The sequence below is a fragment of the Longimicrobium sp. genome (assembly GCF_036399255.1).
Lineage (GTDB): Bacteria > Gemmatimonadota > Gemmatimonadetes > Longimicrobiales > Longimicrobiaceae > Longimicrobium.
The window spans coordinates 1-57,671 of record NZ_DASWNM010000045.1 but is presented as its reverse complement, the minus strand read 5'-3'; the positions used below and the strand labels follow the sequence as shown (position 1 = coordinate 57,671).

Here is a 57,671-nt window from a genome sequence, read left to right as displayed (position 1 = left end):
ACACGCTGGCGCACGTCATCTACACCTCCGGGTCCACCGGAACGCCCAAGGGGGTGATGATCCGGCACGGCGGCGTGGCCGCGCTGCTGGCGTGGACGCGCGAGGTGTTTCCTGTGGCGCCGGGTGAGCGGGTGCTGGGCGCCACCTCGTTCGGGTTCGACGTGCACGTGGCGGAGCTGCACCACACGCTGGCCTCCGGCGGCACGCTGGTGCTGGTGCAGAACGCGCTCTCGTTCGCCGAGCTGCCGGCGGACGCGGGGATCGTGCAGGCGAGCATGGTGCCCAGCGCCGCGCGCGAGCTGCTTTCGCTGGGCGCGCTGCCGGGGACGCTGCGGCGGCTGAACCTGGGCGGCGAGCCGGTGCCGCCGGACCTGGCGCGCGACCTGTACGCCGCGGGCGTGCCGGAGGTGCACAACCTCTACGGCCCCACGGAGGATACGACCTACTCCACGCACTCGCTGATCCCCCGCGACGGGCGGGTGACGGTGGGCCGGCAGATCGGCGGGACGCGCGCGTACGTGCTGGATTCGCGGCTGCGGCCGGTGCCGCTGGGCGTGGTGGGCGACCTGTACCTGGCGGGCGCCGGCGTGTCGCGCGGCTACCTGGCGCGGCCGGGGATGACGGCGGAGCGGTACGTTCCCGATCCGCACGCCCCCGGCGAGCGGATGTACGCCACGGGCGACCGCGCCCGCTGGCTGGCCGGCGGCGAGATCGAGTACCTGGGGCGCGCCGACTTCCAGGTAAAGGTGCGCGGCTTTCGCATTGAGCTGGGCGAGATCGAGTCCGTGCTGCGCGCGCACCCCGCGGTGGCCCAGGCGGCGGTGGAGGTGCGCGGGGCGGAGGCGGCGAAGCGGCTGGTGGCGTACGTCGTTCCCGCATCCGGCGCCGCGGTGGTGGACGCGGAGCTGGCGGAGCACCTGAAGGCGCGGCTGCCGGAGTACATGGTGCCCTCCGCCTTCGTGGCGATGGAGGCCTTTCCCCGCACCTCGTCGGGGAAGCTGGACCGCAGGGCCCTGCCGGAGCCGGACGCGCCCGCCGCGGGGGACGGGTTCGTGGCGCCCGGCACGCCCACCGAGCAGGCGCTGGCCGGCATCTGGGCCGACGTGCTGGGGGTGGAGCGCGTGGGCGCGGCGGACAACTTCTTTGCGCTGGGCGGGCACTCGCTGCTGGCCACCCGCGTCGTGGTCCGCATCCGCGACCTCCTGCGGGTGGAGGCGCCGCTGCGGGCGATCTTCGACGCGCCGGTGCTGGCGCAGCTGGCCCGGGCCGTCGACGCCATGGAGCGCCGCGACGTGCTGCCGCCGGTGCTCCCGGTGCCGCGCGACCGGCCGCTCCCCCTGAGCTCGGCGCAGCGGCGGCTGTGGTTCCTCGACCAGATGGAGCCCGGGCGCGCCACCTACAACCTTCCCGCCGCCCTGCGCCTGCGCGGGCCGCTGGACGCGGCGGCGCTGGAGCGCGCGCTGGCGGCCGTCGTGGAGCGCCACGAGGCGCTGCGGACGGTCTTCCGCGCCGGGGCGGACGGCGAGCCGGTGCAGGTGATGGAGCCCGCCGGCGGGTTCGCGCTGCCGGTGGACGACCTCGTCCCGGTCCCCGCCGAGGCGCGGGAGGCGGAGGCGCGGCGGCGCGCGGCGGACGAGGCGGCGGCGCCGTTCGACCTGGCGCGGGGGCCGCTGTTCCGCGCACGGCTGCTGCGGCTGGCGGCGGACGACCACGTCCTGCTGGCCACCCTGCACCACGCGGTGAGCGACGGGTGGAGCATGGGCGTGCTATGGCGCGAGCTGGGCGCGCTGTACGGGGCACACGCGGGCGGCGCGCCGACGGAGCTGCCGCCGCTGCCGGTGCAGTACGCGGACTTCGCCGCCTGGGAGCGCACCCATCGCGACGGGCCCGCGATGGACGCGCAGCTGCGCGGGTGGCGCGAGCGGCTGGCCGGCGCCCCCGCCGCGCTGGACCTTCCCGCGGACCACCCGCGTCCCGCCGTGCAGAGCGGCCGGGGCGGCAGGGTGGAGGCGGCGGTGGACGCGGGGACGGCGGCGGGGAGCCGCGCGCTGGCCCGGGCGGAGGGCGCCACGCTCTTCATGGCGCTGCTGGCCGCCTTCGACGTCCTGCTCGCGCGCTGGTCGGGGCAGGAGGACGTGGTGGTGGGCTCGCCGGTGGCCGGAAGGACGCGCGGCGAGCTGGAGGGGCTCATCGGCTTCTTCGTCAACACGCTGCCGCTGCGCACGGACCTGTCCGGCGAGCCGACGTTCCGCCAGCTGCTGGCGCGGGTGCGCGAGACGGTGCTCGAGGCGCACGCCCGCCAGGACGTGCCCCTGGACCGGATCGTCGAGGCGCTGAAGGTGCCGCGCGACCCGGGCCGCTCGCCCCTGTTCCAGGCCGTCTTCGTGCTGGCGGACGACGGTGCGCCGCCGGTGCTGCCGGGGGTGCGGACGGAGTGGATGGACGGCGAGCGCGCCGACGCCAAGTTCGACCTGACGCTGGCCATGCGCGAGGCCGGGGACGGCCTCCGTGCCACCCTGGAGTACGCGGCGGAGCTGTTCGACGCATCCACGGCGCAGCGGATGGCGGAGCACCTGCGCGTGCTGCTGGACGCGGCCGTGGCGGACCCGGACCTTCCCGTCAACGCGCTGCCGATGCTGGCGGAGGCGGAGCGCGCCCGGATCGCCACCTGGGAGACGGAGCCCCGTCCCGCCGCCGCGCCGGAGCCGTTTCCCGTGCGCTTCGCCGCGTGGGCGGCGCGGACGCCGGACGCGGTGGCGCTCCTCTTCGGTGACGAGCGGATCACCTACGCGCAGCTGGACGCGCGCGCCAGCCGCATCGCCAACCACCTCCGCGGGCTGGGCGCCGGGCCGGAGACGCGCATCGGCGTGTGCCTGGAGCGCACGCCGGAGCTGGTCGCCACGCTGATCGGCGTGCTGAAGACCGGCGCCGCGTACGTTCCGGTGGAGCCGTACTTTCCCGCGGAGCGCATCGCCTCCGTCCTGGCCGCTTCCGGCGCGGCGCTGCTGATCGCCAGCGCGGAGCGGGCGGCGTCCGTCTCGCTCCCCGCGTCGTGCGGCGTGCTGGCGATGGACGACCCGCGCGTCCGTGGCGCCATCGACGCGGAATCCGCGGAATCGCCCGCGATCGGCATCCATCCCGAGACGCTGGCGCACGTCATCTACACGTCGGGGTCGACGGGAACGCCCAAGGGGGTGATGATCCGGCACGGCGGCGTGGGCGTGTTCCTGTCGTGGATGCAGGGGCGCTTTCCCGTGGCGCCGGGAGAGCGGGTGCTTGGGTCCACCTCCGTCGCGTTCGACGTGCACGTGGCGGAGGTGCACCACGTCCTCTCGTCGGGCGCCACGCTGGTGCTGGTGGAGAACGCGCTGTCGCTGGCGGAGCTGCCGGCGGACACCGGCATCGTGCAGGCGAGCATGGTGCCCAGCGCCGCGCGCGAGCTGCTGGCCCTGGGCACGCTGCCGGGGACGCTGCGCCGGCTGAACCTGGGCGGCGAGCCGGTGGCGCCAGACCTGGCGCGCGACCTGTACGCGGCCGGCGTGCCGGAGGTGCACAACCTGTACGGGCCCACGGAGGATACCACCTACTCCACGCACTCGCTGATCCCGCCGGACGGCCGCGTGACCATCGGGCGGCAGATCGGCGGGTCGCGGGCGTACGTGGTGGATGCGTGGCTGCGGCCGGTGCCGATCGGCGTGATCGGCGACCTGTATCTCGCGGGCGAAGGGCTGTCGCGCGGCTACCTGGGGCGGCCGGACCTGACGGCGGAGAAGTACGTCCCCGATCCGCGCGTCCCCGGCGAGCGGATGTACGCCACCGGCGACCGGGCGCGGTGGCGCGCGGACGGGGAGCTGGAGTACTTCGGCCGCAGCGACTTCCAGGTGAAGGTGCGCGGCTTCCGCATCGAGCTGGGGGAGATCGAGGCGGTGCTGCGCGCGCACCCCCGCGTAGCGGAGGCGGTGGTCGTGGCGCGCGGGGCCGAGGCGTCGCGGCGGCTGGCGGCGTACGTCATCCCCCGCGACGGCGCGGCGCCCACGGCGGCGGAGCTGGCGGCGCACCTCAAGGAGCGGCTGCCGGAGTACATGGTGCCCGCCGCGTTCGTGTCAATGGACGCGTATCCCCGCACCTCGTCGGGAAAGGTGGACCGGCGCGCGCTGCCGGAGCCGGAGACGCCCTCGGAGGGCGACGAGTTCGTGCCGCCGCGGACGGCGGCGGAGCGCGCGCTTGCGGCCATCTGGGCGGATGCGCTGCGGCTGGAGCGCGTGGGCGCCACGGCGCACTTCTTCGAGCTGGGCGGCCACTCGCTCCTGGCCACGCGCGTGGCGTCGCGCATCCGCGACACCTTCCGGGTAGACCCGCCGCTGCGGCTGATCTTCGACGCGCCGGTGCTGGCGGACCTGGCGCGCCACATCGAGGCCATGGACGGGCAGACGGGCTTTCCCCGCGTGGTCCCCGTGCCGCGCGACCGCCCCCTGGCCCTGAGCTCGGCGCAGCACCGGCTGTGGTTCGTGGACCGGCTGCAGCCGGGGAGCGCCGCGTACAACATCCCCGCCGCCCTGCGCCTGCGCGGCCCGCTGGACGCGGCGGCGCTGGAGCGCGCCTTCGGCGGCCTGCTGGCGCGGCACGAGGCGCTGCGCACCGTCTTCGCCGTGGACGAGGCGTCGGGCGAGCCGGTGCAGGTCATCCATCCCCCCGCGCCCTTCCGGCTGCCGGTGGAGACGACCGATGTGGCGGATGCGGACGCGGAGGCCCTTCGCGCGGCCGCCGCGGAGGCCGCCGTGCCCTTCGACCTGGCGCGGGGGCCGCTGTTCCGCGCGCGCCTGCTGCGGCTGGGCGCGGACGACCACCTGCTGCTGGTGACCGTGCACCACGCCGTGAGCGACGGGTGGAGCATGGACGTGACGTGGCGCGAGCTGGAGGCGCTGTACGCCGCCCACCTGCAGGGGGCCGAGCCCGCGCTTCCGCCGCTGCCCGTGCAGTACGCGGACTACGCGGCGTGGGAGCACGCCACCAACGACGGCCCCGCGACCCGCGCGCAGCTGCGCTGGTGGCGCGAGCGGCTGGCCGGCGCCCCGGCGGACCTGGAGCTGCCGGCGGACCGCCCGCGCCCCGCCGTGCGCGGCGACCGCGGCGGCGGGGTGGCGGTGGACGTGGGGGAGGGGACGCTGGGGGCCTTCCGCGCGCTGGCGCGTTCGGAGGGGGCCACGCTGTTCATGGCGCTGCTGGCGGCGTACCAGGTGCTGCTGGCGCGCTGGTGCGGGCAGGACGACGTGGTGGTGGGCACGCCGGTGGCCGGACGGACGCGCAGCGAGCTGGAGGGGCTCATCGGCTTCTTCGTCAACATGCTGCCGCTGCGCACCGACCTGTCCGGCGACCCCACCTTCCGCGAGCTGCTGGCGCGGGTGCGCGACACCGTGCTCGAGGCGCACGCCCACCAGGACGTGCCCTTCGACCGCATGGTCGAGGCGCTGAAGGTGGTGCGCGACCCCGCCCGCACCCCGCTCTTCCAGGTGCTGTTCCTGCTGGAGGAGGACACCGGGCTTCCCGCGTTCCCCCGGCTGCGGGCGGAAAAGGTGGAGCCCGAATCCGCCACCGCCAAGTTCGACCTGACGCTCACCGTCCGCCCGGGCGCGGAGGGCGGGCGCGCCGTGCTGGACTACGCCGCGGAGCTGTTCGACGCGGCGACGGTCGAGAGGATGTCGGAGCACCTGCGCGTGCTGCTGGACGCCGTGGCGGCGGACCCGGACCGGCGCCTTTCCACCCTGCCGCTGCTGGCGGATGGGGAGCGCGCCCGCATCGCCACCTGGGAGACGGAGCCGCTCCCCGCGGACGCCGCCGACGCGTTCCCCGTGCGCTTCGCGGCGCAGGCGCGGCGCACGCCCGGCGCGGCGGCGCTCCTCTCTGGCGACGAGCGGATCACCTACGCGGAGCTGGACGCGCGGGCCAATCGCCTGGCGAACCACCTGCGCCGCATCGGCGTCGGCCCCGAGGTACGCGTGGGATTGTGCCTGGAGCGGACGCCGCTGCTGGCCACGGCCGCCATCGCCGTGCTCAAGGCGGGGGGCGCCTACGTCCCCGTGGAGCCGTACCTGCCGGCGGACCGCATCGGCGCGGTGCTGCGGGATTCGGGGGCGTCGCTCGTCCTGACCACGGCGGGGGCGGTGGATGCGGTGGACCTGCCGGCGGGGTGCCACGTGCTGGCGCTGGACGCGGACGAGGTGCGCGCCGCGACCGACGCGGAATCTCCGGAACCGCCCGCGATCGGCATCCATCCCGATTCGCTGGCGCACGTCATCTACACCTCCGGGTCCACCGGCACGCCCAAGGGGGTGATGATCCGGCACGGCGGCGTGTCCGCCTTTTTGGGATGGATGGCCGAGGCGTTTCCCATCGCCCCGGGCGAGCGGGTGCTGGGCGCGACGTCGTTCGGGTTCGACGTGCACGTGGCGGAGCTGCACCACACGCTGGCCTCCGGCGGCACCCTTGTCCTGGTGCAGAACGCGCTGTCGCTGGCGGAGCTGCCGGCGGACACCGGCATCGTCCAGGCGAGCATGGTGCCCAGCGCCGCGCGCGAGCTGCTGGCGCTGGGCGTGCTGCCGGGGAGCATCCGCCGGCTGAACCTGGGCGGCGAGCCGGTGGCGCCGGACCTGGCGCGCGCGCTGTACGACGCGGGCGTGCCGGAGGTGCACAACCTCTACGGGCCCACGGAGGATACGACGTATTCCACGCACTCGCTGATCCCCCGCGACGGGCGGGTGACCATCGGCCGGCAGATCGGCGGGACGCGGGCGTACGTGGTGGACAGACAGCTGCGGCCGGTGCCGATCGGCGTGATCGGCGACCTGTACCTCGCGGGCGAGGGGCTGTCGCGCGGATACCTGGGGCGCCCGGACCTGACGGCGGAGAGGTACGTCCCCGATCCCCGCGCCCCCGGCGAGCGGATGTACGCCACCGGCGACCGGGCGAGGTGGCGGTCGGACGGGGAGCTGGAGTACTTCGGCCGGTCGGATTTCCAGGTAAAGGTGCGGGGCTTCCGCATCGAGCTGGGGGAGATCGAGGCGGTGCTGCGCGCCCAGCCCGGCGTGGCGGACGCGGCGGTGGCGGCGCGCGGGGCCGAGGCGTCGCGGCGGCTGGTGGCGTACGTCATCCCTCGTGACGGTGGCCCGGTGGACGGCGCGGCGCTGGCGGCGGGGCTGCGCGAGCGGCTGCCGGAGTACATGGTGCCCAGTGCCTTCGTGGCGATGGACGCGTTCCCGCGCACCTCGTCCGGCAAGCTGGACCGCCGCGCCCTGCCGGAGCCGGTGCTGGCCGCGGCCGGGGACGGCTTCGTGCCGCCGCGCACGCCGACGGAAGAGGCGCTGGCCGCCATCTGGACCGAGGTGCTGGGCGTGGACGCCGTGGGCGCCACGGAGAACTTCTTCGACCTGGGCGGCCACTCGCTGCTGGCCACTCGCGTCGTCGGACGGGTGCGCGACGCGTTCGGGGTGGAGCTGCCCGTGCGCGTGCTGTTCGAGGCGCCGGTGCTGGCCCAGCTGGCGCTGCGCATCGACGCGGCGGACGCGGGGACGGGGCCGCGGCCCATCCGCCGCGTCGCCCGGCGCGAGAACGTGCCGCTGAGCTTTGCGCAGGCGCGGCTGTGGTACCTGGACCAGCTGCAGCCGGGCCAGGCCACCTACAACATGCCGTTTCCGCAGCGGCTGCGGGGCGCGCTGGACGTGGCCGCGCTGGAGCGCGCCCTTGGCGAGGTGGTGCGGCGGCACGAGGTGCTGCGGACCACGTTCGCGCTTCCCGAGGGGAGCGACGAGCCGGTGCAGGTCATCCATCCCCCCGCGCCCTTCCGGCTGGCGGTGGAGCCCGCGCCCGCCGGCGAGCCCCCCGACGCCGCGGCCGTGCGCCTGGCCGCGGAAGACGCGGCCGCCCCGTTCGACCTGGCGCGCGGGCCGCTGTTCCGCGCGCGGCTGGTGCGGCTGGACGTGGACGACCACCTGCTGCTGGTGTGCCTGCACCACACCGCCAGCGACGGGTGGAGCATGGGGATCCTGTGGCGCGAGCTGGAGGCGCTGTACGCCGCCTTCACCCGCGGCGAGACGGCGTCGCCGCTGCCGCCGCTGCCCATGCAGTACGCCGACTTTGCCGCGTGGGAGCGGGCGGAGCGCAACGGGCCGGCCATGGCCGCGCAGCTGGCGTGGTGGCGGGAGCGTCTGGCGGGCGCGCCGGCGGCGCTGGACCTGCCGGCGGACCACCCGCGCCCGGCGGCGGAAAGCTCGCGCGGCGGGATGCACCTGTCGTTCGTCCCCCGCGCCACGGCGGACGGGCTGCGCGCGCTGGCGCGGCGCGAGGGCGCCACGCTGTTCATGACGCTGCTGGCCGCCTTCGACGTCCTCCTTGCCCGCTGGTCGGGGCAGGAAGACGTGGTGGTGGGCTCGGCCGCGGCGGGGCGGTCGCGCAGCGAGCTGGAGGGATTGATCGGGTTCTTCGTCAACGCGCTGCCGCTGCGGACGGACCTGGGCGGCGACCCCACCTTCCGCGAGCTGCTGGCGCGGGTGCGCGAGACGGTGCTCGAGGCGTACGGCAGGCAGGACGTGCCCTTCGACCGGCTGGTGGAAGAGCTCAAGGTGCCCCGCGACCCGGGCCGCTCGCCGCTCTTTCAGGCCATGTTCCTGCTGGCCGACGCGGACGCGGGACCCACGCTGCCGGGGGTGCGGGTGGAGGCGGTGGCGGGCGACTCCACGACAGCCAAGTTCGACGTGACGCTGGCCATGCGCGAGGTGCCCGAGGGCCTGCGCGCCACGCTGGAGTACGCGGCGGACCTCTTCGATCCCTCCACCATGGAGCGGATGGCGGGGCACCTGCGCGTGCTGCTGGGTGCCATCGCCGCGGACCCCGACCGCCGCATCTCCACCCTGCCGCTGCTGACGGGAGAGGAGCGGCTGCAGCACGCCACCTGGCACGCCGGCCCGCCCCCCGCCGCCGATCGGCCGTCCTTTCCCGCGGCGTTCGCCGCGCGCGTGCGCCAGGCACCGGAGGCGGTGGCGGTCGAGTTCGGCGGCACGCGCATCCCCTACGCCGAGCTGGACGCGCGGGCAAACCGGCTGGCCAACCACCTGCGGCGGCTGGGCGTGGGCCCGGAGGTGCGGGTGGGGATCTGCCTGGAGCGCACGCCGGAGCTGATCGTCGCCGCGCTGGCCGTGCTCAAGGCGGGCGGCGCCTACGTCCCCGTGGAGCCGCACTTTCCCCCGGAGCGCATCGCGGCGGTGATGCGCGACGCCGAGGCGGGCGTGCTCATCGCCACCGCCGCGCGGGCGGCCGCGGTCGCGCTCCCCGCGTCGTGCCGCGCGCTGCGGGTGGACGCGGACGAGGTGCGGTCCGCCATCGGCGCGGAATCCGCCGAGCCACCCGCGATCGGCATCCACCCCGAGACGCTGGCGCACGTCATCTACACCTCGGGATCGACGGGAACGCCCAAGGGGGTGATGATCCGGCACGGGAGCGTGGCATCGTTCCTGGCCTGGACGCGGGAAGCCTTTCCGCTGGCGCCGGGGGAAAAGGTGCTGGGATCCACCTCCATCGCCTTCGACGTGCACGTGGCGGAGCTGCACCACGCGCTGGCCTCCGGCGCCACGCTGGTGCTGGTGGAGAACGCCCTGTCGCTGGCCGAGATGCCGCGGGACGCGGGGATCGTGCAGGCCAGCATGGTCCCCGGCGCCGCGCGCGAGCTGCTGGCCCTCGGCACCCTGCCGGGGAGCATCCGCAGGCTGAACCTGGCCGGCGAGGCGCTGCCGGCGGACCTGGCGCGCGCGCTGTACCAAGCGGGCGTGCCGGAGGTGCACAACGTCTACGGGCCCACGGAAGACACCACCTACTCCACGCACGCGCACGTCCCCGCGGGGGCGGACCGCGTGACCGTGGGGCGGCCCTTCCGCGGGCGGCGCGCGTACGTGCTGGACGGGGCGATGCGGCCGGCGCCGGTGGGGGTGGCGGGCGACCTGTACCTGGCCGGCGACGGCGTGGCGCGCGGCTACCTGGGGCGGCCGGGGATGACGGCCGAGAAGTTCGTCCCGGACCCGTTCGGCGGGGCGGGGGCGCGGATGTACGCCACCGGCGACCGCGCCCGCCGGGTCGCCGACGGGGAGATCGAGTACCTGGGCCGGGCCGACTTCCAGGTCAAGGTGCGCGGCTTCCGCATCGAGCTGGGCGAGATCGAGGCGGTGCTGCGCGCCCACCCCGCCGTGGCCGACGCCGTGGCGCTGGCCCGGGACGGCGGGGGCGGCAGGCGGCTGGTGGCGTACGTGGTCCCGGTGGAGGGGCGCACGGCGGACGCGGCCGAGCTGGCGGCGTTCCTTCGCGGGCGCCTGCCGGAGTACATGGTCCCCTCGGCCCTGGTGGGGATGGAGGCCTTTCCGCGCACCACCTCCGGAAAGCTGGACCGCAAGGCCCTGCCCGAGCCCGGCCCCGCGCCGGAGGCCCGCGCGTTCGCCGCGCCGCGCACGCCCACCGAGCAGGCGCTGGCGCGGGTGTGGGCGGAGGTGCTGGGGGTGGAGCGCGTGGGGGCGGACGACAACTTCTTCGACCTGGGCGGCCACTCGCTGCTGGCCACGCGGGTGATGGCGCGCATTCGCCAGGAGCTGCGCGTGGAGCTGCCGCTGCGCGTGGTGATCGAGGCGTCCACGCTGTCGGCGCTGGCCGCGCGGGTGGATGCCGGCCGCACCTCCGGCCCCGCCGCGCGCACCCCCATCCGCGCGGCGGACCGCGGCGCCTTCCGCGTCCGCGCCGCCGACCTGGGCCCCGCCGCGCCGGAGGGATGAACTGAATTGGGGTACAGAGGAACAGAGGAACAGGGAAGACCTCTGTTTTCTCTGTTCCTTTGTACCCCAATTCTTTTGCGGATCCGGTGTGACGCAGGAGAGCAGGGAAGCGGAGCGGCATTCTCTGCTTCTTCTTGCTTCCTCCGCGTGTGGATCGTCTCCGGCCTCCACCGCATCCTTTCAGGAAAATCAACGCGCGCTCCGGATCGAATCGACCCGAAGCGGAGGCACGCGAACGGGGTGCAATGATCCAGATCCAATCCCGTTCTCTTTGCGCCTTCGCCCGGAAGGTTGCGGAATGGACGTGAGCCGGGCTCACGAGCGCGGCGTCCACGGCGGAAACCGTTCGGCCGTACGTGCTTCGCCACCCGCGCCCAGCCCGTGTCTCCGGGGAGATGTCTACGGGAGTGCCCATTGGGTGCGAAGGGTCGGATAAGGGTTGACACGCCTTCTGGTACATGTATTTTCAGGCATCATTTAGCGCCGGAATGAATCCGCCTCGCTCCTGCTACGCAATACGGTAGCGCAAAGCGGCGGATGTTTCGTTTCGGCGGGCGGGCGTGCTGAACAGGCCTCCGCGCATACACATCGAGCACCGCCGGCGGACGGCGACTGGGCGCCGGACGCGCGCAGGCCGTTGAACCACGAGCAGCATTGGGTACCGTGCAACCGATTGCCCCGCTGGACCCGGACCCCGCGTCCGGCACCGCATCCGCCCTCGTGGACCCGCCCGCCCCCGCGAACGCGCTGGAGGACGGCGCGGACGACGTGTTCGCGTTTCCGCTGTCGTTCGCGCAGCAGCGGCTGTGGTTCCTGGACCAGATGCAGTCGGGGACCGCGCTGTACAACATTCCCGTGCACTACCGCCTGCGCGGCCCGCTGGACGTGGACGCGCTGCGGCGCACGCTGACCGAGATCGTGCGCCGCCACGAGTCGCTGCGCACCGTCTTTCGCATGATGGACGAGCAGCCCCGCCAGGTGGTGCTCCCCGCGCGCCCCGTCCCGCTTCCCCTCCAGGACCTTTCCGCCCTCCCCCGGGACGAGCGCGACCGCGCCGCCGACCAGGCCGTCGCGGAAGAGAGCGCCCGCGCCTTCGACCTGCAGGCCGGCCCGCTGATCCGCGCCTCCCTGGTCCGCCTGGCGCCCGAAGAGCACCTGCTGTCGGTGGTGATGCACCACATCATCTCGGACGGGTGGAGCATGGGCGTGCTTACCCGCGAGCTGGCCGCGCTGTACGACGCGTTCTCGCGCGGGCTCCCCTCGCCCCTGGACGAGCTGGCGGTGCAGTACGCCGACGTGGCCATGTGGCAGCGCGAAAACCTCGAGGGCGAGGCGCTGGACCGGCAGGTGGCGTACTGGCGCGAGCACCTGGCCGGCGCCCCCGCCGTGCTGGAGCTCCCCACCGACCGCCCGCGCCCCCCCGTGCAGACCTTTCCCGGCGCCGGCCACGTCCTTCTGCTCCCCGTGGAGCTGATGGACCGCCTGCGCGCCCTGGGCCGGCGCGAGGACGTGACCCCGTTCATGACGCTGCTGGCCGCGCTGAACGTGCTGCTGGGGCGCTGGTGCGGGCAGCGCGACGTGGTGGTGGGCTCGCCGATCGCCGGGCGCACCTACAGCGAGCTCGAGGAACTGATCGGCTTTTTCGTCAACACGCTGGTGCTGCGGGCGCGGATGGACGACGACCCGACGTTCCGCACCCTGCTGGGGCGGGTGCGCGAGGCCACGCTGGGCGCCTACGGCAACCAGGACGTGCCCTTCGAGCGGCTGGTGGAAGAGCTGCACCCCGAGCGCGACATGAGCCGGCCGCCGCTCTTCCAGGTCATGTTCATGCTGCAGAACATGGGGCGCGAAGAGGCGCGCGACGGCGGCGAGGGCGGGCTGGCCATCCAGACCCTGGCCGGCACCGTCGACCTGGCCAAGTTCGACCTGACCTTTGCCGCGGTCGAGCAGGGCGGGGCGCTCAGCTGCCACATCAACTACAACACCGACCTCTTCGACGCCGCCACCATCGTCCGCCTGGGCGAAGGGTTCCGCACCGTGCTCGAGGGGATCGCCGCCGATCCGGACGCCCGCGTCTCGCGCCTTCCCGTGGTCCCCGCGGACGAGCGCGAGCAGCTGCTGGTGCGGTGGAACGCGCAGCCGTCGCAGACGGACGGGAGCGAGGGGATGCACGGCGCCTTCGAGGCGCAGGCCGCCCGCACGCCGGACGCCGTGGCGCTGGTCTTCGACGGCAGGCCGACGACGTACGCCGAGCTGGACGCGCACGCCAACCGCGTGGCGCACCACCTCCGCGCGCTGGGCGTGGGCCCCGACACCCTGGTGGGCCTCTGCACCGAGCGGACGCCGCGGACGATCGCCGCGCTGCTGGGCATCCTCAAGGCCGGCGGCGCCTACGTGCCGCTGGACCCGGCGTACCCCGCGGACCGGCTGGCGTACATGCTGGCCGACTCCGGCGCCACCGTGCTGGTCTCCGAGACCGCGCTCCTCCCCGGGCTGCGGACGGACGGCGTGCGGGTGGTGGACCTGGACCGCGACGACGACGCCATCGCCGCGCGGCCGTCCACCTCGCCCGGCGTGCCGATCGACACGGAGCGGCTGGCGTACATCATCTACACCTCCGGCAGCACCGGCCGTCCCAAGGGGGCGATGGTGCGCCACGGCGGCGTCGCCAACTTCCTGCGCGCCATGGTCACGGCCCCCGGCTTCACGGCCGACGACGTGGTGCTGGCGGTGACCACGCTCTCGTTCGACATCTCGGTGCTGGAGCTGCTGCTGCCGCTGTCCATCGGCGCGCGGGCGGTGCTGGCCGGGCGCGAGGTGGCGGGCGACCCCGCGCTCCTCTCGGCGCTGATCGCCTCGTCCGGCGCCACCGCGCTGCAGGCGACGCCGACGAGCTGGCGGATGCTGCTGGACGCGGGGTGGACCCCGCCCGCCGTGCTGATGATGACCGGCGGCGAGCCCCTGCCGCGCGACCTGGGCGAGCGGCTGATGGCCAACGGCGCGCGCCTGTGGAACCTGTACGGCCCCACCGAGACCACCGTCTGGTCCTCCGTCCTGCAGGTGGAGCCGGGCGGCACCGGGCCCGTGCGCATCGGCGGGCCGATCCCCGCGGCGACCAACTACGTGCTTTCGCCCGAGGGCGAGCCGGTGCCGCTGGGGGTGTTCGGCGAGCTGTACATCGGCGGCGCGGGGGTGGGGCGCGGCTACATGGGGCGCCCCGGGCTCACCGCGGCCACGTACCTCCCCGACCCCTTCTCGCGCGCTCCCGGCGCGCGCATGTACCGCACGGGCGACCGCGTGCGCTGGCGGCCCGACGCCACCCTGGAGATCAGCGGCCGGCTGGACACGCAGGTCAAGCTGCGCGGCTTCCGCATCGAGCTGGGCGAGATCGAGAGCGCCCTGCGCGAGCACGAGAGCGTGCTGGAGGCGTGCTGCTCGGTGCGCGAGGACGTTCCCGGCGACCCGCGCCTGGTGGCCTACGTCCTTCCCGCGGGCGAGGCGGCGCCGGCCGTGGCCGAGCTGCGGGCGCGGCTGCACGTGCGGCTGCCGGAGTACATGGTGCCCGGCGCCTTCGTGGTGATGGACGAGTTCCCCCTCACCCCCAGCGGCAAGATCGACCGCCGCGCCCTTCCCGCGCCGGGCGCCGCCGCCACGGCCGCGGACGCGTACGAGGCGCCCGCCACCCCCACCGAGGAAGCGGTGGCGCAGATCTGGTCCGACATCCTGCGCGTGGAGCGGGTGGGGGCGGGCGACAACTTCTTTGCGCTGGGCGGGCACTCGCTGCTGGCCACGCAGGTGGTGGCGCGCATCCGCACGGTCCTGGACGCCGCGCTCCCCGTGCGCACCCTGTTCGAGGCGCGCACCGTCCGCGAGCTGGCCGCGCGGGTGGACGAGGAAAAGGCCCGGGGCGCGGCGGGCGCGCGCGGCATCGGCTCGGTGTCGCGCGACCGCTACCGCATTCCCGTGGCGCGGCCGTGAGCGTGATCGCCCCCGCCCCCGGCGCGGCCGCCGAGGCCGTCGCGCTTCCCGCCAGCCTGGGGCAGCAGCGGCTCTGGCTGCTGGAGCAGGTGGAGCCGGGCACCGGCCGCTACAACATGGGCCTGTGCCTGCGCCTGGCCGGCGCGCTGGACGTCCCCGCGCTGCGGCGCGCGCTGGACGAGCTGGCCGCGCGCCACGAGTCGCTGCGCACGGTGCTGACGGAGATCGACGGCCAGGCGGTGCAGGTCATCCTTCCCCCCGCGCCCGTCGCGCTGCCGGTGCACGACCTGTCGCACCTGGGCGCCGAGGCGCGCGAGGACGCCGCGCGGCGGATGCTGGACGCCGAGGCGCAGCGGCCGTACGACCTGGCCGCCGGCCCGCTCTTTCGCGCCGCGCTGCTGCGGCTGGGCGACGCGGACTGGATGCTGTCGCTGGGGCTGCACCACGCCATCACCGACGAGTCGTCGCTGTGGGTGGTGGACGGCGAGTTCCGCGCGCTCTACGCCGCCTTCGCCGCCGGCCGCCCCTCGCCGCTGGGCGAGCCGCCGGTGCAGTACGCCGACTTCGCCCTCTGGCAGCGCGAGATGCTGGAGGCGGGCGAGATGGACCGCCAGCTGGCGTGGTGGCGCGAGCGGATGGAAGGCGTCACCGGCATCCTGGACCTGCCGGCGGACCGCGTGCGCCCCGCCATCCAGGACTGGCGCGGTGGATCGGTGCAGGCGCGCCTCGATGCCGCGGACCGCGACCGCCTGTGGGCGCTGGCCCGGCAGGAGGGCGCCACGCCGTACATGGTGATCATCGCCCTCTGGCAGCTGCTCCTGGGCCGCCTGGCCGGCTCCGACGACGTCGTGGTGGGCACGCCGGTGACGGGGCGCACGCCCGAGACGGAGGGCACGGTCGGCTTCTTCGTCAACACGCTGGCGCTGCGGGCGGACCTTTCCGGCAACCCGCCCTTCCGCGAGCTGCTGCGCCGCGTGCGCGACATGACGCAGGGCGCGTTCGCCCACCCCGACCTCCCGCTGGAGCGGCTGGTCGAGGCGCTCCCGCTGGAGCGCGACGCCCGCCGTCCGCCCCTCTTCCAGACCATGTTCGTCCTGGCGACGACGCGGGTGGCCGAGCCGGGCGCGGCCGGCGCGGCCGACGTGGACGGCGGGCCGGCGTGGACCCCGGTTCCCCTGCGGCTGGACAGGGCCAAGTACGAGCTGACGCTGGTGGCGCGCGACGAGGGCGACGGCCTGCGGCTGACCATGGACTACGCCGCCGAGCTGTTCTCCGCCGCCGCCGGGGAGCGCATCCTGGCCCAGCTCGCCGCCCTGGCCGCCGCCGTCGCGCGCGACCCGGACGTCGCCATCGGCGACGCGCCCCTCCTGCCGGCGGAAGAGCGGGCGCGCCTGGCCGCCGAGGCGGCGGGCGAGCGGATGCCGGACGCCGCGGCGACGCCCGTCCACCGCCTGGTCGAGGCGCAGGCCGCCCGCACCCCCCGCGCCGACGCGCTGGTGCTGGAGGGCGACGCCCTCTCGTACGGCGAGATGAACGCGCGGGCCAACCGCCTGGCGCGCGTCCTCGCCGGGATGGGCATCCGCCCCGAAGAGCGGGTGGGGATCGTCGCGGACCGGTCGATGGAGGCCGTGGTCGCCCTGCTGGCCGTGCTCAAGGCCGGCGGCGCCTACGTGCCGCTGGACCCCGCCAACCCCGCGGGCCGCGGCGCCGCCATGGTGGCCGACTCCGGCGTGCGCTGGGTGCTGGGCCGCGGCGAGCACTTCGAGACCGTCCGCACCTGGGGCGCGGAGCCGGTGTCCGCGGACGGGGCGGGGGAGGGGGACGATGCGGATCTGCCGATCGACGTCCATCCCGACCGGCTGGCGTACGTGGTCTACACCTCCGGCAGCACCGGCACGCCCAAGGGGGTGATGGTGCGCCACGGCGGGCTGGCCAGCCTGGCGCTGGGCTTCGTGCCGCCGCACGCCTTCGGCCCCGGCGAGCGGGTGCTGGTGGTGCCGCCGCTCAGCTTCGACGCCTCCGCGGGCGACGTCTTTCCCGCGCTCGTCAGCGGCGCCGCGCTGGTGCTGCACCCCGACCCCGCCGCGCTGACGGCGGACGCGCTGCTGGAGCTGTGCCGCACGCACGACGTCACCCTGGTCGACACCGCCGCCGCCCTCTGGCGCCAGTGGTGCGACGACCTGGCCTCGCGCACCGGGACCACCGACACCGGCCCCCTGCGCATGGTGATGATGGGCGGCGAGGCGGCCCCGCTGGACCGCGCCGCCGCCTGGGCGCGGGCCACCGAGGGCCGGGTGGAGCTGGTGAACCACTACGGCCCCACGGAGACCACCGTCTGCGCCACCCTGCAGAAGACGGTGGACGGCGCGGAGTGGCGGGGCGCGGCGGGATCCATCCCCATCGGCCGCGCCGTGGCCAACGCCCGGGCGTACGTCCTCGATCCCCGCGGGCATCCCGTGGCGGACGGCGTGCCCGGCGAGCTGTGCGTGGGCGGCGAGGGGGTGGCGCGCGGCTACCTGGGGCGTCCGGGGCTGACGGCGGAGCGCTTCGTCCCCGACGCGCTGGGCGGCGAGCCCGGCGCGCGGATGTACCGCACCGGCGACCGCGTGCGCCGCCTGCCGGACGGCGCCCTGGAGTTCCTGGGGCGCACCGACCACCAGGTCAAGCTGCGCGGCTACCGCATCGAGCCGGGCGAGGTGGAGGCCGCGCTGCTGGCCCACCCCGGCGTGCGCGAGGCGCTGGTGATGGTGCGCGAGGACGAGCCCGGGCGAAAGCGCCTGGTGGCCTACGTCGGCGCCCCCGCGGAACCCGCGGTGGACGAGCTGAAGGACATGCTGCGCGGGCGGCTGCCGGAGTGGATGGTCCCCTCCGCCTTCGTCCTGCTTCCCGCGCTCCCGGTGACGCGGCACGGCAAGGTGGACCGCCGCGCCCTTCCCGCGCCCGCCGCCGCCGCCGGCGACGAGGCGTACGTGGAGCCGCGCACCGAGACGGAGCGCGTCCTTGCCGCGCTCTGGGCCGAGGTGCTCGCCGTCCCGCGCGTCGGTGCGGAGGACGACTTCTTCGAGCTGGGCGGCCACTCGCTGCTGGCGCTGCCGCTGGTGAACCGCGTGCGCCAGGCGTTCGACCTGGACGTGCCGCTGCGCGCGCTCTTCACCGCGCCCACGGTGGCCCGCATGGCCGCCGCCATCGACGCCGTGGCCGCGGGCGACGTCGAGGCCGCCACCCTGCCGCCGGAGCTTCCCGGCGACCTGCGGCTGGCGGACGCCCTTCGTCCCGAGGCGCCGTACGTCCCCGGCCCCCTGCGCCACGTCTTCCTTACCGGCGCCACCGGCTTCCTGGGCGCGTACCTGCTGGACGGCCTGCTGCGCCGTACGCAGGCGGACGTGTACTGCCTGGTGCGCGCGGCGGACGCGGACGAGGGGCGCCGGCGCATCGCGCAGAACGTGGACAAGTACCTGGCGTGGGACCCCGCGTGGGCCTCCCGCATCGTCCCCGTGGTCGGCGACCTGGGCGAGGCCGGGCTGGGGATGAGCGAGGCGCGGTTCCGGGCGCTGGCGGGGCAGGTGGACGCCATCGTCCACAACGGCGGGGTGGTGAACTTTACCCTGCCGTACGGGCGAATGCGCGCCGCCAACGTGCTGGGGACGTACGAGGTGCTGCGGCTGGCCTGCGCCGGCCGCGCCACGCCCGTGCACTTCGTCTCCACGCTGGGCGTGTACCTCGCGCCGCAGATGCAGGACACGGTGGTGGAGGAGCACACGCCCCTTCCCGACGCCGCGCGGCTGCACGACCCGTATTCGCAGACCAAGTGGGTGGCCGACGCGCTGGTGCGCACCATGGCGGACGCGGGCGTTCCCGTCACCGTGCACCGCCCGGCGCGCGTGGGCCCCGACAGCCGCACCGGCGCCACCAACGCCGACGACTGGTTTTCGCGGATGATCCGCGCCGTCGCCGAGATGGGCGTGGCGCCTGACCTGGCCTGGCAGCTGGACCTGTCGCCGGTGGAGCAGGTGGCCGCCGCGATCGTCGAGGGGGTGGCGGACCCGGCGTGGCTGGGCGGCGCGTACCACTACTTCAACGCGCGCTTCCTGTCCTTCGGCGAGCTGCTGGACGCGGTGCGGTCGGCGGGGTTCCCCGTGCGGACGCTGCCGTACGCCGAGTGGCGGGCGCGGGCGCTGGACGAGGCGTCGGACCCCGCGCACCCCCTGTATCCGCTGCTTCCGCTCTTTCCCGCGGAGCTGCGCGCGTCGCGGACGCCGGGATTCCACTCGCCCCGCGCCGAGGCGCTGCTGGCCGCCGCCGGCACCGCCTGGGCCGTGCCCGACGCCGCGCTGGTCGAGCGCACCGTGTCGTACTTCGTCCGCCGCGGCGTGCTGAACGGCGCCCGCGCGGCCGCGTCCAACGCCTGAGAACACGCATGATCCAGAAGCTTGCCGGGCTGCGCACCTTTTTCATCATCTGGCTGGGCCAGGTGGTCAGCACCGTGGGCAGCAGCCTGACGGGGTTCGTGCTGGGCGTGTGGGTTTACCAGGAGACGGGGAGCGCCACCCAGTTCGCGCTCATCGCCGCCTGCGCCACCCTTCCCTCCATCGTGCTGGCCCCGCTGGCCGGGGCGCTGGTGGACCGCCACGACCGCCGCATGGTGATGATCGTGGCGGACTTCGGCGCGGCGCTCAGCACCGTGGCGCTGGCGCTGCTCTGGTCGGCCGGCGCGCTGCAGGTGTGGCACATCTGGGCCGCCACCGCCTTTGCCGCCACCTGCAACGCCTTCCAGAACCCCGCCTACTCGGCGTCGCTCACCCTGCTGGTCCCCAAGGAGCAGCTGGGGCGGGCCAACGGGCTGGTGCAGACGGGGCAGTCGCTGGGCATCATCTCGCCGGTGATCGCCGCGGGGCTGGTGGCGGCGGTGGGAGTGGGCGGGGTGATGGCCATCGACCTGGCCACCTTTGCCTTCGCCGTCATCGCGCTGGCCTTCGTGCGCATCCCCCGTCCCGAGGTCAGCGCGGCCGGCGCCGCCGCCCGGGGCTCGCTGCGGCGCGAGGCCGGCTACGGGTGGACGTACCTGCGCGAGCGGCCGGGGCTGATGTGGCTGACCACGCTGTTCGCCTTCTTCAACTTCTTCATCGGCATGGTGAGCGTGCTGGTGCAGCCGCTGATCCTGTCGTTCTCCTCGGTGGGCGCGCTGGGGTGGCTGATGTTCGCCGGCGGCAGCGGCATGCTGGCGGGGAGCCTGGCGATGGGCGCGTGGGGCGGCCCCAAGCGGCGGATCCGGGGGATGCTGGGGTTCGTGGTGCTGGCCGGGCTGGTGCTGGCCGCGCACGGGCTGACGCCTTCGCCCTGGCTGATCGCGGTGGTGGCGCCGGCGTTCCTGTTCACCATCCCCATCGTGGGCGCCACCTTCACGGTGATCCTGCAGACGCGCACCCCGCCCGACGTGCAGGGCCGCGTGTTCAGCACCGTGCGCATGCTCAGCCTGATCACCCTGCCGCTGTCGTACTTCCTGGCCGGCCCGCTGGCCGACGGCGTCTTCGAGCCCGCCATGGCCCCCGGCGGCGCGCTGGCCGGCACGGTCGGCGCCCTGATCGGCACCGGCGAAGGGCGGGGGATCGCGCTGATGTTCATGATCAGCGGCCTGGTGCTGGCCGCCACCGCCGTCCTCGCCTACGGCAGCGCGCAGATCCGCGGGCTGGAGGAGGAGCCTGTGGCGGGGGCTGCGGAGTCGGCGGAGCCCGTTGCGTCTGGCGAGATGGTGGCGACGGCGTGAGGGGGTGAAGGGGTGAAGGGGTGAAGGGGTGAAGGGGTGAAGGGGTCGTGCCTGTTTGTATTCACGCACTGCGCCCTCCGCTTCCCGGAGCCCGTCGGCGAAGGCCGACATCGCGTTTCCCCAGCCGCGATTTCAATCGCCCGGGAGGAGGCCGGCAGGGACACGCGTGTTGCCGCCACAAACGGGCAACGTACCGCGAGGCCTGACTTCCTGAGGGAGCGCCGCGCGACCCCGTCCCGACCGGGGGACCCGGCGCGCGACCGAAGGACCTCGCCTCGGATGGTGAGGGGCCGGTAGAAACGCCCGAGGGCACGCGGCCACAATCCGCGAAGGCGGGTTTCGCGCCTTTCCCGCGGCGAATTCATTCGCTCCGGGTGGATGGGCGGCGCGGGCCGCGCACGATGGACGACGCACAGATGCAGTCTGGATTGCAGGAATTCCTGATCCCACGCTGACGCAGAACCGTACCGATGCCCCTGCAGCTTTCGCCCGACGAGCACCAGGCGATGTTCGAGACGCACGCGGGTCCCGCTCCCATGCTGGACCTGCTGGGCGCCGCCGCGCTGCGCATGGCCGCCGCCGCCGCGCGCCTGGGCATCTTCCAGGCGCTGGCGCAGGGCCCGCTCACCCCGGACGAGATCGCCCAGCAGACCGGCACGCACGCCCGTGGCGTGGCGCTGCTGCTGGAGGCCCTGCGCGCCCACGGCTACGTGCGGCCCCACGCGAACGGCGACGGAACGCAGCGCTGGGAGAACAGCGCGGCGTCCGCCCGCTGGCTGGTGCGCGGCGACCAGCCCTCGTTCGCCGACACGCTGGAGTTCTGGGACGCGCTCCTCTTCGAGCTGTGGCCGTCGCTGGAGCGCTCGCTGACCGAGGGAAAGCCGCCCACCGACTGGTACGCCTGGCTGGAGCGCAACCCCCGCATCCTGCGCTCGTTCCAGTCCATGCTGGGACGGATGGCCCGCGCCGCCGGCCCCGGCATCGTCCAGGCCGCCGCGCTCCCGGCCGGCACGCGCCGGCTGCTGGACGTGGGCGGCAGCCACGCCCTGTACTCCGCCGCCTTCTGCGCCGCGCACCCGCAGCTGCACGCCACCGTGCTGGACTTTCCCGGCGCGCTGGAGGTGGGGCGCGAGAACGTGGCCGCCGAAGGGCTGGGCGGCCGCATCGAGCTGCGCGCGGGCAACTTTCTCAGCGAGCCGCTGGGGACGGGGTACGACGCCGTCCTGCTGTGCCGCGTGGTGCACGGGCTGGACGCCGAGGGGAACACCGCGCTGCTGCGCCGGGCGCACGACGCGCTGGTCCCCGGCGGCCGCGTGCTGGTGGTCGAGGAGTACGACCCCGAGCGCCGCCCGGCCGACGCCGTGACCGACGCGTTCATGCACACGTTCAGCCTGAACATGTACCACCTGCAGGGCGCGCAGAACTACCCGACGGAGGCGATCGCCGGGTGGCTGGCGGCGGCGGGGTTCGACCCCGCCACCGTGCGCGAGGACCCGGCGGGAACGGACCGCGTGGTCCAGGCCGCGAGGCGCGCGTGAGCGCGCTCCGCCGCCCCCCCGCGGCCCCGAACACCGCGAAGGCACACGCCTTCGCGCATGCAGGCGGCGCGTCCGGCCCGTCCGGCACGCCGCTCCGCCCGCGCCCCCGGCTTGGCGCGGCCGCAGACTCTTCCGCACTTTCCGGACGATCGTAACCGGCCATGCGCATCCATCCCACGGACCCGCGGCTGTACCTGGTGGAGCTCCCCGACTTCCGGGAGACCCCGCAGCCGCCGCAGGTCCAGGAGAACCTGGAGCCGCTCACCACCATCGTGAACTGGGCGACGGACTACCTGTGCAGGCCGCACCCCGAGCTGGGGCGCACCGGCGCGGTATGTCCGTTCACCCAGCCGTCGCTGCGGCGCAACCTGTTCTTCCTCACCGTCATCCGCGGCGCCGAGCTGCGCCTGGACGACGTGGAGGAGGTGGTGCGCGCCTACCGCGACTGGTTCATGGAGATGCCGCCCACCGAGCCGAAGCAGGCCCAGTACAAGACCGTCAACATCATCTTCCCCGACCTGCCGGAAGAGGCGTGGAAGACGCTCATCGAGGCCACGCAGGACCGGCTCAAGGCCGAGTACGTGCCGCACGGAATCATGATCGGCGAGTTTCACCCCGGCCCGCCCGACAAGGCCGCGCTGTGGAACGCCAACTTCCGGCCGCTGCACTGCCCGCTGCCCATGCTGGTCATCCGCCACATGGTGCCCACCGACTTCGTGTTCCTGCGCGACCGGGAAGACTTCATGTCGGCGTACCTGCGGCTGCAGGGCGACCGCATTCCGCCCGTCATCATCAAGGACGTGCGCCTGGCCGCCGCCGCCTTCGGCCTGCCCATGCCGGGCGAGGCCGTGGTGCGCGAAGCGGTGCAGGCGGCCGGGGACGCCGTCCCCGGCGCCGTTCCGGCCGAGTGCCCCGCGCACGCCCACGCCGCGGCCGACGCCGCGGACCGTGCGGCCCCCCCGGCGTCCCGCTGCCCCGAGGACGCCGTGCCCGAACCTGCCCTTACCTCGACCCGCGCCTGAACGCGCACATCCAGGAGACGCTTCACATGTCGCTGTCCCAGGCCCTACGGCGGTACCCCGCGGCGGCCGCGCTCACCGCCGCGCTGGCGGGCACGGCGCTGCACGCCCAGGCCCCCGCGCCGGCCGCGCAGCCGCTTCCCGGCCCGCGCACCTTCACCGCCGTCCCCGCGAGCGACGCCATGCGGGTCGACGCGCAGCTGGACGAGGCGGCGTGGGCCGCGGCCACGCCCATCGACGTGCCGTACGAGTACTTTCCCGGCGACAACACCGCCGCGCCCGTGCGCACCGACTGCCGCATCACCTACGACCGCTCGGCGCTGTACCTGGGGTGCCGCGCGTACGACGAGCAGCCGGACCGCATCCGCGCCAACTACACCGACCGCGACGCGGCCACCGGCGACGACCACGTCACCCTGGTGGTGGACCCGTTCAACGACCAGCGGCGCGCCTTCCAGTTCCGGGTGAACCCCATGGGCGTGCAGATGGACGCCACCTACTCGGAGCTGGAAAAGAGCGAGGACTTTTCCTGGGACGCCATCTGGGCCTCGGCCGGCCGGCTTACCGCCGACGGGTACGTGGTCGAGGCGGCCATCCCCTTCAACTCGCTGCGCTTTCCCGCGGGGAGCAGCGTGCAGACGTGGGGGCTCATCGTGCAGCGCACGCTGCCGCGCAACGTGGTGCACCGGCTGCGCAGCCACCCCACCAACCGCAACGAGTCGTGCCTGCTGTGCCAGACCGACAAGCTCACCGGCCTGCAGGGAATCCGGCCCGGCCACGACGTGGAGCTCACCCCCACGCTCACCACCCGCCGGTCCGACCTGCAGACCGAGTTCCCCGCGGGCAGCCTGAACAGCGGCGACGTGGAGCCGGAGTTCGGCATCAGCGGGCGGTGGGGCATTACCCCCAACGTGGCGCTGAACGCCACCATCAACCCCGACTTCTCGCAGGTCGAGGCCGACGTGGCGCAGCTCGAGGTGAACGAGCGCTTCGCCCTGGCCTATCCCGAGAAGCGCCCGTTCTTCCTCGAGGGCGCCGACTTCTTCGCGACGCCCCGCAACGTGGTGTTCACCCGCTCCATCGTGGAGCCGGTGGGCGGGCTCAAGGTTTCGGGCAAGGAGGGGCGCAGCGCCTTTGGCGCATTCGCCACGCAGGACCGCTACACCTCGCTGCTCTTCCCCAGCAACCAGGCCACGGGCCAGGCGCTGCTGGACGACGACGTGAGCACCGCCGTGCTGCGCTACCGCCGCGACGTGGGCGCCTCGTCGGCGCTGGGCGTGGTGTACACCGGCCGCCAGGGCGACGAGTACTCCAACCACGTGGGCGGCATCGACGGCTTCATGCAGCTCAGCCAGTCCAACTTTCTGCGCTTTCAGGCCACGCGGTCGCAGACGGAGTACCCCGACTCGGTGGTGTCGCGCTTCGGGCAGCCGGAGGGCGGCTTTGGCGGCAACAACTTCTACGCGCAGCTCACGCACGCCAGCCGCAACTGGTTCGCGTCGGTCGACGTGCAGGAGGTGAGCGAGGACTTTCGCGCCGACGCCGGCTTCATCCCCCGCACCGACCTGCGCGGCGGCGTGCTGCAGGTGGAGCGCTCGTTCTGGGGCGCCCCCGGCAACTGGTACCGCCGGCTGGCGGTGTTCGGCTACGCCGAGCGCTTCGAGGACCACGACGGGCGCGAGACCGACCGCGGCCTGGCGGGCGTGGTGACGTACAACGGGCCCATGCAGTCGTTCGCCAACGTGGGGCTGGGATACAACCGCAAGTTCTTCCGCGGCAACACCTACGAGCTGCTGGACCTGCGTCCCACCTTTCAGATCAGCCCCACGCAGCGCGCCACCTTCTCGATCTCGGGGCGCATCGGCGAGGACATCGACGTCACCAACAACCGCAAGGCCAACATCTTCCAGATCGCGCCGGGCGTGGACCTGCGCCTGGGGCGGCACCTGGCCATCGGGCTCAGCCACACGCTGCAGCGGCTGAACACGCAGGAGGGCGACACGGCCGCCAGCCGCGCGCGCATCCTGAACGTGGGGCTGTCGCAGGCGCGGGCGGTGTACCACTTCAACGTGCGCACCTTCGTGCGGGCCATCGTGCAGTACCAGGACGTCGACTTCACCCCCACGCTGTTCACCGTTCCCGTGCCCGACCAGCAGCGCACGCTGTTCTCCCAGCTGCTGTTCGCCTACAAGGTGAACCCGCAGACGGTGGTGTTCGCCGGCTACACCGACGACCGCCTGGGGCTGGACTCCATCGACCTGACCCCCACCGGCCGGACGTTCTTCCTGAAGCTGGGGTACAACTTCCAGCCCTGAGGGAGTGCGGGAGTGCGGGAGTGCGGGAGTGCGGGAGTGCGGGAGTGCGGAAGTGCGGAAGTGCGGAAGTGCGGAAGCAGGTAGGGGTGGATGATGCGCGAGGCGGGCCGGAGCAACACGCTCCGGCCCGCCTCGTCGTTCATCCAGGGAAAACAACACCGTCATGGGTACAGAGGAACAGAGTCAGACAGAGGAATCAAGATGATGTCCAGCTCGCTTCTCTGTCTTGCCCTGTTCCTCTGTACGACCATTCTGTTGCCGGAGCCGGTATGCGCGGACGCGTCAGCCGAGCGGGATGCTGAGGCCGAGCGCCACGCCGCCGGAAGCGGCCGGCGCGGCGGTGGGAAAGTGGTGCTCCCACCGCTCCGAGCCCGACAGGCCGCCGATGATGAAGCCGACGGGTGCGCCGAGCACCGCGCCCACGGCCGCCCCCAGCCCCGTCCACCCCGCGTCGCCGCCCTGCAGCAGGACCAGTCCGCCGAACACGGCGCCTGCCGCCAGGCCACCTGTCGCCGCGCCCTCGAGGGCTCCCTTGAACCAGTCGCGGCCGTTGCTCACCTCCACCTGCCGGATGGACGCGGCGGGGAGCACCGAACGCCCGTACTCCGTCGCCACGACCACGGAGTCCGCGTCGGCGAACGCCACGTCGCCGGTGACCCGGCGGTCCACGCCCGTCACGCGCACCCGGGTTCCCGGCTCGATCCCCGCCACGGCCGGGGCCTGGCCCGCAAGGTCCGCGGCGGTGAACAGCAGCGCAGCGGCCGAGGTGGATACGATACGCTTCACGATGGAAAACTCCTTGCTCGGGAAGGGACGCGTGCCACGCACGCGCTGGAGTTGAACCGCCATGACTGCCCGGTATCGTAGGTACGGCCGGAAATGAGAGCGTGTTTAAGAATCCGACGCTGCGAATCCAGGCAGATCTACTAGGGCTGTCATTCCGAGGCCCGGCCACGCCGCAGCCTGCTTTCACACCAGGGGTTGCAGGGCCGAGGAATCCACTGTCGGATTGCTGGAGGGCAGACGCGGTAGCCCGTGCCTGCTTCGCGGCTACGACACGGGCGGACAGGGCCAGTGCCGGAGCGGCGCGGCGGGGCACCAGCAGCAGACAGTAGATTTCTCAGTCGGCGCGCCGGATTTCGTGCGATCCGATGGTGCGGTGTGGCGCCTCCTTCGAAATGACATCCGGGCGCGAGCGCAGGGGATTCTTAAACACACTCTCAGCCTCAGAGGGTGTTGCTGAACCATAGTCCATAACGAAGCGGTGACTTCCTGAGGGAGCGCATCACGTCCAACCAGAAGTCACACTACCGATTGCGCGCGACCGAAGGACCTCGTCTCGGTGGCGCAGGGGCCAGATCAGGGCACGGGACCCGCCCCGTCGTTCTGCTGGCGAGGTCCTTCGGTCGGCGCCAGGGTGCGGTGTACAAGCGAGTTGCGGGGCGGCGCCTTCCTCAGGAAGTCAATCACGCCGGGAGGTTTGGCAACACCCTCTCAGGCAATTGGTCCGGGCGCGCTCCGCTCATCCTCGTGACGCTCTCGCGGCAGCACCGCGACGGGCTGGGCCGCCGAGCACTGCAGAGCGTGGCGCTCGGCATCGCGACTGCGCTCCTGATCGCGGCCATCGATCACTTCTTCTTTGACGGGGAGACTGCCAGGGGCACCCCCGCTCTCGATGAACCGGTGGGTGCCGGGCTGCACCCCGTTTCCATCGCGATGGTCAACCCGGGCCGATCGGGGCACTGGCGCCCGGCGTGCATCCCGATCACGCCGGGCGCGAGGCGGGAACTACGCTCCGGTGGTCACCTCTTCGTACGCCACGGTAAGGGGGTCGCGCGCACCCGCCTGCCCGAACGGGCCCCATGCCTCGAAGCCGGCGAGCGGCGCGCGCATGGCGAGGACCTCTTCGCGCGGGCGGCCCGCCGCCACGTGCCGCTCGACGAACGCCAGCACGGCGCCCAGGTAGTCCCGGAACTGCAGCAGGTCGGCCGCGCTCCCGGTGACGGGGAGCCCCTCTCCCGCGTGCCCGAAGATGTAGATGGTGTCGCGCGCGTGCCCGTTCACCACGTGCTCCAGGACGCGCGCCCAGTTGCGCATCGAGGCGCCGGCGGCGCGGTCCACCACCGGGTGGCGCCGGTGAAAGGCCAGGTCGCCCATGTGCACCACGTTCGCCTGCTCGAAGGTGATGACCGCGTCGCCGCTGGTATGCGCGCGCCCGTGGTGCCTGGCGATGATGCGCTCGCCCCCGACCTCGCTGGACCAGCTGTGGGTGAAGGTGAGGTCCGGGTACAGCGGCGGCGGAGGCGGCTGCGTCGGCTGCTGCTGCGCGGGCTGCGGCTGCGGTTGCGGGGGCTGCTGTCCCTGCTGCGCCTGCTGGGGCGGCTGCGGCGCGCGCCGCATGTGCTGGTCCGCCATCCCGTGCGCCACGACGCGCCGCGCGACTCCGCGAAAAACGCCGTTGCCGCCCGTGTGGTCGCCGTGGTGGTGCGTGTTGAGCAGCACGTCTACGCCGCGGTTGCCCGACCGCTCCTGCAGCCCCGCCAGCAGCGTCTGCGCCTCGGCGGGGAACTGCGTGTCCACCACGGCCACGCCGCCACGATTCACCAGCCATCCCACGGTGCCGCCGCGCAGGGTGAACGTGCCCACGTTGCCGCGGATCGGCGTGAAGCTGGCCTGCTGCATCGGCGGCATCGCCTGCGGCGGCTGCGGCGCGAGCGCGTGCAGCGGCCGGCCGAGGAGGGCGCCGGCGGCGATGGCGGCGGAGGTCGCGAGAAAGTCGCGGCGGCTGGGAGACATCGGCCTTTCCTGGGTTCGCTGGTTCGCGGCGGGAGATCGAGTGCGCGGCCGCACTGCGCCTCATGCTGCCACCTGAATCGCTCCGCCGTCAACTGCGGCTCTAACAGCGCCGCCGTGATGAAGGCAGGGTGGCAGGGTTACGGTCTTGGGCACGCGGACGAAAGCGCCACTGGGAGAATGGAATCGAAAGGAGCTTTGCTTGACAACCATCGGTTCCAGGTGTGAGAGAGCGCCTGACCGGCCCGGACCACGTTTTGGAGCGCAGTTGGTGTCGCTGATGTTCCGCAGCATCCAGCGCCCGTTGCGCCGCACCAGGTGAGAGGCGTCGAATCCGCAGTGCGTGCCGCTGCGTCGCGCCGTACCTGGTACTCCGCCGCCCGATGCAGTGGATCGTCAGGCGCGCTGCAGGTTCGTCACGGCTCCCCAAGGGTGCGCGGGGTGGAATGTCGATCGGACGTAGAGGACTACCGGGTTCCTCCGCGTCCGCTGCTTTTGCCCCTGCGCGAAATGCAGCGCGGTTTCGGTCACAGGCATTCGCGGTTTCGGTCACTGGCATTCGCGCAGAACAACCGCACCAAAACGGACATGGCAAAGCGGCAAGAAAGAAGATTCTCAACCGCCTGTGACACACCGACTTCATCCCATGTTCAGAATGTTTACGTGCGGTGAAATAGGACGATTTATCAATACGCATTGGACAAATCGGTGGAAACGTGAATCGAATGATTGAATAAACAGGTGGGTGGCGCCGCCGAGGTTGAGTGATTATGTTGGGTGCAGATCTCTCACCTTTCCAACCTATTTAAACAAGAGGATGCTCCATGAGTAGGAAGGTTTGTAACGTACGGCCGGTACGGTGCGTGGGCCTGCTGGCCGGGCTGGTGCTCGCCGCGTGCTCCACGGATTCCGTGACCTCGGTGTCGCCGGACGCCGCGTCGGAGGTGCTTGCGGCCGCCCCCCAGGCCGGCTCGGTCAAGGACCAGTACATCGTGGTGCTCAAGGCAGGCGCATCGGCCCGTGCCGCGGCCGCCGCGGTGGGCGCCTCGCCGGGCCACGTGTACAGCGCCGCGCTCAACGGCTTCGCGGCGCGGTTGAACGCGGGGCAACTCACCGCCCTGCGCAACAACCCGCACGTGGACTACATCGCGGCCGACGAGGTGGTCTCCACCACGACGACGCAGTGGTATCCCACGTGGGGGCTGGACCGTATCGACCAGCGCTACCGGCCGCTGAACAGCTCGTACACGTACAACCGCACGGGCGCCGGGGTGACCGTGTACGTTCTGGACACTGGCATCCGCTACTCGCACACGGAGTTCGGCGGGCGCGCCGTCCCCGGGTACGACGTGTACGGCGGCAACGGCAGCGACTGCAACGGGCACGGCACGCACGTGGCCGGCACCGTGGGCGGCGCCACCTACGGCGTGGCCAAGGGTGTGACCCTCGTTTCCGTGCGCGTGCTGGACTGCTACGGCAACGGCACCACCAGCGGCGTCATCGCGGGCGTGGACTGGGTGACCGCCAACCATGCTACGCTGTCCGTGGCCAACATGAGCCTGGGGGGCCCGGCCAACACCGCCCTCGACAACGCCGTGCGCAACTCGATGGCGGCCGGGGTGACGTACGTGATCGCGGCGGGCAACAACAATGCGAACGCCTGCAACTACTCGCCCGCGCGGATCACCGATGCGCTCATCGTGGGCAACGTGAACTCCAGCGACACGCGCAACTCCACCTCCAACTACGGCCTGTGCCTGGACCTGTTCGCGCCGGGGACCAACATCACCTCGGCCTGGTACGGCAGCGACACGGGGACCACCACCATGTCGGGCACCTCCATGGCGGCGCCCCACGTGGCGGGGATCGCGGCAATGTACCTGGAATGGATTCCCGGCTCGCAGCCGGTGGACGTGCAGTACGCCATCGACCAGAACGGCACGTGGGACGTGGTGAGCAACCGGGGCAACAACTCGCCCAACCGGGTGGTCTACTCCGGGTTCATCCCGGGCCCGCCGCCCCCTCCCGGCTCCACCCCCCTGAGCGTGTACGTGAACTGCGACGTGTACAGCGGATACTGCGACGCCAGCGCCTCGGGCGGCAGTGAAGCCGGGTACAGCTTCACCTGGAGCAACGCCGACGAGGCGTATGACGCGAGTGGGTACAGCTACGCGTACCCCCATTGCTGGAGCACGAGCTTCGTCCAGGTGTACGCGACGGTGACCGACAGCAACGGCGCGACGGCCACCGGGTCCGCGTACTACAACTGCGGCGGCGACGGAGGAGGCGGCGGCATCATCCCCTGAGCCGGCCCCACCCCCGCAGCAGAAAGGCCCCTCCGCGTTCCCGCACGGAGGGGCCTTTCCGTCCGCCGTGATTTTTCTCGCGTCTCCGCAAAACGGCGGGCAAATCCCCCCAGAACGGAAACGACGTCCCCGCGGTCCAGGCACGGCCGGGACCGCGACGGGGAAGCCGTTGCCGCCGGGTTCGGTGAATCCACAAAAGCGGGGTTGGGGGATCCCGGTGATCGTGTTTCCCAGATACGGCTGGTCAGCGAGGCGTGTTTGCCGCGTGTGCAAATCCCCCCGCTTCTATCCAGCCGTAGAACGCGTCGATCCATCGGTCGCTGCTGGTGCCCTGCCGCCGCATGCCGAAGCCGTGGCCGCCCGCGCTGAAGATGTGGGCTTCGGGCCTGCGGCCGGCCGAGCGCAGCGCGTCGTAGAAGCGAACGACCGGTGCACAGGGATGGCGGGATCGCGACAGCCCGTATCCCGTGAGGATGAACATGCACGCAGACTCTCCTGACGAGCGGCGGCGGGAGCTGCCCGGAGACCAGATTCAGAATGACGCCGTTTGCCAGTTGTATCCATTGCGGATCCGGTATACGAACGATCACGCGGAGGACGCGGTGGCAACGAGCAAGGACGCGGATGAGGCTTTCATCCGCGTCCTTGCTTCGTCCCTCCGCGTCCTCCGCGTGGACCCGTTCTTTTCGGGATCCGCGCTCTGCTACTCGACGGCCACCGCCGCGCCGTCCTGGATCGCGCGGCGGACCAGCGCCAGCATGCCGGCGTTGGCGCGCTCCGCGGCGGCCTCCATCCGCTCGCCGAGCGCCTCCATCTCCCGCCCCAGCGCTTCCATCTCGCCGCCGCGGTCGTCCATCGGCGGGTCGAACTGGCGCATCTCCTCGTCCAGCGCCTCCATCTGCTCCTCGAGCCGGCGCGACTCCTCTTCCAGCTCCTCGCGCTCCCGCTCCATGGCGCGGCGCTCGGCGTCCGAGGCTCCCGCGGCCTCCCGGGCGGCCAGGGCCCCCAGGCGCGCACCGAGGACACCGAGGCGTTCGCCGAGCCTTCCCTGCCGCGCGCCAATCTCACTCAGCTGCGCGCCGATGCGGCCCTGCACCTCACCGATCTCGCCCTGCCGCGCGCCGATCCTGCCCTGCTCCTCGCCGATGCGCCCCACCGGCTCCCACAGCTCGTCCACCTGGCGTAGCACGCCGGCATCGCGGACGACGTACTCCCGGCCGGCGTAGCGAAACCAGAGCAGGTGCTCACCCGGCCGGCGGTGGCGCCGCGCGCGGTCGATGTCTCTCGTGCTTCCGTTCACCGTGGTGTTCCGGTCGCCGCGAAAGAGCACGAAGTGAAGCTCCTCCTGCGAGCGCCGGTCGCCGGGTTTCGCGGTGCCGGCCGTGACGGCCGCCGGCGCATCGGCGCGCGCGGCCGGCGACGCTGCACGCGTGGCCGCGGCCTCCGGGGCCCCGGCGGTCCGCGACGGGGACGGCGCCGCGGGCGCGGCGGAGCGCGCCACGGCCCGGATGGGAACGATCGCGAGCATGGCCAGGGCCACCGCGCCGGCGGCGAGAACGCGGCCGCGGCGCGACGGCGAAGAGGTGCGGTTCAGCATGGTGAGTCTCCGTTTGAGGTTCTGGAACGACCACGCCGCTCCCGCGGCGGAGAACGTGGCGGTACGGCGTGACACCCCGAGCGCCAGCAGCATGCGGCCGTAGCCCTGCGGCGATGCGCCCAGCGTGGTGAGAACGGCCTCGTCGCAGGCGGCTTCGCGCCAGAACGCGTACTCGCGGGCGGCAAGGCGGGCCAGGGGGTGAAAGAAGAAGCAGCGCTCGGCGGCCGCCGGGACGCAGCCCAGCCACACGTCGCCGCGCTTGAGGTGCGCGAGCTCGTGGCAGAGCGCCATGCGCTGCTGGTCGGCCGCGAGCGCGGCGAACGCGGCGGCCGGCACCAGGATCACCGGCCGGCGCCCGCCGATGACCAGCGGCGTCCCCACCTCCGCCGACACCCGGACGTCCGCCGTCCGGCGCAGGCCAAGCCGGCCCGAGAGCTCGCGGACGATCGCGTGCAGCCCCTTGCCGCCGGGCAGGGACCGCGCGACCACCGCCCGCGTGCGCCGCCAGCTCTGCAGCGTCCGCAGCAGCGAAAGGCCCAGCCCCAGCGCCCACGCGCCGACGACGATGGCGGTCCAGGGGATCTCCGGCGCGCCGGCATCGCGGGCCGGCGGGAAGGCGGGGCGGGCACCGTCGCCGGCCCGCGCGGGTGGGAGGGGCGTGGCGGCGGTCACGCCCGCCTCGGCGCCCGGCGCCTCCGCCGCGGCGCGGGGAAGCACGGGCACCCCGATCGGCGAAAGCCAGACCAGCGAGACGACGAACTTGGCCGCCACGCACCACCACAGCAGGGCGCGAGCGCCGGGCGACAGCCGCGGCAGCGCCCGGCAGGCCAGCCAGACACCGGCGGCGAGCACCGCCCCTTCCAGCGACGCGCGGACCAGGAGGGAAAGCATCAGCCCTCCTTTCGCTGTGCGGCGTCCAGGCGCGCGACGATGCGCTCCAGCTCCTGCCGCTCCCTGTCGGAGAGCTCGGGCGCCTCGGACAGGTAGGCCAGGAACGGCGACACGGACCCGTCCAGGCTGCGCTCCACGAACCGCTGCACCGCGTTCTTGAGCAGGTCCGCGGACGAGGCACAGGCCCGATAGCGAAAGACGCCATCCGCCAGCTGGCGGGACAGGTACCCCTTCTTCCGCAGCCGCTCCATCATCGTCAGCACGGTCGACCGCGCGAGCCCGCGGCTGCTGCCGAACTCGTCGACGGCCTCCGCGACGCTGGCGCTGCCGCGGTCGGCGATGTGCCGCACCAGGGCCAGCTCCTGGTCGCCGATGGTGGATTCAGGTTCCATGGTTGTCTACACTTGTCGTCACGAGGCGCGCGGCAGGGTGCCTACACGTGTCGTCACGTGACCATGATATGCGTGACTACACGAGTAGTCAAGGCCTGTGATGGGGAGCGGGATCAGGAGGGCTGATGGCCCGCGTGCACGTCCGCGCGCACGGCGCTGCCCGCCCGTGTTTCGTTGGATGGACTTTGCGCGCAGAACGTTGCCGGAGCCGCGGGCTCCGTGCGGTGTCTGGCCGCGCGGCGGCGAAACGGGGCGCAACTCGTGCACAGGTACGACCGGGACCGCTACAGCTCGCATCCCCGACGATGGACCATGCACGCAGATTCACCTGACGAGCGGCGGAAGCTGCCCGGAGAGGATCCGGGCGGCGACTCCGTGCTCACGCCGGACGTGGACCCCGCGGCGGACGCGGTCCCGGTGGAAGCAGGTGCGCCGAAGCCCGACCTGGCCAGGACGGGCGAGGCGATGGACAGCACGCGCGGGCGGTCCGCGGGGGTCACCACGCTGACCGTGCTCGCGCTGCTCTACACGCTCTACTTCGCGCGGCCGTTCCTGCTGCCGATCGTGGTGGCGCTGCTGCTCAGCTTTCTGTTCAGCCCCGTTGTGCGGGCGATGGCGCGGTTCCGCATCCCGCCGCCGGTGAGCGCCGGCCTCATCATCCTGGGGCTGCTGGCGTCGGTGGGGTTCGCGGGGTACGAGTTGTCCGGCCCCGTCCAGCGGTGGGCCGCCAGCGCGCCGGAGACGTTCGCCACGGCGCAGGCAAGGATTCGCACGGTGCTCCAGCCGCTGGAGCGCGCCAGCCGGACGGCGCAACAGGTGGAGCGGTCCGCGGGCGCCGTGGCGGGGCCCGGCCAGGCGCAGGAAGTGGTGGTCAAACAGCCCAGCCTGATCGCGCGGGTGTTCGGCACCACGCAGCGGTTCCTGGTCACCGCCCTGGAAGTGCTGATCCTGCTGTACTTTCTGCTGGCGGCGGGCGACCTGTTCCTGCAAAAGCTCATCAAGGTGCTCCCCAACGTGCGCGACAAGCGCAAGGCGGTGGAGATCGCCCGCAAGACCGAGGCGTCCATCAGCACCTACCTGCTGACGACGTTCGCCATCACGCTCAGCGAGGGCGTGGTGGTCACGCTGGCCATGTGGGGGCTGGGGATGCCCAACCCCCTGCTGTGGGGCGCCCTGGTGGTGGTGCTGGAGTTCATCCCGTACCTGGGCGCGCTGATCATGACCGCCATCCTGACCCTGGCGGCGCTCACCGTCTACGACACCGTGGGCCAGGCGCTGCTGGTCCCCGGCGCCTTTCTGCTGATCAACGTCATCCAGGGCAACTTCGTCAGCCCCATGCTGATGGGGCACAAGCTGGCGCTGAACCCCGTGGCGCTGCTGGTGGGCCTTACGTTCTGGTTCTGGATCTGGGGGCTGCCGGGCGCGTTCGTCGCCGTTCCGCTGCTGGCCACCTTCAAGATCTTCTGCGACCACATCGAGTCGCTGGCCGCGGTGGGCGAGTTCCTGGGGATGCGCGACCAGACCGAGCGCCGGGCCATCGTCCGTTGACGCGCCTCACCCGCGATCCGCGCACCGCGCTGCCGCAGATGGAGCAGGTCGCCGATGAGCGGGCGGAGGGTGGGGAAGGCCGGGCCTGGCGGCGGCAGGGCATGGAGCAGCTCCGGTCGGGCGTGCGTGATGGCCGGGTGGTGGAGATGGACGCGGGGCATCACCTTTTCCTCCACCGCCCCGACGAAGTGCTCCAGCTCGTGCGCGACTTCCTTCGCCAGCCGTGACCTCCACCGCTCCGCGGGGCTGATCCTTTTCGACCCTGTTGATGCGGAGACGCGGAGGAAAACGAAGAGCCGCGGAGGACGCATCGAAGCCCCTCCGCGGCTCATCTGTTCCTCCGCGTCCTCCGCGTGATCCTTTCCCGCGGATGACTTGGACGCCACAACCATTTGGGGAAACCGGGATTAGCGAGGCGGGTTCGCCGCGCGCGTAAATCCCCCCGTTTCCATCCAGCCGTAGAACGCGTCGATCCATCGGTCGCTGCTGGTGCCCTGCCGCCGCATGCCGAAGCCGTGGCCGCCCGCGCTGAAGATGTGGGCTTCGGGCCTGTGGCCGGCCGAGCGCAGCGCGTCGTAGAAGCGAACGACCGGGGCGAGCGCCACGGCGTCGTCCTGTGCCCACGCCATGAAGATGGGAGGCAGAGCCGGCGGGATGTCGGGCATGGCGCCGAACGGGCCGCCGTAGATCATCGCGGCGAAGTTCGGACGGGCCGCGGAGTCTGCCTGGAGCAGGGTTGCGCCGGCGACCATTCCCCCGGCGGAGAATCCCAGAACCCCTACGCGGTCGGGCGAGACGCCCCACTCGGCCGCATGCCGCCGCACCACCTTCACGGCCTGGATGCCGTCCGCCATGCCGTACCGGCCCACGGAATCCATGTTCATGGGCCCCGGCACGCCCTCCTGGCGCTTTTCCAGGATGCGGTACTTGAGCACGAACGCGGCGATCCCGCGTTCCTGCAGCCACCGCGCGACGTCGTCCCCCTCCAGGCTGATGGCGAGCGCGACGAAATAGCCGCCCGGCGCGATGATCACGCCGGTGCCCGTGGCCCTGGCCGGGTCGGGAAGGTAGGCCGTGAGCGTGGGGGTCGCCACGTTCTGGATCACCGTTCCCACCGGCGTGTTCTCGTACGTTTTTTCTTCCTGCGTCCACCCTTCCGAGCCGGGGGCCACGCCGGGCCACAGGTTCACGACCTGCGCGGCGGCCGGGCCAGCCACCACCAGCATGAGGACGATTCCGCCCGCCGCACCCAGCACCGCTCGCCGCATGGGGTTTCTCCTGGTCATTGTTGATGAACGCGCGGCGTACAGTGTCGTGGCGCGCGGCCGAAAGCGCCAGCAAGGGAAATGGAGCGAAAGGAGCTTTCTCGACGACCACCGGTGCAAGTGGGTGAGCGCTTTCGACGGGCCTCGGCCACGTTCCGGGGCGCCATTGCTGGACGACACTTCGCTTTCCGGCGGTCCCGCCACGCGGAACGTCCCCACATTCGCAAGCCGATCCGCCCAAAAGCTTTACAAAATCATTACCCTGACGGCTGGCGCACCATGGGCTCCCTCACATGACAGGTGTTCTCCGGATGCGGTAGGAACCACAATGGCTCGCAACCGCGAAAGCGGGGTCGTGATTGCGACGGTGCAACCGTGACCGCTGGGAGACATCGGCGATTCCCGGGTTCGTTGATCGGCGGGGATGGGATCGCACTGTGCCTCATCGCCGACAAGAACCGCTCCGCCGTCATGCGCACGTCAAACGCCGCCGCCGGATCGGCTCCGCCCGTTCAGCGATCTTCAGCCGACGCGACGCTCATACCAGATCCTGAAAAAGAATGATCGTACAGAGGAGCAGAGTCAGACAGAGGAAACGAGATCATGCTTCCACTCGCTTTCTCTGTTTGACTCTGTTCCTCTGTACCCTGAAGGTGTTGTTTTTCCGGATCTGGTATCAGCCCGTGAGCGAGTGAACGCACCATCTGCCGCAGTACTCGCCGATCGGCACTCCGCCGCCGACGCGCTGGGCCACTCCGACGCGGCCACGCGCAGCATCCCGGCGACGAGCATCGCGTCCAGGCGCGTGCGCAGGTCGGCCCGGGTCGCCCGGGTGCGCGTCGCTACGCCCTTGCCGCGCTTGCGTTCGCCCGGAACGCGCGTTTAACATGGGACGCGGTATCCATTCCTGTTCCGGCCGGTTCTTCATGTACCCCGCCTGTCATCCTCCGTGATCCGCATCGAAATGCTGGGCGACCCGCTCCTGAGCGGACCCGGCGGGCCCATGCGCGGCCGGGCCACCTACAAGCGGCGCCTTGCCCTGCTCTCGGTGCTGGCCGCCGCGCGTGGACGGCCCGTCGGCCGCGAGCGGCTGATGGCGCTGCTCTGGTCCGAGCTCCCCGCCGACTCGGCCCGCCACTCCCTTTCCGAGGCGCTGTACGTGCTGCGCAAGGAGCTGGGCGACGGCGTGTTCGTGCTGCTGGCGGGCGAGGTGGGGCTGAGCCCCGGGCACGCCTGGACGGACGTGGACGAATTCGAGCGGGCGCTGGACGAGGGGCGCGCGGCAGAGGCCGCGCGGCTGTACCGCGGCCCGTTCATGTACGGATTCCACGTCTCCGACGCGCCGGAGTACGAGCGCTGGGTGGACGGCGAGCGCGACCGGCTGGCGCGGCTGTACGCGCGTGCCGTGCAGGGGCTGGCCGAGGCGGCGGAAGCGGCCGGAGAGCCGGTCGAGGCGGCGGAGTGGTGGCGCCAGCTGGCGGCGCACGATCCGTACAGCTCTCGCGTCGCCCTGCGCCTGGCCCGCGCGCTTCGCGCCGCGGGAGAGGGCGCCGCCGCGCTGCGCCACGTGAACGCGCACGCCGCCTTTTTGCGCGAGGAGCTGGGCGTGGCGCCCGACGCGGAGCTGCTGGAGTTCGCCGCGGCCGTGCGGGCCGAGGCGGTCCCCGCCCCGGTCCCGCCGCCGCCGCTCCCGCGGCACTCCGCCGCGGCGCCCGCTCCGGAGCCGCCGGGAGAAGCCGCTGATCCGGCCGGTCCGGCCGCGGGAGTCCCGGAGCGCGTTCCCCACGCCGGCTCCCCGCCTGGACACGAGGCTTCCGCGGCGCCCGTCCCGGCGCGCTCCAGCGGCGGCACCGGCCCGCCCGGCGCCGCCGCGCCCCCGTCCCCTCCGGCGCGCGGACGCCGGCGGGCGAGGGCGTACCCGTGGGCGGCGCTGCTGCTGGCGGTGGCGCTGCTCCTGGCGCTGCGCCCCCCGGCCGCGGCCCCGCCCCGCTACGATCCGCGGCGGGTGGCGGTGATGTACTTCGAGGACAACTCGCCCGCGGGCGAGCTGGGGTACCTGGCCCGCGGGCTCACCGAGATGCTCATCCACGAGCTGGGGCAGGTGGACGGGCTGGAGGTGGTGTCGCGGAACGGGGTAAAGCCGTACCGCGACGGCCGATTGCCGCTGGACAGCGTGGCGGCGCGGCTGCGCGTGGGGAGCATGGTGGAGGGGAGCGTTCAGCGCGCGGGCGACCGCGTGCAGGTTGCCGTGCACCTGGTGGACGCCAGCACGCTCGCCGAGCTGGAGAGCCGCGTCATCGTCCGTGACATGGGCGACGTGATCGCGCTGCAGGGGGCGCTGGCCCGGGAGGTGAGCCGGTCGCTGCGGCGCCGGCTGGGCCGCGAGGTGCGGCTGCGCGAGGCGGGGGCGGAGACCCGGAGTGCCGATGCGCTGCGGCTGGTGCTGCGTGCCGGGGAGGTGCGCGACGACGCCGCCGACGTGGCCCGCAGCCGCGACCCCGCCGACGCGGCCGGCGCCCGGGTGCTGCTGGCGCGCGCCGACTCGCTGCTGGCCGCGGCCCAGGCGGCGGACCCGCACTGGAGCCGGCCCGCGGTGCTGCGGGGGTGGGTGGCCATCGCCGCCGCGGAGATGCTCGACCAGCCTGCCCGGCCGGACCGGCTGCGCACGGCCGAGGCGCTGGCCAACCGCGTGCTCCAGCGCGACCCCGGCCGCCCCGAGGCGCTGGAGCTGCGGGGGGCGGCCCGCTGGAGCCTTGCCCTGCGGCGCACCGAGCCGGGCGCGGCCGACCGCGACCTGAAGGAGGCGGAGCGCGACCTGCGCGCGGCGGTGGCCGCCGATTCGTCGCGCGCGGAGGCCTGGGCGGTGCTCAGCAGCCTGCTCCTTGCCCGGGGCCGCTTTGCCGAGGCGGGCGTGGCGGCCCGCCACGCGCTGCGGGCCGACGCCTTTCTGGCCGACGCCGACCGTATGCTGCTGGGCCTGTTCTTCGGCGCGCTGCGGGGGGCCGACTACCGGCTGGCCGGCGAGGTGTGCGCGCAGGGGGCGGGGCTCTTTCCCGGGGACTGGCGCTTCGTGGAGTGCCGGCTGACGCTGCTGCGCGCGGATGCGTCCCGCGCGCCCGAAGCGGCGCTGGCCTGGCGGCTGGTGGCGGACCTGGAGCAGCTGGACCCGCCCGCCCGCGCCGCCGCGGACGGGCGTGCCTATGCCCCCATCTACCGCCGCATGGTCGCCGCGGCCGTCTCGGCGCGGGCGGGCGACACCGCGCGGGCACGGCTGGAGGTGCAGCGGGGCCGCACGGGCGCCGCGGCGTCCGGCGACCCCCAGTCGCCGGTGGCGCTGGCGTACGACGAGGCGTACGTCCTGGCGCTGCTGGGCGACCGTGCGGGGGCGCGGGCGCGCATCCGCGAGTACCTGGTGGCGCGCCCGGCCCTGCGCCCGATGGTGCTGCGCGTGCCCCTGCTGCGCGGCCTGGTCAGCGGGGATGCCGCCGCAGGAACTCCCGCAGGGTCAGGATCCGCGCCTGGTCCGGGTGCTCCGGCCCGGTGAACACCACGCCGGTGACGTCCGACACCGAGCGCGACACCTCCGGCCCCTCTTCCTGGGCCGGGACCCACATGCTGTCGGGCAGGTGCATGAAGGCGTAGATCTCCACGCCGCCCGCCGCCGCGGCGTCCGCCGCTTCGCCCCGCGGGCGGTTGTGCCACCACGCCTCGTAAAGCTCCCGGATCTCCCCCAGGGCCTGGCCGCCGTACACCCGTGCGTAGTACGGCATCAGCAGGTGCTCCACGGCCCCCGTGCTCCAGAACACCGCATCCGCCCGCGCCCCGATCCTGGCCGCCTCCGGCGCGCCGTCCGGGACCACGTCCACGCCCCGCACCGGCGCGCGGCCGGGGACCAGCGGCTGGGTAAAGGCGGGGATCACCACGGTCCCCGGCATCGGCGCCGGCTGCCGCAGCCGCCGCGCGACCCGGGCGTAGGGGTTCGCGAGGTCCGGCGGGCGCGTGGCGTCGTAGACGAACCAGGCGGACGCGCCGCGCAGCGAGCTGGACCACTCCGCCATCACCCGCAGCTCCAGGCACGACGGGGCGTATTCCCCCTCCCCGAGGCGATTGTCCTGCGCCAGCGGGAGCTGTGCCGGGGCCGGCGCGGCGGGGTTCGGCACGGCGAGCACGGGCGCCTGGAGGTCCGGGCGGTAGCGGGCGATGAAGGCGGCCAGCGTGGTGCGGGTGGGAGCGCCGCCGCCGGGGACGTACACCACCCCCAGGGTGTCGGCCAGCGTGGTGGCTCCGGGCTCCGCGGGGCGGGCGTAGTGCGTCAGCGCCACCACCTGCACCCCCTCCGTCTTTCCCGCCCACACCCCCATCAGCTGCGCCAGCGCCGGGGCCGCGCTTCCCGCCGCCAGCGCGGCGTAGCCGGGGAGCACGAACTTTTCCACGGCCGCCTCGCTCCAGAACACGGCGTCCGTTCCATCCACCAGCTCCACCGATCCGTGTTCCGTCTGCAGCAGGAGCGACGCCACCCTGCGGGCGGGGTCCTTCGTGAACGCGGGCACGTGCAGCGGCCGGTCGCCGGCCGGCCGGCCCACGCGTAGCTGCCCGGACAGGCCGTACTGGAACGAGAGGGGCTCGTCCACCATCCCCGAGGCCCAGTCGGCGATGCGCCTGAACGTGCCGCAGTCCAGCGCGGGCGCGGGGGTGGACGGGTGGGACGGGTGGGACGGGGAGGGATGGTGCTCGTTCATGACGGCTCGCAAGGAAAGGAGTGCGCGGGGCGCGGCGGACGTCGTGCCCCGCGCAAAGGTGGCGGGCAGCGCATCATACTCCTGTCCACTCGCGCTTCAATGCCGCCGCTGGAGCTCCCCATATCGGCCCTTACCGGCGGCTCCCCGGCGCCCTGGACGAGGCGCGCGCCCCATCCGCGTAAAATAGGCCGACACGTGTGGGGAGGGAGGGCCGACGCCGGACTGTCCTCCCCTCGCTTCGTGCCTTCGTCCCGCGCCCGTCCGTGGATCGCCCGCGCGAGGCGACATCCACGGACCGGCGCGCAGCCGCCCCGGCTCGTCCCTCACCGCACCAGCCCGACACGCTGTCCGGCGCGCGGACGGAGGCGATTCGCGTCATAGCCGCGGCGATGATGCGCCCGCGGTGAGTCCATTGATGCCACGTGCCCAGATTGCCGGCGTGTGATGCGGCGGTCGCCGCGCACCGGGCGCCGTGGGTGCGCCCGTCCCCGGACTCACTCGATGAGGGCTGGCCGATGGCGGGAGACGACGGGTTCGTGATCGCGGGCGTGCCGCGGACGGGACAGGCCACCGTTCCGCGGGAAGACATCCGCACGCGCGTCCTTGCCGGCGCGGCGCCGGTCACCGACATCGGCAGCCCGGACTGCGGCCACGCGAGCTGGGCGGATGGCTCCGCCGGGATCCGGGGGCCTCCTTCTCCCGGCCGTATATCGTCCGGAGAAGTGCCGGGACACGCCCGGCGCCGCTCCATCCGGCCGCCGCCGGGCTTCGGCTCCCATCGGCCGGGATCTCGCGCCCGGGTCCCCGGAAAGGGCCCGGGAACAAGGACCTGCGCTCGGCCCTGGGCTGGGGGTGGGACAGGAACGAACTCCATCTCGACACACACATACGCGGCAGCGCCGCCTTTACGAGGAGAACACCATGAGCACGCAAGGCTTCTTTTTCGACGTGTACAACAACACCGGCCGCACGATCAACGTGCAGATCCCCGGCAACATCGATCTCGTCGGTGCGCAGGGGAATTACACGCTCAATCCCGGTACGTGGGCGAGTGCGCAGGACAGCAACGCGCCTCTTCCCCTGCAGCTCAACGGCGGCGACACGGGCAGCCTGATCGTCCAGCTCCAGCTCCAGGGTACCACCGCCTCGACGACCTTCACCCTGGAGTTCGATGGGACGAAGCTGACGAACTTCCCCGGCATGGCGTTCTACGGCAGCGCGGGTGACATCGCGAACCCGCTGCTGACCGATGCGGCTGCCGGCGGGTACGTCTTTCCCCTCCTGTACATGAACCAGCAGTACAACGGAAATCCGCTGGCGGTGCTGATGCTGGTGGAAACGGTGGGCGCGTCGCCGTACGTCGCCACGCCCTACGGCGTCAGCTGAAAAGCACCGCGCGCGGGACGCGGCGATGGAAACGAGGACGCGGAGGGGCAGCCCCCCTTCGCGTCCCTCGCCCTTTACGTTCGCATCCTCCGCCTGATCCCATGTCTCCGTCACTGCCGGCGCTCGGCCTCAGCGCGCCTGCCGCAGCTGGAGCAGGTAGTCGATGAGCGCGCGGAGGGCGGGGGAGGCCTGCCGCCGCTGGGGATAGTACAGGTAGTAGCCCGCGAACGGCGGGCAGTATTCCTCCAGCACGGCGATGACCTCGCCGCGGTCCAGGTACGGATGCACGCCGTCCGCCATCCCGATGGTCAGCCCCAGCCCCGCGGTGACGAGCCGCATCATCAGGGAGAAGTCGTTGGCGATGGCGCGGGCCGGGACCGCGACGGAGAAGTCGCCGCCGCCGGGCTCGGTGAACTCCCAGCGGTAGGGCGGGGCATCCGGACCCGGCCGCCAGTTGATGCACGCGTTCTCCGCCAGGTCGCGGGGGTGCTCCGGCCGCGGGTGCCGCGCGAAGTACGCCGGCGATCCCACCACCACCAGCCGCTGCGGGCCGGACGCGGGGACGGCGATCATGTCCTGCTCGATGACTTCGCCCAGCCGGATTCCCGCATCGTAGCCTGCCGCCACGATGTCGCTTACGTCCTCGTCGACGATGATGTCGAGCTGGACGTCGGGGTGCGCCTCGAGGAACCCGGCGAGCACGGCCCCCCGCAGGAACCCCTCCGCTCCGCTGCTGATGTTCAGCCGGATCGTCCCCCGGGGCGCATCCGCCAACTCGCCCACCGCCTCGGCGGCGGTCCGCAGCGTGTCCAGCGCCTGGCGTGACGCGGCGTAGAACGTTTCTCCCGCCTCGGTAAGCCGCACGCTGCGCGTGGTCCGCAGCAGGAGCGTGACGCCCAGACGCTGCTCCAGCTGCCGCAGCGTCTTGCTCAGCGCCGTGCCGCTGACCCCCAGCTGCCGTCCGGCGGCGCGAAATCCCCCCGCCTCCACCACCGCGACGAACTCCGGGACGCCGTCCGTCACATCTGCCATTGTCAACCCACAGGCATCAGGGTGCGAACCACTGTCCGATTTATCAGATGCAATCTCTTGCCTAGCTTCATCCTCCGAAAGGGTGGCCGCGGTGGCCGCACGCGGTTCTGATCGACGGACGCATCACGAGAACGAGAGATCATCATGAGCAACAGCATCGAAGGAAAGGTCGTCGTGATCACGGGCGCCAGCAGCGGGATGGGAGAGGCGGCTGCCCGGCACCTTTCCGCGGTCGGCGCCGCCGTGGTGCTGGGCGCGCGCCGGATCGAGCGACTGCGGGCGCTGGTGGAGGAGATCACGGCCGCTGGAGGAAAGGCGCTCGCCGTGGAGACCGACGTCACCGACCGCGGACAGGTACAGCGCCTGGTGGACGCGGCAGTCGAGCGCTACGGCCGGATCGACGTGCTGATCAACAACGCCGGCATCATGCCGCTCTCGCCCCTGGAGCGCCTGAAGGTGGACGAATGGGACCGGATGATCGACGTCAACCTCAAGGGCGTGCTGTACGGCATCGCCGCGGCGCTCCCTCACATGAAGGAGCAGAAGTCGGGGCACATCATCAACCTCTCGTCGGTGGCGGGCCACAAGCTCTTTGGCGGTTCTGCCGTCTACTCGGCGACCAAGTTCGGCGTGCGGGCTCTGTCCGAGGGACTGCGGCAGGAAGTGAAGGCCTACAACATCCGCACGACGATCATCTCGCCCGGAGCGGTCAAGACGGAGCTTCTGGACCACATCAGCGAGACGGACATCCAGAAGGCGAACCAGGACTACGTCGGACAGGTCGGGGTTCCGGCCGACTCTTTTGCGCGGATCGTCGCCTTCGCGGTCAGCCAGCCGGAAGAGCTGGACATCAACGAGATCCTGTTCCGCCCCACGAGCCAGGAACTGTAGGAAAGCGTGTTGAAGTTTCCGGGTTCCTGACGCAAGCGCTTTGGTTTCCTGAGAGCGTGTTTGAGAATCGGACGCTGCGCATCCAGGCAGATCCACCAGCGCTGTCATTCCGAGGCCCGGCCACGCCGTAGCCTGCTTTCACACCAGAGGTTGCAGGGCCGAGGAATCTACTCTCGGATTGCTGGAGGTCAGACGCGGCAGCCCGTACTTACCTTGCGGCTACGACACGGGCGGACAGGGCCAGTGCCGGAGCGGTGCGGCGGGGCACCAGCAGCAGACAGTAGATTTCTCAGTCGGCGCGCAGGATTTCGTGCGAGCCGATGGTGCGGTGTGGCGCCTCCTTCGAAATGACAGACGGGCGCGAGCGCAGGGATTCTTGAACACACTCTGAGAGCGTGCTCAAGAATGCACCTGGAGCTTTGTCTTCCCGAGAGGGTGTTGCTGGACCTCGCCCCGTGATTGGCTTCCTGAGAGGTTGTTGCCAAACCTCCCAGCGCGATTGACTTCCTGAGGGAGGCGCCGCGCCGTAACACGCTTGTACACTGCACCATGGCGCCGACCGAAGGACCTCGCAGGCAGAACGACGGGGCTGGTTCCGCGGCATGGAGCCGGCCCCGCCTCGCCGGAGAGCAGGTCCTTCGGTCGCGCGCAGGCGGTTGTGTGGAATCGGGTCACACGTGGTGCGCTCCCTCAGGAAGTCATCGCTTCTTTGTGAGTTCGGGGGTTTGGCAACACCCTCTCGGGAAGTCACCGCTTCGTTGCGAGCTTGAGGGTTTGGCAACACCCTCGAGGTTCCGGGGGGTGCGCTCCCTAGGAGGGTGTTGCTGAACCTCGTCCGGGACTGACTTCCTGAGGGAGGCGCCGCTCCTTGATCTGCGGGTACGAAAAAGCCATGGCGCCGACTGAAGGACCTCGCTGGCACAACCGGGGGGCTGGTCCCGCGGCATGATGCCGGCCCCGCCTCGCCGGAGAGCAGGTCCTTCGGTCGCGCGCAGGCGGTGGTGTGGAATCGGGTTACGCGTGGTGCGCTCCCTCAGGAAGTCATCGCTTCTTTGTGAGGATGGGGTTTGGCAACACCCTCTCGGGAAGTCACCGTTTCGTTGCGAGCTTAAGGGGCTTGGCAACACCCTCTCCGGAAGTCATCGCTTCGTTGTGAGCTTGAGGGTTGGCAAACACCCTCTCAGGACGTCGACGCGCTTCGATCGACATCTGGTCGTTGAACCCACCCCGGGAGCCATGGCGGGTCATTTGCGGCTTCGTTTCGTCGCTGCAGAGGATCCCGGTATCCAGCCAGGTGGTGAGATCGCATGAAGCGGCGGCGCCCCACGCGGAGAACCATCAGGCGAATGCTGTGGGGTGGATTGGGCGCGGTCCTCCTGTGGATCGCCATCCTGGCGTGGCGGATCGCGGCCTATGGCAGCCGGCACGATCCCGCGCCCGCCGACGTGGCGATCGTGCTGGGGGCGGCGGTCTGGGGCACGGAGCCCTCGCCCGTCTTTGCGGCGCGGATCGACCACGCCATCGCACTGTACGACCAGCGCCGCGTCCGGCGCATCCTGTTCACGGGCGGCGTGGGCACGGGCAAACGCGACTCGGAGGCGCAGGTCGCCCGCCGCTATGCCATCCGCGCCGGCGTTCCGGACCACCGGATCTCGGTGGAAACACGCTCCACCATCACCTACGAGAATCTGCGCGAAGCCCGGGCGCTCCTGGCCCCGGAGGGGGCGCTGCGCGTGCTGATCGTCAGCGACCCGCTCCACATGCGCCGGGCGGTCACCATGGCGCGCGACCTGGGCCTGGATGCGCATCCCGCTCCCACGCCCACCAGCCGGTACCGCACCTGGCGAAGCAAGGCGGGCTTCCTGGGCCGCGAGGTTTACTTCTACGCCCTCTACCTCCTCCAGCGCCCGTTCGCGTGACCGTGAAAGGTCTTCCGCGCCCCGGCGTCGAGAGCGGCGGGCTTTCGCGCAGCAACGGGCTTGTGCGCGGGCGGGTGCGCCCCGCATGTTCCGGAGCGAGGCTGAGCGCGGCTGCGCGCCGCTCGTCAGGCACTCGTCCTCCCCGGGAAAACGTTTCCATGCCCGCGCTGATCATCCCCCGCAATCACGGTCCCGACCTCCGGAAGCCGGCGGCGTGGCCGAGATGGATTCGGGCCGCGGCTGCCGCGCTGGCCATCCTGCTCATCCCCGTTCCCACGCCGGCGGCCGGGCAGGTGATCCGGGGACGGGTGGTCGACGCCGAGTCCGGCGCGGCGATCCCGCTGGCGCGCGTGGTGGTGAGCGGCAGCGGCCAGCGGACCACCCGGATGTTCACCAACGCGGACGGCCGCTTCGCGTTCCCGCTGCGACGCGGCGGTGCGGTGCGCGTGCGGGTTACACGCGCGGGCTACGCGGAGACCCGCACCGGGGCGCTCCGGGTGGGCCCGCGGGATACCGTGGACGTGGACGTGCGGGTTTCCGCCGTCGCGCACCGGCTGGACCCGGTCACGGTGTCGGCTCGCCGCCGCCGTCTGAAGGCGGACGGCCGCTTCTACGAGACGGTGGACAGCGTCAACGCCCGCGCGCACGTGGTGGGGCAGTCGCGCAGCGTGCGCGCCCGCGGGAGCTTTCCCACCCCCGACCTCTGCTACCACCTTTCCGGCAACGCCGACCGCACGCAGTCCATCATCACGCTGACGGTGCAGGCGCGCGGTAAGCGCGAGCTCTGCGCCGGGGCGGGCGGAGGCTTCGTGTACGACGTGACGGTGAGCCGCCTTCCGCCCGGCGTGTATACGGTGCGCGTGCTCCACGCCTTTCAGGGTGACGGCCGGCCGGCCCAGGTGGAGCATACGACCGTCACCGTGCGATGACCGCGGATGACCGCTACGTCCGCAACAGGAGCCAGGCATGAAGAATCTGTTTGAACCCGCCGCGGCGGCGGAGGTAAAGGCGCGGCTGCTGAAGCTGCGGCCGGACAGCGCGCGCCTGTGGGGCACGATGAACGCGGCGCAGGCGGTGGCGCACGGCGCGATCGGGATGGAGGCGGCGGTCGGGGACACACGGCCCAAGCGGATGTTCATCGGGCGGATCATCGGCCCGGTGGTGAAGCGGCTGGCGATCGGAAACGATCAGCCGATCCGCCGGAACACGCCGACGTCGCCGGACCTCGTGGTGGCCGATGAGCGAGAGCTGGAATCCGAGCGCCAGCGCCTGGCCGGGCTGATCGACCGGTTTGCCGCCGCGGGTCCGGCCGGCTGCACCACGCATCCGCACAGCTTCTTTGGCCGGCTTGCCCCGCGGGAGTGGGCGGTGCTGATGTACAAGCACCTGGACCACCACCTGCGGCAGTTCGGGGCATAAGGCACCGAATCGATCCAGGCTGCGCCATACATCGACCCTCATATCAGTTCATGACTTCGGAGAGGCAGTTGGGGAACCCGCGCGCCGCGGCGCTGCCGTATCTGCTGGCACCCGTGCCGGCGCTGGTGGTGGGCGTGCTCATCATGCGGATGTCGGACGTACCGGCCGTCGTGTGGGGACAGAACCTCGCCGCGTGGGCGGTGGGCGCGCTTCTGTGCCTGGGGTTTGCACGGCCCCGGGCCTCGACTTCGCGAGGGACGGGGTTGGCCGTGGTGGCGGTGCTCACGGTGGCGGCACTGGCCGCGACACTGCTGGCCCCCGGGGTAGACGGGGTTCATCGGTGGCTGCCGCTGGGCCCCGTGCGCCTTCATACCGCCGCGGTCCTCCTTCCGCTGCTGCTGGTTGCGCTGCAGGGCCTGTCGCGGGCGCGGGGATGGTGGCTCTCCGCGCTGGTTGCGCTGGGGGTGGCGGCCGTCCTGCTTCTTCAGCCGGATGCCGCACAGGCCACGGCGTTCGCGGCGGCCGCGCTGGTTCTGCTGCTTCCCGGGGCCGGGCGAGACCCGCTGCGGCTGGCCGGCATGCTGGCGTTGCCCGTCTTGGCCGGCCTGTCCTGGCTGCGCAGGGATCCGCTCGCGCCGGTTCCCCACGTGGAGGAGATCGTCGGTCTGGCCGCCGGCCTGGGAGCGGGCTGGGCGGTGGCGGCGGTGGTGTCGCTGCTGGTGCTGCCTCTTCCGTTCCTTCTCGCCGCGCGCGGAGTGGCAAGGCAGGCGAGCCTCGCGCTGGGCGCGTACGTGGCGGTCACGGTGCTTGCCGCGTTCGTCGGGGTATTTCCGGTCCCGGTCATGGGCTATGGCGTCTCCCCGATCCTGGGATACTTCGCGGGCGCCGCCCTCCTGCTGCGCACCGCACCGCGGGGCGAGTGAAGTGCCTCGCGCCGTCCGCAGGTGATTGTACAAGCACCTGGATCACCATCGGCGGCGGATCGGGCTTGGCCACCGACCCGGCCGCCCGCCACCTGAAGCTGGACAACTCCACTCGCTCGGTCGATGAACCTCAATCAGGTGACGCTTCCCGCGCTCGACATGGCGGCTTCGGTGGCGTTCTATCGCGGGATGGGCTTCAGGCAGATCGTCGATGCGCCGCATTACGCGCGCTTCGAATGCCCGGAGGGTGGTGCGACGTTCTCGGTGCACAGGGTCGATGAAGCGCCCGTGAACCCGGGCGTCGTCATCTACTTTGAAAGCGATCGTCTGGACGCGCTCGTCGAGGAGCTTCAGCGCGAGGGCTTTGCGTTCGCCCAGCTGCCGCGCGACGAGCGATGGCTCTGGCGTGAGGCCCGGATCTGCGATCCGACGGGGAACACGATCTGCTTGTACCACGCCGGCGAGAACCGCAGGAACCCGCCCTGGCGCGTCTCCTCGTGAACGGCTTCGTTCGGCGTGCGCCGGCCACACTGCCTCCTCCTGTTCCTGATCCGCAAATGAACTGGCACTCCCGCACGCTGCTGCTGGCCGGACTGGTGGTCACCGTTTCGGGCTTGTGCCCGCAGGTGGGGTCCCTGCGATGGCCCTCTGGCCAACGCCGCCGCATACGATGATGCGCGGCTCGAGGGAGGGGTCTATCGCGGTCCCTCAGAGGGTGTTGCCAAACCTCCCAGCGTGATTGACTTCCTGATGGAGGCGCCACCCCCTAACTCGCTTGCACACTGCACCTTGGCGCCGACTGAAGGACCTCGCCAGCAGAACGACGGGGCTGGTCCCGTGCCCTGATCTAGCCCCTGCGCCACCGAGACGAGGTCCTTCGGTCGCGCGCAGGCGGTTGTGTGGAATCGGGTTACACGTGGTGCGCTCCCTCAGGAAGTCACCGCTTCGTTATGGATTTGAGGTTTAGCAACACCCTCTCAGGAAGTCATCGCTTCTTTGTGAGTTTGGGGGGGCAACACCCTCTCAGGGCCGACGTGGTGACGAACGTCGGCGGGTCTACTGGCGGCGGGGGCTGGAGATCGCGATCCTGACGCACACCGTCGTCCCCGCGCTTCTCCTCATCGCCGTCCCCGCGTTCCGTTGACCCCTCCGTCGATGCCGCCCCACCATCCCGAGCACCCGGAGCCGCGGCTGGATCCCGCGATCGCCGCGTACTACGCGCGGTCGCCCGAGGAGGACCGCCACACGCGCGGACTCAACCAGCTGGAGGCGTACCGCACCCGCCAGCTCATCGAGCGGCACGCACCGCCGGCGCCGGCGACGGTGCTGGACGTGGGGGGCGCCGCGGGGGCGTACGCGTTCTGGCTGGCCGAGCGCGGGTACACGGTGCACCTGCTGGATCCCGTTCCGCGCCTGATCGACGAGGCACGGAGCCGCGCCGCCTCCCTCGGCCGCCCGCTCGCCTCGTGCCAGGTCGGGGATGCGCGCGCGCTTCCGTATCCGGACAGGTGCGCCCAGGTCGTCCTGCTGCTGGGCCCCCTGTATCACCTGATCGATCCGGCGGACCGGGCCCGCGCCCTGGCCGAGGCGGCGCGGGTCCTGGCGCCCGGTGGAATCCTGTTCGCGGCCGCGATTACTCGCTGGGCGTACGCGCTGTACGGCCTGATGCGCGACCTGCTGCCCGATCCCGCGTTCCAGGAAATCGTGGATGCGTCCGTTCGCGACGGCGCGCACCGTCCGCGGCGGGAGGGGTTCTTTACGGACGCGTACTTTCACCGGCCGGAGGAGCTCGATGCCGAGCTGCGGAGCGCGGGGTTCGTCGTCGAGGGCTGCTACGGCCTGGAGGGGCCTTGCGGCATGCTTCCGGACTTCGACGCGCGGTGGAGCGATCCCGTGCGCAGGGCGGGGATGATCCACGTTGCGGAGATGGTGGAGTCCGAGCCATCCTTGCTGGGCATGAGCCCGCACATCCTTGCCGTCGCCCGCCGGGCGTGACGCGATCCGTGTGAACGCATCCGTGCCGCCGCCGCCGAACATGCACCTCGCCTACTTTCGCGCCCCGTGGTGCTCCGTCTGCCATGAGAAGGCTCCCGTAGCGGAGCAGATTGCGTCCGCCCTGGGGATGGACCTGTCGTGGTGGGACATGGAGGAGGATGCCGGGCGCGCCGAGGCGGAGCGCCGGCGCATCAAGACCGTGCCCACCCTCGCGCTCATCCACGGGGACCGCGTTCCGTTCCGGCTCGTCGGCCGCATGATCACGCCCGAGAACGTGCAGCACCTGCTCGCGCGGTTCTCTCCCCCTGCGGACCCTCGTCCGTAGCCGCTGATACCATCGGGGATAGACGAGCGTCCAGGGACGTGCCGCTCACCTGGGCCGGACCTGGCGGATGGTTTTCAAGATCGCGCATCAGGTGGTGCAGGCTCCCTGCTCCTGCGCGCTGCGGAAATCATCCGGCGATCCGCATCCTCCTCAAAAAAATTCTCATGGCCCCCTGCCGCACTTCGATCCCTCTTCCGTTCCCGACACCCCACGCCGGCTCGTGCCTCGTCGACCGGCGCGCCATGCCTCCGCTCACTGGATCGTGCTTCACATCGTGAGGGCAGAGGAAACGGCACGAGAAAATTCAGTTCAGTTGACTCTGTGTGAGTTCCCCACCTGCTGCGCAGACACTTGCTCACGGAACTTGGCCAGCAGTAGCGGCATCCGGCCCGCAGCTGCCGGCTATTCCCTATTCCCTATTCCCTGTCATGTGCGCAGTGACGATATTGGGCGCGTGAAAAAGACCATCCTTCTGTACGGCCTGCTGGGCGGCGTGCTGATCGCCGGCCTCAAGCTCATCGAGTACCGCTTCCTGGTCGTCGAGCACTCCCTCGAGATCTACGGCGGCATCGTCGCGCTGCTCTTTTCCGCGCTCGGCATCTGGCTTGGCCTCAAGCTCACGCGCACGAAGGAGACGGTCATCGTGCGCGAGGTGCCGGTAGAGGTGCGGGTGCCGGTGGAGGTGCGTGTGCCCGTCGAAGTGCCCGTCCGCGTGTCCGAGCCGTTCGTCGCGGACCCGGCGCGCGTGCGGGAACTGGGCATCACCCCGCGCGAGATGGAGATCCTGGAGGCGATCGCCGCGGGGCTCAGCACCAAGGAGATCGCCGCGAAATTGTTCGTCAGCGAGAACACGGTGAAGACGCACTCCAGCCGCCTGTTCGACAAGCTGAACGCCAAGCGCAGGACGCAGGCGGTGCAGATCGCCAAGGAGGCGGGTCTCATCGCCTGAACGGGTGATTTCAACGATTCCACGCCAGAATCATCCGTTCGGGTGACGCGGATCCGGGTCGCCGCGGCTACCGTCAGGGCACGGCGAACGGACGCCGCCTGTCCCCCCTCTGCATTTCAGGAGCAACGATCGATGAAGCGAACCGTCTGGACCTTCGGGCTGATCTCGGGCTGCATCCTGTCGGTGATGATGCTGCTGACGATCCCGTTCATGGATCGCATCGGCTTCGACCGCGGGATGGTCATCGGCTACACCACGATGGTCCTGGCCTTTCTGCTGGTCTACTTTGGCGTGCGCTCCTACCGCGACAACGTGGCGGGCGGCACGGTGGGCTTTGGCCGGGCGTTCACCGTGGGATCGCTCATCGTCCTCATCGCCTCCGCCTGCTACGTGGCCACCTGGCAGGTCATCTACCACAGGATCGCGCCCGACTTCCTGGCGAACATGCAGGCGCACATGGTGGAAAAGACGCGGGCAAGCGGCGCGAGCCCCGAGGCGGTCCAGCAGAAGATCGCCGAGATGCAGGCGTTCGCCGAGATGTACCAGAACCCTTTCATCAACGCCGCCATCACCTTCCTTGAGCCGCTGCCCGTGGGGCTGGTCTTCGCGCTGGTCACCGCCGGCGTCCTGAGCCGCGCGTGCCGCGGCGAGGCGACCGAGTCCAGCGGCGTGGTCGCGGCCGGGGCCGTGGCGAGCGGAAGCCTGGTCCGCTGAGCGTCAGAGTGTGTTTAAAGAATCCCTGCGCTCGCGCCCGTATGTCATTTCGAAGGAGGCGCCACACCGCACCATCGGCTCGCCCGAAATCCTGCGCGCCGACTGAGAAATCTACTGTCTGCTGCTGGTGCCCCGCCGCACCGCTCCGGCACTGACCCTGTCCGTCCGTGTCGTAGCCGCGAGTTCAGCACGGGCTACCGCGTCTGCCCTCCAGCAATCCGACAGGGGATTCCTCGGCCCTGCAACCTCTGGTGTGAAAGCAGGTTGCGGCGTGGCCGGGCCTCGGAATGACAGCGCTCGTAGATCTGCCTGGATGCGCAGCGTCGGAATCTTGAGCACGCTCTCAGGCGTCCACCTCACGAATCATCCATCGCAAACGGGAGAGAGAAGCCATGCAGCTCGGCGCGTTTTCCATCAGCCTTGCCGTCAAGGACCTCGCGGCGTCGCGGGCCTTCTACGAGAAGTTCGGGTTCACCGTCTTTGGCGGCGACGCGTCGCAGAACTGGCTGATCCTGAAGAACGGCGACCACGTGATCGGCCTGTTCCAGGGAATGTTCGACAGGAACATGCTGACCTTCAACCCCGGCTGGGACCAGAACGCGAAGCCCGTCGAAGGCTTTACCGACGTCCGCGAGCTGCAGCGCCGGCTCAGGGAGCAAGGTGTCGAGCTTGCGCCCGAGGCCGACGAAACCACGACGGGGCCCGCGTACTTCATGGCCGTGGACCCCGACGGAAACCCCATCCTGTTCGATCAGCACGTCTAATTCGTCACTCCTGGCACAGGACCATGCGCAGCGTCGCGCGTGCATGCCTGTTCCGCGTGGCGGCGTCCTCCCATCCCCTTTGTGCCTGACCCTCTCCTATGGAGCTCTCATGAAAATTCGTTCCATCCTTCTCCCAGTGATGTCGCTGTTCGCGCTGACTTCCGCCGCAGGACGGACGCATTCCAATGATCCGCATCGAGTCCCTGCAATACATACTACTCCACCGCAACTTTCCGAAAATCGTTCATGGTCAGCCAATGCGATACTGCAGCAGGCGATCGACACTGCGACCCGGATTGTCGTGGATACCACGTTCGTCGCCGTGCTACACGAGATGGAAGAGGCCGGCGAATATTCATGGCGCGCTGGGCGGGTTTCTGATTCGCTGCTGTACCGCTATCCACCAGATGCACGGGCGAAGCCGGTGAGCTGGTTATTAGCACGCCTGGTGTTGTATGGTCAATTCGACACGGCTCGGATCTCACTGAGAACCACAATCGAGATCAACGGCAAACCTTCTCCTTCTACGCGCGCGGCTACCTACCCTTGCAGCTACCGGCAGAGTGCGTGTCCAGCAACGAGAGGCACGACATTGAGACGCGACATAGTGGCGGAGTCGAGTCTCGTTCCACTCACAAACACACTCCTGCACGAGCGCATGCACGCATTTGGGCATGTCCATTGGAAAGGAAACAGGCCAACCGGCCTGTGTGAGGCCCCCTATGTCATGGGTGATCTCGCAGAGTTGATCCTGTTTTATCGGCAGGATGGCCGTGCCACGCGACCGCGGCAAACCCCCTGCCCGGCTCTTCAGCGCCGCCTCCGTAGCCGAGGCATTACGGGACTCGCGCCTTCCGGAGTTTTTTCCATTCAGCAACCGGACTCCGCGCACTGGGTTCTTGTGGACTACTACCGAGAACCATCGGAGAATGGAGTACGAGCTGCGTCATATGTGGATACCTCTCGGGTCACCCGGCTCCCATCGGGCGCGTACCACACATGGGTGCATCAGGTGTGGCGGAATGATCAACGCACAGCGGGGCGCAGATACCGCTCAATCTTGGAGGAGCGGGATGTAGAGTGTGGGCCCCGGCCGAGATTTCGTCGACTGGTGACGACGTACTCGCGCGGCGGGAGGGTAGTTGCTACGAGCCGGCCGCGGCAGCCAGAATTCATTGCGCCGAACGCATCCGAGGAACTGATTGCCGTGAGTCTGTGTGAAGTCTTGGCACGCGTGCCGCAAAAAGCGGAGTAGCTTACCGCTTCTCCGTTCAGGGTGCAGAGGTGACTGGGTCAGGGGCGAGTTCAACTTAGCTGCATGCGGACACGCACCCGGGCACCGGACAATGGATGCCGCCGGGGCCGTCACCGTTACCAGGACGTGTCGATTTCGGCGCGTCCCGTTCGACGCAGGGGTGGAGCGGGCATTCACGCGGCCAAGGAGATCGCGGGCCCGCTCCCGAACCACCAACCGGATGGAGAGACGGATGCGCTTCATGAACTTCGTCAGCTGCCCCGAGAACCTGGGCGCCCCGCCCCAGTCGTTCATCGACGCCATGAACCGCGCGGCCGAGGACGCCGCCCGCGCCGGGACCCTGCTGGACACGGGCGGCCTGGCCCCCGTCGCCAGGAGCACGCGTGTCCGGGTTTCCGGCGGAAAGCTGGCGGTGATCGACGGGCCGTATGCGGAGGGCAAGGAGGTCGTGGGCGGGTACGGCGTGGTGGAGGCCGCGTCGCGGGAAGAGGCGGTGGAGGGGGCGGTGTGGCTGATGAACATGCACCTGCAGCACTGGCCCGGCTGGGAAGGCGAGGTCGAGGTTCGCCAGATCCTGGATCCCCAGGACTCCGCTCCGCCCGCGCAGCCGTAGCCCAGCGCAGGACGCGCATCTTCCGTCGGCGAAGCCGGGCTCAGCGAAAGTGCTGACCCGGCGTCAGCCCTGGTACGTGAAGACGGGTAACATGGAAAACGTGAATCTTGCATACGTACGGAGATCCGCATGACCGGCCTGAATGATGTCCGCCCGCGTTGCGCAGAGGCGAACGCTGCAGGGATCAGCGGAATACAGCGGGGGCTCCAGGGGATGGATGAAGGAACCGGCGAAGATGCCGAGGATGCTTTTGCGTCCCTTGAACGTGAGTTCGGGATTTCGGAGCGGGTGTAGTGTTCCGCGTCAGAGTTGAATCCAGGCCAAGACCAATCATCGCCTGACGCCACTCCTCCGCGGCACACGCGATGCGCATCGTTTCGCGTCCGTGGAGGGTGGCGCGGCGCGACGGGAACGATGAGCGGGGTGGGGAAGGGATGCCGACGAAAAACGCGAAGGGCGCGGTGCCGCCGGAGGGATTCCGCTACCAGGCGGACGTCCTGCCGGCGGAGGAGGAGCGGGAGCTGGTGGAGCGCATCCCCGGGCTTCCGCTCAAGGAGTTCGAGTTCCACGGCTACGTGGGCAAGCGCCGCACGGTCTCGTACGGGTGGCACTACGACTTCGGCGAGCGCCGGCTGCAGGAGGCGGAGGAGATTCCCGGCTTCCTGCTGCCGGTGCGGGACCGCGCCGCCGCGTTCGCGGGGGTGGCGCCCGCGGACCTGCCGCACGTGCTGGTCACCGAGTACGGCCCCGGCGCCGCGATCGGCTGGCACAAGGACAAGGGCGTCTTTGGCGACGTCATCGGCATCTCGCTGCTCTCCCCGTGCGCCTTCCGGCTCCGGCGCAAGGACGGCACCAAGTGGGAGCGCTACTCGCTCACCGCGGAGCCCCGGTCCGCGTACCTGCTGCGCGGCCCCTCGCGCACGGAGTGGGAGCACAGCATTCCCGGCGTTGAATCTCTGCGCTACTCCATTACGTTCCGAACCCTGAAGGCGGGCCGCTGAGGGGAAAGGCGGGGGGGGGTACAGAGGGACAGAGAAAAGCCGGAGGAACAGAGGATGATCGGTCGTACTCTGTTCCTCTGGCTGTTTCTCTGCCCCTCTGTACTTTCCTTGTTGTTTTCCGGCGCGAAGATCTGAAGGACCAGCATCCCGACTACCGCCGCTGGCTCTACTGAATCCACCGCTCGATTTTGCTAGGCCGACGGCTGATCGGCATCGTTCTCCCCCCACCGCTTGTCCTTCGATGCACCGGACCTGCCGCTTCGTGCTCCACCTGTCGCTCGGGATCGCCGCGGCGGGGTGCGTGTCGTCCAGGGGCGACGCGGACGCCGCCACCCGGACGAAGGTGATCGAGGGCGTGCTGGCGCGGGTGCAGGCGTCGTACGTCTTTCCGGGAAAGGCCGCCGAGATGAGCCGCGCCGTGCGTGCGCGGCTCGCGCGGGGCGAGTACGACGGGCTCGCGCTGGACGAGGCGCTGGCGGATTCGCTCACCGCGCACCTGCGGGCGGTGAGCCGCGACAAGCACCTGCGGGTGGTCTTTCTCTCCGAGCCGGTACAGGAGGCGGCGCCCCAGGCCGAGCCCTCGGAAGAGGTGCTCCGGCGGATGCAGGAGGAACTGGGGGAGATCCGGTTCGGGATCGAGAACGTCGAGGTCCTGGACGGAAACGTGGGCCTGCTGGACCTGCGCGGCTTCGTCCCCGCGGACGTGCCGGGGGCGAAAGAGGCGGTGGCGGCGGCGATGGACTCGCTGTCGCGCACGGACGCCCTGATCATCGACCTGCGCCGCAACCAGGGCGGCGATCCGGGGATGGTGCAGCTTCTGGCGAGCTACCTGTTCGGCCCCCGGCCGGTCCAGCTGAGCTCCATCTACTGGCGGCGCGGAGACAGAACCGAGGAGTTCTGGACGTTCCGCGGCGTGCGGGGGGCGCGGTACGGCCCGGACCGGCCCGTGTACGTGCTTACGAGCAGCCGCACGTTCTCCGCGGCCGAGGCGTTCGCGTACGACCTGAAGCACCTGGACCGCGCCACCATCGTCGGGGAGACGACGGCGGGCGGCGCGCACCCGGGTGACCTGGAGTATGTCTCGAACTTTTTCGCGGTGCAGGTGCCCAGGGGGCGCGCCATCAACCCGGTCACCGGAACCAACTGGGAAGGCACGGGGGTGGTGCCCCACGTCGCGGCCGGTCCGGAGGCGGCGCTCCAGACCGCGCACGTGGCCGCGCTGCGGTCGGTCTTGGCGGCGACGCGGGGCAGGGAACGGCGTGCCGGGCTGGAGCGCCTGATCCAGCAGGCCGGCGCGGAGCAGCGGGGCCGATGAGGCCGCGCCCCGTCTGGCCAACGGTGTCAGTCTGAGAGGGTGTTGCCAAACCGCTCAGCGTGATTGATTTCCTGAGAGGGTGTTCAAGAATCCCTGCGCTCGCGCCGGTCTGTCATTTCGAAGGAGGCGCCACACCGCACCATCGGCTCGCACGAAATCCGGCGCGCCGACTGAGAAATCTACTGTCTGCTGCTGGTGCCCCGCCGCACCGCTCCGGCAC

36 protein-coding genes (1 of these 36 running past the window's edge) are annotated in these 57,671 nt (G+C 71.6%); 28 read left to right on the top strand and 8 right to left on the bottom strand.

All coding sequences use genetic code 11. The annotated features are described in order from the left end of the window. The 7 genes from VGC13_RS07565 to VGC13_RS07535 all read left to right on the top strand — a co-directional run. Positions 1 to 10,805: the 3' portion of a non-ribosomal peptide synthase/polyketide synthase gene (locus tag VGC13_RS07565; protein ID WP_331124625.1), read on the top strand. 7,489 nt of this gene lie to the left of the window's left edge; only the last 10,805 of its 18,294 coding nucleotides appear in the window; its start codon lies beyond the left edge, outside the window; the stop codon is at positions 10,803 to 10,805. Between the two features lie 663 nt (positions 10,806 to 11,468). Then, positions 11,469 to 14,783, top strand: a complete 3,315-nt coding sequence (locus VGC13_RS07560) for an amino acid adenylation domain-containing protein (RefSeq protein WP_331124624.1) — start codon at positions 11,469 to 11,471, stop codon at positions 14,781 to 14,783. Continuing rightward, positions 14,780 to 19,192 carry an amino acid adenylation domain-containing protein gene (locus VGC13_RS07555; RefSeq protein ID WP_331124623.1) on the top strand — a complete coding sequence of 1,471 codons (4,413 nt, stop codon included), beginning with the start codon at positions 14,780 to 14,782 and terminating at the stop codon, positions 19,190 to 19,192. Before VGC13_RS07560 ends, VGC13_RS07555 begins: the two co-directional genes overlap by 4 nt. Before the next feature lie 8 nt (positions 19,193 to 19,200). Continuing rightward, positions 19,201 to 20,547: an MFS transporter gene (locus tag VGC13_RS07550; RefSeq protein ID WP_331124622.1), complete on the top strand. Its 1,347-nt coding sequence runs from the start codon at positions 19,201 to 19,203 to the stop codon at positions 20,545 to 20,547. Between the two features lie 470 nt (positions 20,548 to 21,017). Continuing rightward, on the top strand, positions 21,018 to 22,085 hold the full coding sequence (locus VGC13_RS07545; protein WP_331124621.1) for a methyltransferase: 1,068 nt from the start codon (positions 21,018 to 21,020) through the stop codon (positions 22,083 to 22,085). A gap of 161 nt (positions 22,086 to 22,246) precedes the next feature. Next, positions 22,247 to 23,107, top strand: coding sequence for a DUF6875 domain-containing protein (locus VGC13_RS07540; protein WP_331124620.1), 861 nt, complete (start codon positions 22,247 to 22,249; stop codon positions 23,105 to 23,107). A gap of 26 nt (positions 23,108 to 23,133) precedes the next feature. Continuing rightward, positions 23,134 to 25,419 carry a carbohydrate binding family 9 domain-containing protein gene (locus VGC13_RS07535; RefSeq protein ID WP_331124619.1) on the top strand — a complete coding sequence of 762 codons (2,286 nt, stop codon included), beginning with the start codon at positions 23,134 to 23,136 and terminating at the stop codon, positions 25,417 to 25,419. A gap of 282 nt (positions 25,420 to 25,701) precedes the next feature. Here VGC13_RS07535 and VGC13_RS07530 read toward each other — a convergent pair whose 3' ends face one another. Both VGC13_RS07530 and VGC13_RS07525 read right to left on the bottom strand, forming a co-directional pair. Beyond that, positions 25,702 to 26,205 (bottom strand): hypothetical protein, encoded by a 504-nt coding sequence (locus tag VGC13_RS07530; RefSeq protein ID WP_331124618.1) that lies wholly within the window; start codon positions 26,203 to 26,205, stop codon positions 25,702 to 25,704. 1,002 nt (positions 26,206 to 27,207) lie between these two features. Continuing rightward, entirely contained in the window at positions 27,208 to 28,215 is a 1,008-nt protein-coding gene (locus tag VGC13_RS07525; protein WP_331124617.1) for an MBL fold metallo-hydrolase, read from the bottom strand. A gap of 821 nt (positions 28,216 to 29,036) precedes the next feature. Between VGC13_RS07525 and VGC13_RS07520 the strand changes: the two genes are divergently transcribed. Further along, positions 29,037 to 30,518 (top strand): S8 family peptidase, encoded by a 1,482-nt coding sequence (locus VGC13_RS07520; RefSeq protein WP_331124616.1) that lies wholly within the window; start codon positions 29,037 to 29,039, stop codon positions 30,516 to 30,518. A gap of 244 nt (positions 30,519 to 30,762) precedes the next feature. Here the strand turns inward: VGC13_RS07520 and VGC13_RS07515 are convergent, their stop codons facing one another. The 3 genes from VGC13_RS07515 to VGC13_RS07505 form a co-directional block, all read right to left on the bottom strand. Beyond that, positions 30,763 to 30,999 carry a hypothetical protein gene (locus VGC13_RS07515; protein WP_331124615.1) on the bottom strand — a complete coding sequence of 79 codons (237 nt, stop codon included), beginning with the start codon at positions 30,997 to 30,999 and terminating at the stop codon, positions 30,763 to 30,765. 222 nt (positions 31,000 to 31,221) lie between these two features. Beyond that, a complete protein-coding gene (locus VGC13_RS07510; RefSeq protein ID WP_331124614.1) occupies positions 31,222 to 33,006 on the bottom strand; it encodes a M56 family metallopeptidase in 1,785 nt (594 codons plus the stop codon). Then, positions 33,006 to 33,398, bottom strand: coding sequence for a BlaI/MecI/CopY family transcriptional regulator (locus VGC13_RS07505; protein WP_331124613.1), 393 nt, complete (start codon positions 33,396 to 33,398; stop codon positions 33,006 to 33,008). The genes VGC13_RS07510 and VGC13_RS07505 overlap by 1 nt, the downstream gene beginning before the upstream one ends. Before the next feature lie 312 nt (positions 33,399 to 33,710). Between VGC13_RS07505 and VGC13_RS07500 the strand changes: the two genes are divergently transcribed. Beyond that, entirely contained in the window at positions 33,711 to 34,946 is a 1,236-nt protein-coding gene (locus VGC13_RS07500) for an AI-2E family transporter (protein ID WP_331124612.1), read from the top strand. Then, entirely contained in the window at positions 34,943 to 35,173 is a 231-nt protein-coding gene (locus VGC13_RS07495; protein ID WP_331124611.1) for a hypothetical protein, read from the top strand. The genes VGC13_RS07500 and VGC13_RS07495 overlap by 4 nt, the downstream gene beginning before the upstream one ends. Positions 35,174 to 35,353: 180 nt before the next feature. Here VGC13_RS07495 and VGC13_RS07490 read toward each other — a convergent pair whose 3' ends face one another. Then, complete coding sequence (locus VGC13_RS07490) at positions 35,354 to 36,214, bottom strand: alpha/beta hydrolase (protein WP_331124610.1); 861 nt, start codon at positions 36,212 to 36,214, stop codon at positions 35,354 to 35,356. A 946-nt stretch (positions 36,215 to 37,160) separates the two neighbouring features. Between VGC13_RS07490 and VGC13_RS07485 the strand changes: the two genes are divergently transcribed. Then, the gene (locus tag VGC13_RS07485; RefSeq protein WP_331124609.1) at positions 37,161 to 39,755 is read left to right on the top strand and encodes a BTAD domain-containing putative transcriptional regulator; all 2,595 of its coding nucleotides are present in this window, start codon (positions 37,161 to 37,163) and stop codon (positions 39,753 to 39,755) included. Here VGC13_RS07485 and VGC13_RS07480 read toward each other — a convergent pair. Continuing rightward, a complete protein-coding gene (locus VGC13_RS07480; RefSeq protein ID WP_331124608.1) occupies positions 39,682 to 40,950 on the bottom strand; it encodes a hypothetical protein in 1,269 nt (422 codons plus the stop codon). The two genes, VGC13_RS07485 and VGC13_RS07480, sit on opposite strands and share 74 nt — an antisense overlap. Positions 40,951 to 41,871: 921 nt before the next feature. Between VGC13_RS07480 and VGC13_RS07475 the strand changes: the two genes are divergently transcribed. After that, entirely contained in the window at positions 41,872 to 42,336 is a 465-nt protein-coding gene (locus VGC13_RS07475; RefSeq protein ID WP_331124607.1) for a hypothetical protein, read from the top strand. Positions 42,337 to 42,465: 129 nt separating this feature from the next. On the opposite strand, the gene VGC13_RS07470 is transcribed toward VGC13_RS07475, so the two are convergent. Beyond that, positions 42,466 to 43,368 (bottom strand): LysR family transcriptional regulator, encoded by a 903-nt coding sequence (locus tag VGC13_RS07470; protein WP_331124606.1) that lies wholly within the window; start codon positions 43,366 to 43,368, stop codon positions 42,466 to 42,468. A gap of 144 nt (positions 43,369 to 43,512) precedes the next feature. Between VGC13_RS07470 and VGC13_RS07465 the strand changes: the two genes are divergently transcribed. From VGC13_RS07465 to VGC13_RS07395, 16 genes are all read left to right on the top strand, one after another. Further along, positions 43,513 to 44,259, top strand: a complete 747-nt coding sequence (locus VGC13_RS07465; protein ID WP_331124605.1) for an SDR family oxidoreductase — start codon at positions 43,513 to 43,515, stop codon at positions 44,257 to 44,259. A 1,307-nt stretch (positions 44,260 to 45,566) separates the two neighbouring features. Next, positions 45,567 to 46,178, top strand: a complete 612-nt coding sequence (locus tag VGC13_RS07460) for a YdcF family protein (protein WP_331124604.1) — start codon at positions 45,567 to 45,569, stop codon at positions 46,176 to 46,178. Between the two features lie 158 nt (positions 46,179 to 46,336). Beyond that, complete coding sequence (locus tag VGC13_RS07455; RefSeq protein ID WP_331124603.1) at positions 46,337 to 47,107, top strand: carboxypeptidase-like regulatory domain-containing protein; 771 nt, start codon at positions 46,337 to 46,339, stop codon at positions 47,105 to 47,107. Between the two features lie 37 nt (positions 47,108 to 47,144). Then, the gene (locus VGC13_RS07450) at positions 47,145 to 47,597 is read left to right on the top strand and encodes a DUF1569 domain-containing protein (protein ID WP_331124602.1); all 453 of its coding nucleotides are present in this window, start codon (positions 47,145 to 47,147) and stop codon (positions 47,595 to 47,597) included. 50 nt (positions 47,598 to 47,647) lie between these two features. Further along, entirely contained in the window at positions 47,648 to 48,520 is an 873-nt protein-coding gene (locus tag VGC13_RS07445) for a hypothetical protein (RefSeq protein WP_331124601.1), read from the top strand. Positions 48,521 to 48,643: 123 nt separating this feature from the next. Next, on the top strand, positions 48,644 to 49,021 hold the full coding sequence (locus VGC13_RS07440; protein WP_331124600.1) for a VOC family protein: 378 nt from the start codon (positions 48,644 to 48,646) through the stop codon (positions 49,019 to 49,021). A gap of 654 nt (positions 49,022 to 49,675) precedes the next feature. Continuing rightward, positions 49,676 to 50,515: a class I SAM-dependent methyltransferase gene (locus tag VGC13_RS07435; RefSeq protein ID WP_331124599.1), complete on the top strand. Its 840-nt coding sequence runs from the start codon at positions 49,676 to 49,678 to the stop codon at positions 50,513 to 50,515. A 10-nt stretch (positions 50,516 to 50,525) separates the two neighbouring features. Next, positions 50,526 to 50,840, top strand: a complete 315-nt coding sequence (locus tag VGC13_RS07430; protein WP_331124598.1) for a thioredoxin family protein — start codon at positions 50,526 to 50,528, stop codon at positions 50,838 to 50,840. Between the two features lie 454 nt (positions 50,841 to 51,294). Next, positions 51,295 to 51,789, top strand: a complete 495-nt coding sequence (locus VGC13_RS07425; RefSeq protein ID WP_331124597.1) for a response regulator transcription factor — start codon at positions 51,295 to 51,297, stop codon at positions 51,787 to 51,789. A gap of 132 nt (positions 51,790 to 51,921) precedes the next feature. After that, positions 51,922 to 52,503: a DUF4199 domain-containing protein gene (locus tag VGC13_RS07420; RefSeq protein WP_331124596.1), complete on the top strand. Its 582-nt coding sequence runs from the start codon at positions 51,922 to 51,924 to the stop codon at positions 52,501 to 52,503. A 392-nt stretch (positions 52,504 to 52,895) separates the two neighbouring features. Beyond that, entirely contained in the window at positions 52,896 to 53,267 is a 372-nt protein-coding gene (locus VGC13_RS07415) for a VOC family protein (protein ID WP_331124595.1), read from the top strand. 43 nt (positions 53,268 to 53,310) lie between these two features. Next, positions 53,311 to 54,522, top strand: coding sequence for a surface-adhesin E family protein (locus VGC13_RS33610; RefSeq protein WP_414682982.1), 1,212 nt, complete (start codon positions 53,311 to 53,313; stop codon positions 54,520 to 54,522). 232 nt (positions 54,523 to 54,754) lie between these two features. Next, the gene (locus VGC13_RS07410) at positions 54,755 to 55,135 is read left to right on the top strand and encodes a YciI family protein (RefSeq protein WP_331124594.1); all 381 of its coding nucleotides are present in this window, start codon (positions 54,755 to 54,757) and stop codon (positions 55,133 to 55,135) included. 129 nt (positions 55,136 to 55,264) lie between these two features. Further along, positions 55,265 to 55,429: a hypothetical protein gene (locus tag VGC13_RS07405; RefSeq protein WP_331124593.1), complete on the top strand. Its 165-nt coding sequence runs from the start codon at positions 55,265 to 55,267 to the stop codon at positions 55,427 to 55,429. 140 nt (positions 55,430 to 55,569) lie between these two features. After that, positions 55,570 to 56,136, top strand: coding sequence for an alpha-ketoglutarate-dependent dioxygenase AlkB (locus VGC13_RS07400; RefSeq protein ID WP_331124592.1), 567 nt, complete (start codon positions 55,570 to 55,572; stop codon positions 56,134 to 56,136). Between the two features lie 241 nt (positions 56,137 to 56,377). Beyond that, complete coding sequence (locus VGC13_RS07395; protein ID WP_331124591.1) at positions 56,378 to 57,451, top strand: S41 family peptidase; 1,074 nt, start codon at positions 56,378 to 56,380, stop codon at positions 57,449 to 57,451. The last annotated feature ends 220 nt before the right edge of the window (positions 57,452 to 57,671 follow it).

What these genes read in the sequence shown, in the direction of transcription:
- VGC13_RS07550 (WP_331124622.1), top strand. Translation starts at nt 19,201, where the DNA reads ATGATCCAGAAGCTTGCCGGGCTGCGCACCTTTTTCATCATCTGGCTG.
- VGC13_RS07545 (WP_331124621.1), top strand. Translation starts at nt 21,018, where the DNA reads ATGCCCCTGCAGCTTTCGCCCGACGAGCACCAGGCGATGTTCGAGACG.
- VGC13_RS07540 (WP_331124620.1), top strand. Translation starts at nt 22,247, where the DNA reads ATGCGCATCCATCCCACGGACCCGCGGCTGTACCTGGTGGAGCTCCCC.
- VGC13_RS07535 (WP_331124619.1), top strand. Translation starts at nt 23,134, where the DNA reads ATGTCGCTGTCCCAGGCCCTACGGCGGTACCCCGCGGCGGCCGCGCTC.
- VGC13_RS07525 (WP_331124617.1), bottom strand. Translation starts at nt 28,215, where the DNA reads ATGTCTCCCAGCCGCCGCGACTTTCTCGCGACCTCCGCCGCCATCGCC.
- VGC13_RS07520 (WP_331124616.1), top strand. Translation starts at nt 29,037, where the DNA reads ATGAGTAGGAAGGTTTGTAACGTACGGCCGGTACGGTGCGTGGGCCTG.
- VGC13_RS07515 (WP_331124615.1), bottom strand. Translation starts at nt 30,999, where the DNA reads ATGTTCATCCTCACGGGATACGGGCTGTCGCGATCCCGCCATCCCTGT.
- VGC13_RS07510 (WP_331124614.1), bottom strand. Translation starts at nt 33,006, where the DNA reads ATGCTTTCCCTCCTGGTCCGCGCGTCGCTGGAAGGGGCGGTGCTCGCC.
- VGC13_RS07505 (WP_331124613.1), bottom strand. Translation starts at nt 33,398, where the DNA reads ATGGAACCTGAATCCACCATCGGCGACCAGGAGCTGGCCCTGGTGCGG.
- VGC13_RS07500 (WP_331124612.1), top strand. Translation starts at nt 33,711, where the DNA reads ATGCACGCAGATTCACCTGACGAGCGGCGGAAGCTGCCCGGAGAGGAT.
- VGC13_RS07490 (WP_331124610.1), bottom strand. Translation starts at nt 36,214, where the DNA reads ATGCGGCGAGCGGTGCTGGGTGCGGCGGGCGGAATCGTCCTCATGCTG.
- VGC13_RS07480 (WP_331124608.1), bottom strand. Translation starts at nt 40,950, where the DNA reads ATGAACGAGCACCATCCCTCCCCGTCCCACCCGTCCCACCCGTCCACC.
- VGC13_RS07475 (WP_331124607.1), top strand. Translation starts at nt 41,872, where the DNA reads ATGAGCACGCAAGGCTTCTTTTTCGACGTGTACAACAACACCGGCCGC.
- VGC13_RS07470 (WP_331124606.1), bottom strand. Translation starts at nt 43,368, where the DNA reads ATGGCAGATGTGACGGACGGCGTCCCGGAGTTCGTCGCGGTGGTGGAG.
- VGC13_RS07465 (WP_331124605.1), top strand. Translation starts at nt 43,513, where the DNA reads ATGAGCAACAGCATCGAAGGAAAGGTCGTCGTGATCACGGGCGCCAGC.
- VGC13_RS07460 (WP_331124604.1), top strand. Translation starts at nt 45,567, where the DNA reads ATGAAGCGGCGGCGCCCCACGCGGAGAACCATCAGGCGAATGCTGTGG.
- VGC13_RS07455 (WP_331124603.1), top strand. Translation starts at nt 46,337, where the DNA reads ATGCCCGCGCTGATCATCCCCCGCAATCACGGTCCCGACCTCCGGAAG.
- VGC13_RS07450 (WP_331124602.1), top strand. Translation starts at nt 47,145, where the DNA reads ATGAAGAATCTGTTTGAACCCGCCGCGGCGGCGGAGGTAAAGGCGCGG.
- VGC13_RS07445 (WP_331124601.1), top strand. Translation starts at nt 47,648, where the DNA reads ATGACTTCGGAGAGGCAGTTGGGGAACCCGCGCGCCGCGGCGCTGCCG.
- VGC13_RS07440 (WP_331124600.1), top strand. Translation starts at nt 48,644, where the DNA reads ATGAACCTCAATCAGGTGACGCTTCCCGCGCTCGACATGGCGGCTTCG.
- VGC13_RS07435 (WP_331124599.1), top strand. Translation starts at nt 49,676, where the DNA reads ATGCCGCCCCACCATCCCGAGCACCCGGAGCCGCGGCTGGATCCCGCG.
- VGC13_RS07420 (WP_331124596.1), top strand. Translation starts at nt 51,922, where the DNA reads ATGAAGCGAACCGTCTGGACCTTCGGGCTGATCTCGGGCTGCATCCTG.
- VGC13_RS07415 (WP_331124595.1), top strand. Translation starts at nt 52,896, where the DNA reads ATGCAGCTCGGCGCGTTTTCCATCAGCCTTGCCGTCAAGGACCTCGCG.
- VGC13_RS33610 (WP_414682982.1), top strand. Translation starts at nt 53,311, where the DNA reads ATGCCTGTTCCGCGTGGCGGCGTCCTCCCATCCCCTTTGTGCCTGACC.
- VGC13_RS07410 (WP_331124594.1), top strand. Translation starts at nt 54,755, where the DNA reads ATGCGCTTCATGAACTTCGTCAGCTGCCCCGAGAACCTGGGCGCCCCG.
- VGC13_RS07405 (WP_331124593.1), top strand. Translation starts at nt 55,265, where the DNA reads ATGACCGGCCTGAATGATGTCCGCCCGCGTTGCGCAGAGGCGAACGCT.
- VGC13_RS07400 (WP_331124592.1), top strand. Translation starts at nt 55,570, where the DNA reads ATGCCGACGAAAAACGCGAAGGGCGCGGTGCCGCCGGAGGGATTCCGC.
- VGC13_RS07395 (WP_331124591.1), top strand. Translation starts at nt 56,378, where the DNA reads ATGCACCGGACCTGCCGCTTCGTGCTCCACCTGTCGCTCGGGATCGCC.